Consider the following 57671-nt stretch of genomic DNA (forward strand, 5'->3'; position numbering starts at 1 on the left):
TTCCAGTCGATCGCCGGCACCGAGGCGGCCAATGCCAGTTTCGGCATCAACCTCAATGTGTTGCAGGAAGGCTACGACGCCGGGTTGAGCCTGAACCGCGGCACCCTCGGGCAAAACCTGATGTATTTTGAAACAGGGCAAGGCAGCGCCTTGTCGGCCAACGCCCACCACGGTGTCGATCAACAGACCTGCGAGACAAGAGCCTACGCCGTGGCGCGACATTTCAAGCCGTTTTTGGTGAACACCGTCGTAGGATTTATCGGCCCGGAATACCTCTACAACGGCAAACAGATCATCCGCGCCGGCCTCGAAGACCACTTCTGCGGCAAGTTGCTCGGTGTGCCGATGGGGTGCGACATCTGCTACACCAACCACGCCGAAGCCGATCAGGACGACATGGACACCCTGCTGACCCTGCTCGGTGTGGCGGGGATCAACTTCATCATGGGCATCCCCGGCTCCGACGACATCATGCTCAACTACCAGACCACCTCGTTCCACGACGCGCTCTACGCACGCCAGACCCTGGGCCTGAAACCGGCGCCGGAATTTGAACAGTGGCTGGCGAACATGGGCATCTTCACCCAGGCGGACGGCAAGGTCCGCTTCGGCAACAACCTGCCGCCGGCCTTCCGCCAGGCCTTGGCGCAACTGGGATGAGCCTGATGGATAAACCGCCTGTCGACCCACAAAACCCATGGCTGGAACTGCGTCGCCTGACCCCGGCGCGAATCGCCCTCGGCCGCACCGGCACCAGCCTGCCAACCAGTGCGCAACTGGATTTCCAGTACGCCCACGCTCAGGCGCGGGATGCGGTGCATCTGCCGTTCGATCATGCCGGGCTCAGTGCGCAACTGAGTGAGCGTGGGCGCGAAAGCCTGCTTTTGCACAGCGCAGCGGTGGACCGCAACAGCTACCTGCAACGCCCGGACCTGGGTCGCAAGCTCAGCGATGAGTCAGCGCAGGCCTTGCGCGATTACGCAGCGGCCCATCCGGGCGGCGTCGATCTGGCGATTGTCGTGGCTGACGGTCTATCGGCGCTGGCGGTGCATCGCCATACCCAGCCGTTTCTGCTCCGGCTGGAAGAGCAAATGGGCGGCGACGGCTGGTCGATTGCGCCCCTCGTTCTGGTGGAACAGGGTCGCGTTGCCGTCGGTGATGAGATCGGTCAACTGCTCGGCGCAAAAATGGTCGTCATGCTGATCGGCGAACGCCCGGGCCTCAGCTCCCCGGACAGCCTCGGTTTATATTTCACCTACAATCCAAAAATCGGATTGACCGATGCTTATCGCAATTGCATTTCCAACGTGCGGCTTGAAGGCCTGAGCTACGGCATGGCGGCCCATCGCTTGCTGTACCTGATGCGCGAAGCCTGCCGGCGACAGCTGTCGGGGGTCAATCTGAAGGACGAAGCACAGGTTCAGACGCTGGAGTCGGACGCAGGTGCGGACATGAAAGGAAACTTCCTACTCCATCCGCCCCAAACCTGAACCGTTTCCGCATTGCGTTTCTGCGCTGGTTTAAGGCAGGATCGACGCACGGCCGCCAGGGTTTCCCATCGCCGTCAGAGCAGTTGAAGACAGCCACTTGAAGACGAGACCTATCATGCGGATTATTCAAGCGACCCTCGAACATCTGGATTTGTTGACTCCGTTGTTCGTCAAATATCGCGAGTTCTACGGCTCCCTGCCTTACCCGGATTCCTCCCGCGCGTTTCTCGAAAAACGCCTGCGCCGCAAAGAGTCGGTGATCTATCTGGCCCTGGCCGATGATGACGACAAAAAGCTGATGGGCTTCTGTCAGCTGTATCCGAGCTTCTCCTCGCTGTCGCTCAAACGCGTGTGGATCCTCAACGACATCTACGTCGCCGAAGACGCCCGCCGACAACTGGTCGCCGATAACCTGATCCGTACCGCGAAGAAAATGGCCAAGGAAACACAGGCCGTGCGCATGCGCGTCTCCACCAGTGCCAACAACGAAGTGGCGCAGAAAACCTACGAATCGATTGGCTTCAAGGAAGACACCGAGTTCAAGAACTACGTGCTGCCGATCAGCGACGAGCTCTGAAGTCAAAAGATCGTCCGAAGGTTCGGGGCGCGCCCGGACGATCTTCTCCCAACTCCCGATATGCGCTGTTTCCCTGACAATTCCTCACACCCCGACATCCGCCGCTACAAAACCAACACGCGCGTCATCATTCAAACCGTATAATCCCGATCTTTCCGGCTTGTAAGAAAAACTACATCCCGCTGTAGGCTTACACGAAGTCATCCGCACAGGCCCACAGAGTAGGGCCGCCATACAGGTGCCCCCATGGATTTCAACCCGCTCGACCTTATCCTGCATCTCGACGTTTACCTCGACTTGCTGGTGAACAACTACGGGCCGTGGATCTACGCCATCCTGTTTCTGGTGATTTTCTGTGAAACCGGTCTGGTGGTGATGCCATTCCTGCCGGGCGATTCGCTGCTGTTCATTGCCGGCGCTGTTGCGGCCGGCGGCGGCATGGACCCAGTGCTGTTGGGCGGTCTGCTGATGCTCGCGGCGATCCTGGGTGACAGCACCAACTACGTCATCGGGCGAACGGCTGGCGAAAAACTGTTCAGCAACCCGAACTCGAAAATCTTCCGCCGCGACTATCTGCAAAAAACCCACGATTTCTACGACAAGCACGGCGGCAAAACCGTGACCCTGGCGCGATTCCTGCCGATCATCCGGACTTTCGCACCGTTCGTCGCCGGTGTAGCGCGGATGCCGTACCCGCGCTTCTTCGGTTTCAGCGTGCTGGGCACCATCCTCTGGGTGGGCGGGCTGGTGACCCTGGGTTACTTCTTCGGCAACGTACCGTTCATCAAGAAAAACCTGTCGTTGCTGGTGGTCGCTATCATTCTGCTGTCGCTGATTCCGATGATCATCGGCGTGGTGCGCAGCCGTTTTGGCGGCACTAAAGTCCAATCGCACTAAGCCGATGTGGTCGCTGAGCGCCTGGCGCCGCCGGCGGATTCTGGCCAGGCACCCGATTGCCGACGAGATGTGGCAACGGGTGCGCCATCACCTGAGCTTTCTTGATGGCATCACGCCCGCTGAAGATCAGTGGCTGCGCGAAGCCTGTGTGCTGTTTCTCGAAGACAAACACCTGAGCGCCCTGCCCGGCGTCGAATTGCATCAGGAACAACGCCTGCTGCTCGCCGCCCAGGCGCAATTACCGCTTTTGCATCTGGGCGATTTGAACTGGTATCAGGGTTTTCACGAAATCGTTCTCTATCCCGACGACTTCCTCAGCCCACAGCGTCACCGCGATGCCAGTGGCGTCGAGCACGAATGGGATGGCGAACACAGTGGTGAAGCCTGGCAGCAGGGGCCGATCATCCTCGCTTGGCCGGGCGTGATGGCCAGTGGTGGCTGGGAAGGCTACAACCTGGTGATCCACGAACTGGCGCACAAACTCGATATGCTTAACGGCGACGCCAACGGCCTGCCGCCGCTGCACACCGACATGCGCGTCAGCGACTGGGCCGACGTGATGCAGACGGCTTACGACGATCTCAACCGCCAGCTCGACGACAATCCTGACGCAGAAACCGCCATCGATCCCTACGCCGCCGAGAACCCGGCCGAGTTCTTCGCCGTCACCAGCGAATACTTCTTCAGCGCCCCGGATCTGCTGCACGAGACTTATCCACAGGTCTACGCGCAACTGCAGCTTTTCTACCGCCAGGACCCGTTGGGCAGGTTGCGGCAACTTCAGGCCAGCGACCCGGTCTATCAGGCGCACGACTAAGTTCTGCACGACTTTAGGTTCATGGCGTCGACGGCAGAATATGCCTATAATCGCCGCCACTTTTTGGTCAATCCGGCCAAGTGTTTTTGGTCAACTACGGGGGCAACGCCCAATGAGCTACAGCAAGATTCCGGCTGGCAAAGACCTGCCGAACGACATCTACGTCGCGATCGAGATCCCGGCCAACCACGCGCCGATCAAATACGAAATCGACAAAGACAGCGATTGCCTGTTCGTTGACCGTTTCATGGCCACCCCAATGTTCTACCCGGCCAACTACGGTTACATCCCGAACACCCTGGCTGACGACGGTGACCCCCTCGACGTGCTGGTTGTAACCCCTTACCCGGTTGCGCCAGGCTCGGTAATCCGCGCTCGCCCGGTCGGTATCCTGAACATGACTGACGACGGCGGCGGCGATGCCAAAGTTATCGCAGTGCCACACGACAAGCTGTCCCAGCTGTACGTCGACGTGAAGGAATACACCGACCTGCCACCGCTGCTGATCCAGCAGATCGAGCACTTCTTTGCGAACTACAAAGATCTCGAAAAAGGCAAATGGGTCAAGATCGAAGGCTGGGCCGGTGCAGACGCCGCCCGCGAAGCGATCACCAAGTCGGTTGCTGCCTACAAAGGCTAAGCTTCACGACTTGCGACACGCTTGAAAAAACCCGGTTGATCCGGGTTTTTTTTCGACCTGCCAGCTCGACTTAAACAGCCTGTTTATTGCGGACTACAGAAAAGTTTTAACCTGTGTAATTTCCCACAAGCACGTCTTACATCCAGTCGCAAAATTCAGCCCGTTTTTGAACGTCAGGTTTATTCAAACCCCTGTAGCACGGCCGTAGACTCCGTGTTTATGAGAAAGAACACTAGCGGTCCAAGATTCAAGGCACTCCTGGAAAAAGCGAACATCTCCACCACGGGTTTCGCGAAGTTCTGGGGCACGGAAGCCCAAAATGTCCACAACTGGTACACCCGGGGCGTCCCGGCGTATCGCATGGAAGAAGTCTCACGCCTGCTGTCCGTCAACAGCGAATGGCTGAAAACCGGTGAAGGCACAAAAGAAATACCAAGCCTGACCCCGCCCGCGAGCAATGGCGACACCTTTGACGCTCACGCCATCCGTGGCGTCTACACCGTCATCGACCCCAATGACATCGACCTGGCGTTCTTCAAAGAAACACCGCAGACCAATGGCTCTGGAAAAACCCACGTCATCCAGGACCCGGACCTGTCCATCCGCCTGCTGCGCGCGCACCTCGATCAACTGGAAATCCGCCCAGGCGACGCTATCTGCGCGCACATGATCGGCAACAGCATGGCCGACCGCATCGATGACGGTTCCATCGTCGCCATCGACCGAAGCCTCACCCAAGTCGTCGACGGCGAAATCTACGCCATCGAACACGACGGCATGCTGCGCATCAAATACCTGCACCGCATGCCCGGCAACGGCCTGCGCCTGCGCAGCCACAACAGCGCCGAATACCCGGACGAAGTCTTCCGCCCCGCACAAATCGAAGAGCAGCGGATCCATATATTGGGCTGGGTGTTCTGGTGGTCGACGCTGAGCAAACGAAGGCCGGTGGTACCGTTTCTCTAATCCGAAGGCTTGCTCAATCCCCTGTAGGAGTGAGCCTGCTCGCGATGAGGCCCGGATAGACAGTACAAATCCCGGATTTTGGCCACTGAGATCGCTCTAACCCGCACTTCCCACTGGGAATCCAGGACAAAACTCAGTATCCTGCGCCCCACATTCGCGCATCGCCCCGCTCCCGCGGCTCAGATGACGCCCGACGCGGCAGACCAACGTCTGACCAAGTCCCACAGCCGGACGCAGATCCGGGTGTACGTTTTGAAGGCTGGCAAGGCTTACCAAAAATAGGCCAAGCCAGTCCCCGAGAAGCCGGCCACAAGCCGGCTTTTTAATGCCTGCTGGAAATTGCTCTGTTCAGCTATTCGCCCTGTCAGGACGCCATGACACAGCGACTTACGTTTTCACGGCACCAGCTCTTACTCTCGAAGGCATCCCCAGCGAGCGTTAACTTATACTCGCCCCCGGTCAGTTCAAAAACACCCATCAGCACAGGGATGCGCCCATGTCCGTTCCAACCTACGATCAGTTCATCGAACCGATCCTGCGGTTTCTCGCCACAAAACCCGACGGTGCAATTGCTCGGGACGCCCACGAGGCGGCAGCCAAAATGCTGCAATTAACAGAAGCGCAGCGTGAGGATCTGATCGCGAGTGGTCAGGCCACTTACAAGAACCGATCAGGCTGGGCGCACGATCGTCTCAAGCGTGCCGGTCTTTCCAGTAGTGCCAAACGCGGTTATTGGAAGTTGACTGATGCAGGCGTGCAGTACGCCAAGGAGCATGCATTTCCACTGTCGGCCAAGGATGTGGAGCATTTAGCAATCGGCTACATGAATGTGAAGCTGAAAGTCGCGCCTGATGCCGAGCCACTTGATGACCAACCAAATGTGGAGCCAGATCTGGCCTCCGCCACCGAAAGCCCCGACGACCGACTAGAGCGAGCGCTAAAAGAATTGCGCGATGCCACGGCGGCCGACCTTTTGGATAACTTGCTGCAAGTCAGCCCCAACCGTTTCGAAGTGATTGTGCTGGATGTGCTTCATCGACTGGGTTACGGCGCCAGTCGCAATGATCTGCAACGTGTCGGCGGTTCCGGTGATGCCGGCATCGACGGCATTATCTCGCTCGATAAATTGGGGCTGGAGAAGGTTTACGTTCAGGCCAAGCGTTGGCAGAACACGGTTGGTCGCCCTGAACTACAGGCGTTCTACGGAGCGCTCGCGGGGCAAAAAGCCAAGCGCGGCGTTTTCATCACAACGTCCGGCTTCACAGCGCACGCCGTTGATTTCGCCAAATCAGTGGATGGCATTGTGTTGGTAGACGGTACGCGCTTGGTACATCTCATGATGGATCATGAGGTGGGCGTGACATCGCGTTTGTTGCGGTTGCCGACGCTGGATCGCGATTATTTTGATGAGGAATGAGTTCAGGAGTTTTGCTGCATGACCCTGCCAACCAATTTCCATATTGGGCTTGTGGTCAAAATTGATGGCACACTAGAATCACAATGACTGTTCTACCAACCCCCACGGATCGAGGGTTACATCAGCGCGGGGCAAGGCCGGGACTGAATTCAGTTTAGGTTGATGTGCAGGTCAAGGAGACCACTATGTCGGACGCAAACATCAGGGAAAAATACTTCGTTTACCACCTCACCTCCGTTGAGAATTTGGATGGGATCTTTAAGGAAGGCCTAAAGCCTCGCGCCAGTCTGGAAAACTTCACCGACGTCGCAGACAGCGAAATCCTCAGGAAGCGCAAAGCGCTAAATCTCGATCGCTATGTTCCGTTCCACTGGTTTGCTGCGAATCCTTTTGATGGACGTGTACAGCTCAGCCGGCCCAAAGAGAAGTTCGTCCTCATCTCCGTCTTTCGATCATTTGCCAAACAAAACGACTGGAAAATTATTCCCCGTCACCCACTCGCTGATGATGCGATCCAACTGCTCGATTACAACGCAGGTTTTGAAGCAATTAATTGGGAGCTGATGAGTACTCGGGACTATCAGAACCCAGAATGCAAAAGCGTTTGCATGGCCGAATGCCTATCTCCGAAAGTGGTAAACCCCAAAAACTTTTCCAGGTTTTATGCACCCAACGATGAAGTCAGCTCGCTTTGTGAGGCTAAAATGCGCGTGACAAAGCTTGCGACTCCCATCAGCGTGAATCCCGGAATGTTCTTATAAATGAACTACACCAGCCTGAATCCAGAGAAAGCTCTGATTTGGCGTATCGTCCATCGCGATAACCTGCCCTGGATTCTGGACAACGGTCTGCATTGCGCTAACTCGGAAGCACAGGCACCTCAGTACGTGAATATCGGTAACGTCGACTTGATCGACAAACGCCGTTCCCGTCAGGTGCCTATCGCACCCGATGGCGTTCTGGCCGACTACGTGCCCTTCTATTTCACGCCCTTCTCGGTGATGATGCAGAACATTCACTCTGGGTGGAGTGTTCAGCAACGCAGCAATGACGAGATCGTGATTCTGGTCTCAAGCCTGTATCGCGTTGAAGAGCTCGGCCTACCGTTTGTCTTCACAAACGCGCACGCCTATCCGAGTTGGACAAACTATTACAGCGATCTGGCGAATCTCGACCAGATCGATTGGTCTATCCTTCAACGGCGCGACTTCAAGCGCGATCCTGATGATCCTCGCAAAATGGAGCGTTATCAGGCTGAGGCGCTGATCCACCATCACTTACCGATTACGGGACTACTGGGCATCATGTGCCACACCGATGCAATGAAAGTACGCATAGAAGCAGACGTCGCCGCTAGAGGCCTGACGTTGCCTGTCCATGCGCGCCCCAAATGGTATTTCCAATGATCAGATTTACTCAAGGCAACCTGCTGGAAGCCAAAACAGAAGCCCTCGTCAACACGGTGAATACCGTGGGCGTGATGGGCAAGGGCATCGCATTGATGTTCAAAGAACGCTTTGCGCAAAATTACCGTCTCTATGCAGCAGCGTGTAAAGCGAAGGAAGTAGAAACCGGCAAGATGCACGTGACGGCCACCAATGAACTCGATGGCCCTCGCTGGATCGTGAACTTCCCAACCAAACGCCATTGGCGTTCTCCGTCGCAAATGGCGTGGATAACTGAAGGCTTGCATGATCTACGTCGGTTTCTGCTAGAGAACGAAGTGAAATCTGTCGCCGTCCCGCCTCTGGGTGCTGGTAACGGCGGTTTGAAGTGGCCTGAAGTCCGTGAGCAGATTGTCGAAGTGTTGGGGGACCTGGACGCCGATGTGTTGGTATTCGAGCCCTCGAACCAGTATCTGAACGTCGCCAAACGTTCGGGCGTAGAAAAACTCACGCCAGCTCGCGCGCTTATCGCCGAACTGGTTCGTCGCTATTGGGTTTTAGGTATGGAGTGCAGTCTGCTGGAGATACAGAAGTTGGCTTGGTTTCTTGAGCGTGCTATCGAGCAGTTGCCGGATACCGAGAATCCTCTGAATCTGAAGTTTGTCGCGCACAAATATGGGCCGTACGCCAACCGGCTGGAACATCTGCTCGATAACCTCGATGGCAGCTATCTGCATTGTGACAAGCGCATCAGCGACGCTGGCATTAGTGACGTGATCTGGTTTGATCAAGAGCGCAAAGCGTTTTTGCAGACGTATCTCAAGACCGAGGCCAAGGAATACTCGCAAGCCTTGGAGAGCACGGCACAATTGATTGACGGTTTTGAATCGCCATTCGGTATGGAGCTATTGGCCACGGTTGATTGGCTGTTGAGCCAGGAAGGGGTATCTGCGACTGTACCTGCCGTGCGCGAAGCATTAAAGCAGTGGGACGGTGGCGCTGGCGCTGCTGCTCGCAAGAGCAAACTGTTCGATGATCAGGCTCTTGATATTGCGCTCAAGCGTCTGACCTCCAGCAGTTTTCGGCCTGAATTGGCGGCCTGAGTGATTGAAAGGAATTGGGCAGCAACCTGCTGCCCATTCCCCCTCACGGATAACTAAACGCCTTAACCAACGTCAACTCCCCCGCCGTCCGCATCGGGATCAAAAACGTCTCCATCTTCTCGCTCGGCGTACCTTCTTCAGTAATCACCGTCACCTGCGCCGTCGTCAGCGCCTGCACTGCTTCATCCCCACCTTCGTCATCCCCGCGATAGCCACCGCCGTAGTAATTCACATACACCAGATACTGGCCCTTGATCGGCGCCGGCATGGCGAAGATTTCCGGGCCGTAGCCGGTGGTGACGTCGACGTCGAGGGCGCCGCCGTTGGCGGCGGTGCGGTTGCCGTACCAGATGTGGCTGCCGTCGGGGGTGACGAGGTGCAGGTCGAGGTCGGTGCCGTCGCTGTCCCACGCGAGCAGGACGCGCAGTTTGGCCGGGGTGGCGCCGCCGCTGGTGTTGAGGAATTGGGTGCGGTGGCGTTGTTTGCCGTCGGGGCTGCGGACTTCGACGCTGTTGCTGCCGTTGGGGAAGGAGAATGGGCGGTCGAAGCGGCCGGCGTCGTCGATTTTCAGCGGCATGCTGACGCCGTTGACGATGAGGCGGCCGGGCTCTGTGCTCTTCGGTGTGGTTTTGATTTCGCCGCTGATGCGTGCGGTGTTGGCTTGGCCGATCGGGGTGTTCACCGAGGAGGCTGGGTAGTTGACGGTCTGGCGGAAGCTTTCGCCCTCGCCTTGCGGCGCGCCGCTGCGCCAGCCGCCGACCGGGGTGTCGAGTTTGACGCTGTCGGCGGCGATGGCCGGCGATAGCGCGGTTAGCGTGCAGAGCAGCAGCAAGACCTGTGGATAACGGAGTGTCATGGTCTATTCCAGCAAGAGGTGACGGGCGAGCCCTTCGATGTAGGTTTCATCCTGGCCGTTGGGATGTGCTTCGAAAGCCAGGTGCAGATATTCGTGGGTGAGGTCGAGGCGATCCTGCAGGGTCAGCACGCCGCGCACATAGATTCGTTGGCGCTCGCGGTCGACGAAGGGTCTGCCAAAAGCCAGTTTGCACACCGCGAACGTGCTGACTTCGTTGTAGCCGGTTTCGCTTTCAAGCTTCGGGCGCCAGCCGCGTCGTTGCTTGTGCAGCCAGTCTTGGCCGGCGGGCAGTGCTTCGCAGGAGGCCACTGGATTGTCCCAACGGCTAAGGCTCGCGCGCGGATAGGCGTGGAGCAGAATCGCGTCGTAGCGCTGGCCAGCATTGGCCTGCTCGACGGCTTGTTGCCAAGCGAGTTTGTCCGGGCCGGGTTGGTCTGAGTGATAGGTGACGATACTGCCGGCCAACACCAGATCCGCGGTCCATGCGGCGATACTGCGAGACTCCGCCGAGGCCGGACGCGGGGCGACGCGTTGGCGGGTGCTGCTGTCATCGATACTCAGGCAATCGCCGTTACGCGCAGCGTTTTGCAGCAGGTAGGTGCGGATTGCCACGGCCAGCGCTTTGGCGGCTTCGGCGGGTTCGGGTTTGGCTTCGCGATCCAGCACGCGGGCGACGTATTCTTCGCGATCAAGCCTGGCGACGAGTTTGTTGTTGAGCAGAAACAGTTCGCCGTCGCTGTGGATATCCAGCGCGTTGCCGTTAACGAATTCGACGCGGTAATCGCCCTGCAACGGGCCGGAAGTTATCACCCGCTCGCCAGTCAAAACACGTACAACCGGATAGCGCGAGAACAGCCCGACCTCAACGCAACGGCCCGTCTCTGCTGGCCAAGCAGTAGGCAACACCGTCGCCAGTGCCTGACCGTAATTTCGTAGAACCATCTGACTGGTGCCACGCCCACCCGCCCACACAGGCGAACCGTCCACCGTCCAACCGGCAAATCCGCCCTGCCTCGATTGCGGGTCCTGATCGCCGAGCCAGCTCCAGGTTTTCACCCGCAAGCGCCCGCCCAATTCACCCACGACGTTGCCATCCGCCACATTCAGAACGACATCAAGCAACACGCGGCGCATCTGGTCTTGAGCTGGCAGCGAAGATAAAACCATTAACAAGTCAGCCACAGAAACTCGCGTGGCCGGTTGCACCATTGGCAGATCCAGCAACCACGACGGTGCCTGCCGCGTCTGCCAATACGCCCGCCAATCAGCAGAAGAAATCCCCAACCGCGCAGGCTCAAAATACAACCCACACGACTTCACCAACGCCTGATCACGTTCGATCTTGCCGCCGGCGCTGCAGCAATAAACTTCTTCTTTCGACTGCCCGCGGCATTCATAAGCGGGCTCGCGAGCGCCGGTATCCACCAGCCACGCATAAACAAACAGCTTCCACAGACTGCCCAGCGGCGCATCCAGCGAAGGTGGCAACGGCTCGCGAGCGATCAGTTGCGTCTGACTCAACGACAACAATTCGCCCTTGTAGGCCACGCGCAAAGGCTCATCCTGCGCTGTCGCCAGCGCGGGAATCACACACAACATCAGCCACAGCAGCGGCCGCTTCATGTCAGTTGACCGTGACCTGACCGAGGGCGGCTTTCGCTTCCTGAGCTTGATGCTGCGGCGCGTAGACCTGAGTGAAGCGCACTGGCGGCAAATTGAACTGGCCCTTCTGCGAGAAACGCACGAGATGGCGCAGACGCAATTCGCCGCTCAGCGCATCCACCGGCACGGCATAAGCCAACTGCCCCGGCTCGAAACGCGCTTTCTCCAGCGCGGTCGGTTCGGTGCCGTCCTTGCCCTGCAACTTGATGCCCCAAGTCGTGCGCTCGACATCGGCGCCCGGCGGCAGCGGCACTTCCAGCATGCCGTAGCGCAGCGGTTTCGGTGCCTTGCTGGTGAGGATCACTTCGTCCAGATACAGGCTGTCGCTGGACAGCGGCTTAGTGCCGACCGGTTCCAGTTTGAAGGTGAACGCTTCGTCGCCCGGCACCAGTCGCGACAGGCGACGGGTGATGGTCACGGCCATTGGATCGACGACTGGCTGTTGAGTCTGGAAACTCAGGGCCGCACGCAGCGGACGCTCCTGAGTGCCAGAAACCGTCAACACGCTCGGCACTGGCGTCGCCCCCTGCCACGTCCAGAACATCTCGCCACTGGCACCGTAGCTTTTCTTCCAGCCTTCACCCGGCGTCAGCGCAATGGTCGGCGAAGCCTGGGCGATGCTGCGTTGCAGCCAGGTCAACGCCAGTGCGCGTTCGAGCGTCGATTGCTGCGGCAACAGGCGTTGCAGCAAGGCCAGGGCGCGAGCCTGATCAAATGGTTGCAGCGACAGATTCAGCGCTTCGACAAACGGCTGCGAACTGACCGACAGACGCTGTTGCGCAGCGCCTACCTGACGATTGAAAGCATCAGGCAACGCGACTTTCGACTGCGTGGCCAGCGATGCGGTCAACACTCGCGCCGCCGCCAGACCGAGCGCCGAATCCGGATCGCTCATCACCAGGCTGTCTAAGCCATCGTCCATCAGGGTTTCGGCATTGCCTTCACCGGCCTTCGCCAGATCTTCCATCAACCCCGTCAGCAGCGTGTTCACCGGCAACTGCATCTGCTTGGCGAACGACAGAATCAGCGCCCGTTGCAGCAACGGCGTGTTCGGCGCCTGTTTGGCGTACACCTCCAACACCCGCTGCCAATGCTCCGGCGGCAGCGTCAGATCCAGTACCTGGCTGGCGTTCCAGTCGGCGAAGTAGGCGTACGCGGTGAGGAAAGCATCGGGCTCACCGTCGTAGCCCCACCAGGTGAAGCTCGCCGACGGCCCGGCCATTTGCACCAGACGCAGACGGCTGTTCTGCATGATCAGGCGCAGGCGATCGCGGATCTGCGGGCTCGATGCCAGCGACGGATAAGCGATGCTCAGCGGCAACAAGCGACTGGCGGTCTGCTCGACGCCGCCGTACGGATAGCTGAGCAGATCATCGAGCGCCGAGCGGAACAACGCTTGCGGACTGTCATCCAGACGCAGACGAATGTCGGTCGCATCCGCAGGCAAGCTGAGCGCTGTGTCGCCGCTGGCCACATCGAGGCTTTGTATTTGCGTCACTTGCCAGCCATCACCGGTCGCGCTCAGGCGTACGGCCAGGGAATCAGCGATTTTGCCGTCTTGCACCAACTCCGCCGTCCACTCGCCGGAAGCCAGTGCGAACGCCGGCAGCGGCAGGTAGTTGATGCCGTTGTTCAGGGTTACCGGCAGGCGTTGTTCGGTGCCGGCGTAGTGGGTGACCAGCTCAGCCTTGACCGGTTTCTCGGCTTGGCTGAACGCGAAAATACCGAGTTGCGGCTGATCGCCCCTACGGAATTTGCTCGGCCCGCTCCACTTCAGGTACAGCGGTTTTTCCGAGCGGACAAACTGCTTCTTCTGGCCGACCTGACCGTCATCGGCAATCGCGCGCGCGGTGATGCGCCAGCGGGTCAGCGAGTCGGGCATCTTGAAGGTGAAGCGGGTCTTGCCGTCGGCACCGGTGAGCAATTCCGGTTGCCATGCGGCGGTGTCGACGTCTTCACGACGCGGCCGCTCCAGCACTTTTACCCCGCGTTCACTGCGGTTGGCTTTGCCCGGTGCGCCCGGGCTGCCCGGCAGCGCCACGTCGTAACTGATGAACGACAGGCTGGCGCTGGTGCGCACGTTGTTGCGCCGTGGATGGTAGAAGAACTGGTCGATGGTCGGCGCGACTTCCGGCTGCAACGCGTAAACCATTTCGTCGACAACACTCACCGTCAGATGCGCCGGAATTGCTTTGCCGGCGAACTGCGTAGTCAGGTCGACGGTCACCGTGTCACCCGGCAGATACACCTGTTTGTCGGTGCTGATCGCCACGTCGATTTGCGGCGCGATCACTTTGATCCCGGCATTCTGGAAGCTGTACTGACCGCCCTTGGTGTACAGCACCGAGAAAGTCAGGTTAGGCGCGAAATTGTCCTTCACCGGGATGCGTGCGCGGTATTGGGTGTCGCTGAGTTTTTCCAGTTTCAACCAGTCGCCACCCTTGGCCAGCAGCGCGGTGGCTTCGACCTTGTCACGCTCCAGCGACAGCAGTGCATCATTGACCGGCTCAGGAAAAGTGATCAGTGCCAGCGCTTCGTCGCCGGCCTTGTACTCAGGTTTGTCGAGGACGATTTCCACCGTGCCTGGCACCGCTTTGACGCCTTCACCCGTGACCGAATGACCAGCGGCGCCGAGGACGCGACTGTGTTGATCCTTAAGCGTCAGGTTGTAAGTGCCCGGACGTTCGAAGGCCAGACTGAAACCTTTGTCAGTCGCCGCAAGTTTGCCTTCGCCAGTGCTCTGGTCTTCCAGACGTACCCAGCCGTAAGTGCTCGGAGTGACCGCTTTGCTCTGCTCGGCGCCGCCCTCGTTGGCGTAGCTGAACGCGACCTTGTCGCCGACCGCACTGAAACGCTGCGGCGCACTCATGCGGAAACTCGCGGCGCCACGGTCGATAAGGATTTCCTTGGTGGTCTTGACCCGATACGCCGCGCCATCGCTGGCGAACACGGTGAGCATGTAGCGGCTCGGTTTGTCGGCGGCCGGCAGGTCAAGGGTGGCGTTGCCTTTGCTGTCGGTGGTCAGTTCAGTGCTGGTCAGCTCCACCGGGAATTGCCCGAGATATTGCAGTTCGTTGTCGACCATCGACAGTTGTTGCGCGCGCAGGCTCAGGATCAGTTTGGCGTTGGCCACCGGTTTGCCGTCCGGGTACAGCAGCACCAGACTGCCTCTGACCGGCTCGCCGGTGCGGTAATCCTGCTTGGCCAGATTCAGCGAAATCTCGAAGTGTGGCTTGATGTACTCAGCCACGCGGAAGGCGCTGCTGTAGGCCTGATCCTTGTAGTTGAAGCGAATTTCATAACCGCCCGCCACCGCGTTATCCGGCAGTTGGAAGCGGCCCTGAGTGCCGGCCTTCGAATCAAGTTTCAGATCAAGGCGTTGCAGCTCGGTGCCAGTGGCGTCGAGCACGCTGACATTGACGTCTGCGGCGCCCGGCAGCACCGAGTCCCGCGCATTCTTGAACTCGCGACCGACGATTTTCAGCGAGACCCAATCCCCCGGTCGATACAGCGGTCGGTCGGTGAAGGCATAGAGCTTGGTGTCGTAAATTTCGCTGTCGTAATAGAAGTTTTCCGAGACGAATACACCGCCCTCCTCGTCCTCGCCGATGACGAAAGAACGCTCGGGGCTGACGTGTTTCAGGCGCAGCAAACCATCGGCATCGGTGGCGCCACTGCTCATCACGCCGAGGCCGTCGGTCCACAGCACATTGACCTTCGGCACCGAACTGCCTTCGTGCTTGCGCGCGGCCCAGACCAGCAACTCGTCACCGGCAATCTTGCTCACCGCAACGGTGTTGGAGACGAAGACCATGGTGGTCGCGCGATATTTACCGATCAGCGCTTCGACCAGATAAAGGCCCGGTTTCAACTGACCCAGCGGAATGTAAACGTTGCCCGGTGCGACGCTGACAAAGTCGCTGGAAGACCCGGCCAGGTTGACCCCGGCCGGCGGCTGAATCGGCTTGGCCTGCCACAGCGGATAACGGAACTGGCTGACCACCGGCAAGCCCGGAATCAGCGCGAATTGCGGCTGCGCGTCATACGGTGTCGGCGCCGCGATGGCGTTGCCCATCTTCAGTTCCGGCACTTCCTCGGTGACCTGTTTGCGCGACTCATAGGAGAACGCTCGCTGCATCACCCGACGGGATTTTCGGTACCAGTTGTCCCACAGATACGCGAGGGTGTTGGACAAGCCTTCGCCCTTGAACTGACCGTCGCTGACCACCCGGTGCAGGTTCTTCTGGCGTTTGAGGAAGTCCAGCGGCTTGTCGATGCGGTACACGCGAATGTCGGCGCCGCCGTAAGGCTCCATGCGGAAACGCCGATAATCGCGACCCGGCGCTTCGAGGCGAACCATGGCCTGCTCGTCGGCAGCGAAACTGCTGTCAGCCAGCAGGAAAAAACTTTCGCCGGACACCGGCGTATAGCCGCTCGGTGCAACAGTGTCTTCGGCGTTCACTACCGAAAATGGCAGGGCTAATAGCAACAGCAGAGGCAGTAAACGCAGCATGCGGGCACCGGTCATTGGGAGAGAAAGTTCAGTCGATAGACGCCGATGAAGTTGGGGTTGGCTGCGTCGGGTATCCATCGGGTGTCCTTCCATGTCATGAGTTGCTGCAGGCTTGCCGAACGCATGCCGTTGTCAGTCGGGGTGGTGGTGCCGGTGTGATAGGCGATGTAGCGGCCCATCCAGATCATCAGGTGCTGGTCGTCGCCCTGATCGAAAAACATCAGGTCACCTGGCCGCGCCTGCGACACGTCGCGGCTGACCAGATGACTGTTGAACTGAATCAGTTTGATTGCGTTGACGTACGGCCCGATCTTGCCGCCGCCCTGCTGCCATTGCTGGGCGAGCTTGCGCTGATCTTCGCTCAGCGACAGTTCCGGCGGCAGGTAACGATTGGACAGGCCATTGCTGCGCAGCCATTTGTCGTCGTGGACTTTCAGCGCTTCGTTGGCAGCGAAGCGCACCAGCCCGGCGCAATCCTGTTGATACCAGCGCGGGCTCGGGCCCTGGCTCAGTTGCTCCTGGGCGATGCGCACGAACCAGGCGCGAAACACCTGGGATTGTGCAGGATCGAGCGCAGGCGTTTCGACGGCTCGGGCGCCGGCGCTGAGTAACAGCGCGAGTAAGCCGAGGCTGCGGATCAGTGCCGTCACAGCGCTTTCCACTCCAGCGGCAGCCACTGCCAGTGACCATCCGGCTCGCTGCCTTCTGGCAAGGTCAGGGCATATTTGCCGTAGCCGCCGAGAGTGCGAAGTTTCGGGATCAGATAGGTTTGCGCGGCGTTGTAGAACACCGGTTCCATGTCTTGCGGCAGGCTGTCGAGGGTTTCCTGCTGCATCAGTTGCGCCATCGAATCCGGGCCGAAATAGATCGGCATCAGCACATCTTTGGGCAGCACATCGGCCATCGGCGGGAAGCGTTTGTCGAGGGTGCCGAGGGCCTTGTCGACGAGTTTGTCGTCGAGGGAAAACAGCAGCGTCGAGCCGTGACGGGCGAGGCTGACCTTCATGAACGCCTTGCCGCTGACTGCATCCGGATTCTCTGCGTCCTTGGCCGCGTATGGACCGAAGTTGGAGCTGACCTGACGCTGCCAGACGTGGCTCTGGCTTTCCTGTTTCTCCACCACCGGGAATACTTTTTCTTCGACGTTGGACTCGAAGGCTCCGACCATCGAACCGAACAGCTTGCCGAGATCACCGTCGAGCTTGCTGCTGTCCTCGTCTTTAAGACTGGCGACCAGCAATGGCGTGTACAAACGCGAATCGGCGTACCAGCACAGGCCCGCGGCGCCAGCCACATGTTCGGTGAGCGTCTGCGCCACGGCGTCTTCGGCGCCGAGTTTTACCAGCAACGGCTTTTGCGGTTCGGCAGCTACCGGCAACGTTACGCAGGCACTGGCGCCCAGCGGCATGGCTTGCCAGACCGGTTTGAAATCGAATTCCGGCTGGTTTTCCAGCTCATCCATTGCGAGATAGCTGTGCCAGCCCTTGTCGTCCATGTCGAAACGCAGGCCGGCGAAGTTCGGAATGAAGCGCTGGTAGCCCATGGCGAGGACGCTAGAATTCACCGAGAGTCGCTGTTTGGTTTCCGGGGTTTTAGCAGGCAGGCCGAAGGCTTCGGGGAACAGCTTTTCGCCGCTGAGCAATGCCGCCAGTGCTTGCGGTGAAACGTGGCCGGACTCTTCGGACACGCCGCTTTCAGGGTCGTAGTACTTGGCCGGATTGGACAGCACCACCAGTTTGTCGCCGCGCGAAGCGAACAGCAGCGATTTGCTGGCGTTGTAGCTCAATTGGTACAGCGGCACCTCGTCACTGCCAACCTTGAGGTTGCCGAAAACGCTGAGTTGCGTGTCATCCAGCGCCACTTTCGCCAGCGGCTCCAGCAGCTTGGCCAAACCACCGCGATCCATTACCAGCAGAAAGTCCTTCAAGCGACCATCGGCACCGCGCCACAGCGCGACATCGGCTGGCTGATCGAAAAGTTGTTCGATCAAGCTGTCCTGCAACTTCAGGTCATGCTCGTAAATGATTCGGCGCAGACTGCCGATCAAGCCGAGGCGATCGGCGTGGGTTTCGTAATAGAAGACGAAATCTTCGGTGAGCGTGGCCTTGAGGAACGGCACCGTCAGCAGGTCTTTGGGCAACTGGCTCAGCGAGCGGGTTTCCAGCAATGCATCCGGGCGGCTCAGGCCAAGTTTGTCACCGGCAAGCTCCACCGGCGGCGCCTTGGGTTTGAGCAGCAGCCAGCCAAAACCGCCTGCTACGCCAGCCACCAGGCACAGCCCGGCCAACAGCAACGGCCAGCGCCGGGAAGGTTTGCCAGCAGGTGTTTCGGCAGCCGGGGTAACAGTGTTATCGCTCATCTTCACGCTCATTCCCAAAGCTCACGATTTCATCCATGGCGGGATACTTAATAGTTGAAAGTCTTGACCAGCAGCAGATCACCAATCGCCCGCAGGGGCACGATGAACGTCTCGCGTTTTTCGTCGACGGTGTTTTCGTTGAGCACCAGCGTGATTTGCGAAGTAATCACCTCGTTCTGGTTGCTGGTCTCCTCGAAGTTATAGCCGCCATTGCCGAAGTTGCCCCAATAGTTGACGTAAACCAGATAGGTGCCGTGCAGCGGCGCGGTCATGGTGAACATCTCAGGGCCGGGGCCATCGACGCCATCGGGGTCGAGGCCGCCGCCATTGCTCAGCGCCGGCCGCGCCCAAAAGGCATGCTGGCCATCGGGCGTGACAATGTGCAGATCCAGCCCAGCCTTTGGATCGTCCCATCCCAAGACAAGACGAATTCGCGCCGGCGTGCGCAAATTATTTGCTTCATAAAATTGCACGCGCTTGAGCGACTGGCCCTCGGCGCTGATCACCTCGACGCTGTTGGAACCGGCGCCAAAGGCATATGGCCGGGCGAAACGGCCCTGATCGTCGGTGTACAGATTCAGCGGATTGCCATTGACGGCGAGGCTGTGCGGCGGGCGCATATGGCCGATGGCCTTGAGCTGGCCCTGGATCATCGTGCGATTGCGCTGGATGCCGCGGTCGATCGGCGGCGTCGGATAGGCGACTTGCGGGTTTTCCGTGCGATCGAGAAAGCCGTGATAACGCCAGCCACCCACCGGTTCCGACAGCTCGGCACTCGGTGCGGCCAGCAGCGCGGATGCGCAGGCCATCCCGATCACCAGCAAAATGAATGAACGCATGTAATGCCTCCTGCCATGCCTGAACGAAACCTTGCACCCGATCCTCGGTACTTCACAGCCTCTAAAACTGCGTTTCGTCTGAAAGACCCGTGGCTGCCGGGTCGTAGAAGGCGCGAAGATTAGCCATTCGGCAGTTTTTTAACAATCGGATACAGGTGCTATCGCTGTAGGAATTACGCGTATTTATTGTGCGTGAGCCGAATAGCCGTCATATTCGGCTCACTAAATGAGCCGAATAGCTTTTCTATTCGGCTCACGCACTCAGGATCAGTACCCCATGGCAACTCACTGGATCTGGCAGCAGCCCGATTGGCCAGACTTTAACTGGCAGACAGAACGCCTGACGCCACTGCTGCGTGAGTGCGTACAGGCGCAGGGTCAATTGATGGGCATGGCCGGATCGGTGGGCGACTCTTTGAGCGCTCAGACCGAACTTGATGCGCTGCTGCAAAACATCGTGACCTCGTCGGCTATCGAGGGTGAGCAGTTAAATATCGGCTCGGTTCGATCGTCATTGGCGCGGCGCCTGGGCCTGGAAGTGTTCGATGGCGATCACGTCAGCCAACGCAGTGAAGGTCTGGCCAGACTGATGCTCGATGCCACTCGACGCGCCGCGCAACCCTTGACGCTGGAGCGCTTGCTGGAATGGCATGAATGGCTATTTCCGGATCCGGAAACCGGCTTTTCTTCGCGCGCAATAAATGTCGGCGCATTACGCGGCGATGAGCCGATGCAGGTGGTTTCCGGGCGGATCGACCGTCCGATCGTTCATTTTGAGGCCCCGCCCCGCCAAGGCCTTGAACGCCAACTCGACGCGTTTCTCAAGTGGTTCGACGCCAGTCAGCGGCAAGCGGGCCTCGATCCGTTATTACGTGCCGGCATCGCGCATTTCTGGTTTGTCACTCTCCACCCGTTCGACGACGGCAACGGGCGCCTGACTCGCACCATCACCGATCTGGCACTGGCTCAGGGCGAAGCGCTGGCGATTCGCTTTTACGCCATGTCGGCCAGCATTCTCGACGACCGCGCCGGTTATTACCGAATACTCGAATCCAGCCAGAAAGCCACGCCGGACATCACCGACTGGCTGACGTGGTTCCTGCAAACCCTGTTGCGCAGCCTGCAACAAGCCATCGAGCGAATAGAAAGCGTGCTGGGCAAGACGCGATTCTGGCAAGCGCACCGCGAATCCGAGCTTTCCGTTGAGCAAACCAAAGTGCTCAATCGTTTGCTCGACGGCGGTGAGCGCGGTTTCGGGCACGGCATCAGCGCGGCGCAGTATCAGGCTGTGGCGAAGGTATCGAAGGCCACGGCGACCCGGCATTTGGCAGAATTACTGGAAAAGGGCTGTCTGCAAAGGCTCCCTGGCGGTGGGCGAAGTACGCGTTACCAGATCAATTACCCAGGAAAACCCACTGACTGATACACCCCGCTCATTTGCCCATACCCCCCCTATCTGCTAGTGTCGCGCCGGTTTAACGTCAACCGGAAACTGCCGCCATGGCCCGCAAAAAAGCTGCACTGGATTTCGAACAGTCCCTCGCCGACCTGCAAACACTGGTCGAGCGTCTGGAGAACGGTGAATTGTCGCTGGAAGACTCGCTGACCGCTTTCGAGCAGGGCATCGGGCTGACCCGTGACTGCCAGGCAGCGCTGGCTCAGGCCGAGCAGAAGGTGCAAGTGCTGCTGGAGCGCGATGGCGAACTCGCCGAGGAACCCTTCGACGCGGAACAGCCAGAATGATTGCAGCGTATTCGGCGACCAGCCAGGCCCGGGTCAACGCGGCACTGGAAAGCCTGTTCAACGCCCCGTTGCCGGAGCTGGCGCGCCTTTACGAGGCCATGCGCTACAGCGTGATGAACGGCGGCAAACGCGTGCGTCCGCTGTTGGCCTACGCCGCGTGCGAAGCCCTCGGTGGCAAGCCTGAGCAGGCTAACGGCGCGGCCTGCGCGGTGGAGCTGATCCACGCCTATTCGCTGGTGCACGACGATTTGCCAGCGATGGACGACGACGACCTGCGTCGCGGCCAGCCCACCACTCACAAAAAATTCGATGAAGCTTGCGCGATTCTCGCCGGTGACGGCTTGCAGAGTCTGGCGTTCAGCGCCTTGCTCGATCCGCGCCTGAGCGACCTCAGTGCCGACATCCGCCTGCAGATGGTCAGTGCCCTCGCACTGGCCGCAGGCCCGGCCGGTATGGTCGGCGGTCAAGCCATCGACCTCGGCTCGGTCGGTCTCAAGCTCGATCAAAAAGCCCTTGAACAGATGCACCGGCACAAGACCGGTGCGCTGATCGAAGTCAGCGTCAAACTTGGCGCCCTGGCCAGTGGCCGTGCCGAGCCAGACGAACTGCAATCCTTGCAGACTTACGCACAAGCCATCGGCCTCGCCTTCCAGGTGCAGGACGATATCCTCGACGTCGAAAGCGATACCGCCACCCTCGGCAAACGCCAGGGCGCCGATATCGCGCGGGACAAGCCGACCTACCCGGCGCTGCTCGGCCTGGACGCGGCCAAGGCCTACGCCCTGGAGCTGCGCGATCAGGCCCTGCACGCCCTGCGACCGTTTGACGCGGCAGCCGAGCCGTTGCGCGAGCTGGCCCGGTATATCGTCGAGCGCCGCAGCTGACGGCGAATCGGCCAAAAAAGATCAACGCGTGGGCAGTGGGCGATGCATCAGGTAAACTGCCGCATCTTTTATACCTATAACGATTCGCCTGATGCCCACGACGTTTCATGAGATTCCCCGCAAGCGCCCGACCACGCCCCTGCTCGACCGTGCGAATACGCCGGACGGCCTGCGCCGGTTAGCCGAAGCCGAGCTGGAAACCCTGGCTGATGAGTTGCGCCTGGAATTGCTCTACACGGTCGGCCAGACCGGTGGGCATTTCGGTGCCGGTCTGGGCGTCATCGAGCTGACCATCGCGTTGCATTACGTCTTCGACACCCCGGATGACCGGCTGGTGTGGGACGTTGGTCATCAGGCTTATCCGCACAAGATCCTCACCGGTCGCCGTGAGCGCATGGAATCGCTGCGCCAGAAGGACGGCATCGCCGCTTTCCCGCGTCGCGCCGAGAGCGAGTACGACACCTTTGGCGTCGGCCACTCCAGCACGTCGATCAGCGCAGCGCTGGGCATGGCGATTGCCGCCCGCCTGCAGAACAGTGATCGCAAGGCGATTGCCGTGATCGGCGACGGCGCATTAACCGCCGGTATGGCCTTCGAGGCGTTGAACCATGCGCCGGAAGTCAACGCCAACATGCTGGTGATCCTCAACGACAACGACATGTCGATCTCGCGCAACGTCGGTGGCCTGTCGAATTATCTGGCGAAGATTCTTTCCAGCCGCACTTACGCAAGCATGCGCGAAGGCAGTAAAAAAGTGCTGTCGCGCCTGCCCGGCGCCTGGGAAATCGCCCGTCGCACCGAAGAATACGCAAAAGGCATGCTGGTTCCAGGCACCCTGTTCGAAGAGCTGGGCTGGAACTACATCGGCCCGATCGACGGCCACGACCTGCCGACCCTGATCGCCACGCTGCGCAACATGCGTGACCTGAAGGGCCCGCAATTCCTGCACATCGTCACCAAGAAAGGCAAAGGCTTCGCCCCGGCAGAAGTCGATCCGATCGGTTACCACGCCATCACCAAACTCGAACCTGTCGACGCACCGGCCGCTGCGCCGAAGAAAACCGGCGGGCCGAAGTATTCGGCGGTGTTTGGCGATTGGCTGTGCGACATGGCCGCAGTTGATCCGCGCCTGGTCGGGATTACCCCGGCGATGAAGGAAGGCTCGGATCTGGTGGCGTTCAGCGAGCGCTTCCCGCTGCGTTATTTCGACGTGGCGATTGCCGAGCAACACGCGGTGACGTTCGCCGCCGGCATGGCCTGCGAAGGCGCAAAACCGGTAGTAGCGATCTACTCGACGTTCCTTCAGCGCGGTTACGACCAACTCGTTCACGATGTGGCGGTGCAGAACCTCGACGTGCTGTTCGCCATCGATCGCGCCGGCCTGGTTGGCGAAGACGGCCCGACCCACGCTGGCAGCTTCGACCTGTCGTACCTGCGTTGCATCCCGGGCATGGTCATCATGACCCCGAGCGATGAAAACGAATTGCGCAAAATGCTCACCACCGGTCATCTCTACAACGGCCCGGCGGCGGTGCGTTATCCGCGCGGCAACGGCCCGAATGCGGCAATCGAGAAAGACCTCGAACCGATCGAGATCGGCAAAGGCATCGTTCGTCGTCAAGGCAGCAAAGTCGCCCTGCTGGTGTTCGGCGTGCAACTGACCGAGGCGCTGAAAGTCGCCGAGAAGCTGGATGCGACAGTGGTCGACATGCGCTTCGTCAAACCACTGGACGAAGCTCTGGTCCGCGAGATTGCCGGCAGTCACGAGTTGCTGGTGACCATCGAAGAGAACGCGATCATGGGCGGTGCCGGTGGTGCAGTCAGCGAATTTCTCGCCCGCGAGAATATCCTCAAGTCGATGCTGCATCTGGGCTTGCCCGATGTTTACGTCGAACATGCAAAGCCTGTGCAGATGCTGGCCGAGTGTGGCCTGGATGAAGCGGGGATCGAAGCGTCGATTCGCGAGCGTCTGGAACTGTTGAACCGCTAACGCGCCCCCCTGTAGGAGCTGCCGAAGGCTGCGATCTTTTGATCCTGATCTTCGGCGGCTCCAGACTTTTTAAAAGCAAAATCAAAAGATCGCAGCCTTCGGCAGCTCCTACACGGTTTTGCATAAACCATGGATTGCCATGAAACTCTCGCGCCTCGCCCTGCCCTTCCTTCTGCTGCCGACCGCCAACGCTGTCGCCGACACTTTCGAGCGCGATCAAGCGCTGAAGCTATCGGACGTGTTGATCAGCGCCAACCGTCAGGTCGAAGCGCGCAATGACAGCAGCGCCGCCAACACCGTGTTCACCCGCGAAGACATCGATCGTCTGCAACCGAGCGATGTTCCGGACCTGCTGCGGCGTGTGCCGGGCGTGCAAGTAGCACAAGCAGGTGGGCGCGGCAGCTTGCCCGGGGTCTATATCCGCGGCACGCAGTCGGCGCAAAGCCTGGTGCTGGTCGACGGCCAGCGCATCGGCAACTCCACTTCCGGTGACAGCAATCTGCAGCACCTGAACATCGAGCAGATCGAACGCGTGGAAGTGCTGCGCGGTTCGCGCTCGGTGATCTACGGCAGCGATGCGATTGGCGGGGTGATTCAGATTTTTACCCGCCGTGGGACTGAGCAAGGCTTGCAACCGCGCATGCATGTCGGCTTCGGCAGCCATCAAACCTGGGAGCGCAGCCTCGGCCTGTCCGGTGGCGACGACAAAACTCGCTTCAACCTCGGCGCCAGCCTGGATGAAACCGCCGGGATCGACCGTACTCATGAGTCATATCCGAGCGACGGCGATCACGATGCCTACCGCAACAAGTCCGTCAGCCTGAGCCTCAGCCATGCGCTGACTGATGACATAGAAGTCGGCGCCAACCTGCTGGATAACCGTGGCAAAAGCGAGTTCGACAATCCGTTCGGCCGCTTCGACATGACCACGTTCGAAGCGGTCCAGCAACAGCCTTACAGCGATTTCAACGTTAGTAGCGTCAGCAGTTACGTCGATGCCCGGGTCAACGATATCTGGAAAACCCGCGTCGAATTCGGCCACACAGAGAACCGCGAAAAGACCCTCGACAAGCTCAGCGACGAGCGCACGGTATTCAACACCTACCGCGACTCGGTGAACTGGCAGAACGACCTGACCCTGGATGCGCGCAACAGCCTGATCCTGGGCGGCGACTGGTACGAAGACCGGGTCAACAGCAGCACCGCGTTCGACGAGGACAGCCGCTGGAACCGCGCCGCGTTCATCCAGCACCGTTATCAGGCCGACAGTTTCTCCACGGAGCTGGGTTTGCGTCACGACGACAACCAACAGTTCGGCAGCCAGAACACCTGGAGCGGCACCTTCACCCTGCCGCTTAATCCGGACAACGATCTGCTGCTCAGCTACAGCGAAGGCTTCCGTGCACCGACCTTCAACGACCTGTACTACCCTGATTTCAGCAACCCGAACCTGAAACCGGAAACCTCGAAAAGCTATGAGCTGCAATGGCGCAGCCAACTGAGCGACAGCAGTCGTCTGGAAGCGTCGCTGTACCGTACGGATCTTGAGGACGCGATCATCTTCGGCAGCAACTCACGGCCGGAGAACGTGGCTTCAGCACGGATCAATGGTTTCGAAGCGGCGCTGAAGCAGGAATTGTTTGGTTGGCAGAGCAACCTTGGCGTATCGATCATCGACCCGCGCGACCGTGATACCGGCCATACGTTGGCGCGGCGAGCACGGCGAACGTTGAGTTGGGATCTGGATCGGCAGTTTGATCGACTGAGCCTCGGCGCCAGTTGGCAGGCGGTGAGCAGCAGTTATGACGACCTGAACAACAATCAAGCACTAGGCGGCTATGCGCTGTTCGGCCTGCGCAGCAGTTGGACGCTGAACCGGGAGATCAAACTGGATCTGAAGGTGGATAACCTGCTGGACAAGGGTTACAGCCGCGCAAACTACAGCTATGACGGCAGCCAATATGGTTATCGCGAAGAAGGTCGAGCGTGGATGTTTGGGGTGACCTGGACCCCCGAACTGCGCTGAAACTTCTGAAATTGCTGATATTGCTGATATTGCTGATGTTCCCTGTAGGAGCTGCCGAAGGCTGCGATCTTTTGATCTTATAAAACAACATCAAAAGATCGCAGCCTGCGGCAGCTCCTACAGGGGTTATTTGTCAGGCTGGATGAGGTGGCAGAGTTTGGCGGTGGCATCGATCATCTGAGCGCTCGGGCGTTCCAGGCCTTTGTCGGTGACCAGCAGCAATTGCCTCTGCTTTACAGCCGTCACCTGCGGCCACGCCTTCCATGCATCCAGCTGCGCCTGATCACTGGCCAGAATCACCTCGGGATCTCGCTGCAACACCGCCTCAATGCTGACTTGCGGCGCCGGCAGACTCAAGTCGCCGAACACATTGCGCGCCCCGCACACCTCAAGCGCATCGCTGATGATCTGCCCCCCGCCGACGGTATACAGCGGCTTGTCCCACACCTGATAGAACACCTTAAGTGGCCTATCCCGGTGATAACGCTGGCGCAAGCCGTCGAGTTTCTTGCGAACATCCGCCGCCAACACAGCCCCGCGCTCGGGCCGACCGAGCTGAGACGAAATGGCTTCGATCTGCGCAGAAAGCTGTTCAAGACTGTGCGGTTCGGCGACGTAAGTAGGGATGTTCAGCCGCTGGAGCTGATCGCGCTGCGCCGGCCCGACACTGCCGGGCCAGAGCAACAACAGATCAGGTTTGAGGCTGAGCAAACGCTCCATGTCGAGCTGACCATAGCGACCCACCGAGGGAAGATTCGCAATTGCTGCAGGCCGCTCGCCCGCATCCAGCACGCCGACCAGCAGATCGGCGGAATCCAGTTCAACGACGATTTCAGAAAGCGACGGCGCGAGGCTGACCACGCGCAGAGCGGCGAATACAGGGCCATTGATGGCCAGCAGCAGAACCGCCAGCCAGAGATGGCGCATCAGCCGAGTTGACGCGGGATACGGTAGAGGTAAAACAGCACGACAGTGGACAGCGCCAGCAACATCAGCGGTATGGCTTCAAGGCCGACAAATACCGCCAGTGCACCGACCCACGCGGGCAAAGCGGCCGCTAGAAATGCCGCTCGGCGACTTGCTGCGAGGGCGATCCAGGCCGCCGGTTCATCTGCAGTGTCGAGGGATTTCTGCGTGGCGATCAGCGCATGTTTGTAGCGGCCAAAAAACTTCAGGCTGACGAACATCGACGCGACACCGGCGATAAACAGCGGCATCGCCAGCACCGGCAGAATCGGCTCGTTCTGAGCAAACACAGCATTCAGCACGAACAACGGCACCAGCGCTAACGCCAGGTATTTCCACCAGTCGACGCTGAGGCGACGCTTTACCTGACCGCGAGTCACGCCCGGTCTACCTCGCCCTGATGCTCGTTGCCCATCATGTGGTCGAGCTTGCTGGCCTTGGTCGCCAGGTACAGTTTGTTGTGCGGGTTGTGGCCGGTGTGCAGCGGCACGCGCTCGGCGACGACGATGCCCATGTCGGTCAAGGCTTTGACCTTGCGCGGGTTGTTGGTCATCAGACGCAGGGCTTTGACCCCGAGGTGTTCGAGCATCGGCAGGCACATGGCGTAGTCGCGCTGGTCGGCGGCAAAGCCCAGACGCTCGTTGGCTTCAACGGTGTCAGCGCCGCCATCCTGCAATTCGTAGGCGCGGATCTTGTTCAACAGACCGATGCCGCGACCTTCCTGACGCAGATAGAGCAATACGCCACGACCTTCGCGGGCGATGGCCTTTAGCGCGCCCTCAAGCTGCGAACCGCAGTCGCAGCGCTGGCTGAACAAGGCATCGCCAGTCAGGCATTCGGAGTGCAAACGGCCGAGTACCGGGGCACCGTCGGCAAAATCACCCAGGCTCAGCACGACATGCTCGCGGCCGGTGGCTTCATCTAGAAAGCCGTGCATGGTGAATTGCGCAAAAGGCGTTGGCAGCTTGGAAGCGGCGACAAAAACGACAGGCACCGGTGTGCTCCTGATCTAAAAAAAGTCTGAAGATTCGCTGGGCGGCATTGTAACAGCAGGTTCCTACAGACGCTTAGGCTGAATTATCGGGCATAACGATCAAAAAGTTTGATGACTTACCCGACAACACAGACCTGTGTAGGAGCTGTCGAGTGAAACGAGGCTGCGATCTTTTGATCCGGCTTTCAAAATCAAGATCAAAAGATCGCAGCGTGCCGCAGCTCCTACAGGGGATTCGCGGCGCCCGCGCTAAACGGATACGGCTGCTTCCACTTCTCGAAAATCGGTTTCAGCTCGCCGCTCTTCACCAGTTGATCCATGCGCCGGTCAAACAGCGCCATCAATGTGCGGGCCTTGGGGGTATTGGCGAAGCACAGGTACAGCGGCAACTCGGCAACATGGGTCGTGCGAAATTGCGACGGATCCCTCGCCCGACTGAGCACGTAATTGATTTCAGTCAGCGCGTCGATGTAATAGTCGGCACGGTTGTGGGTCAGCATCGACAGGATCCCGGTGCGCCGGATCACTTCGTTGAAGCTGCGTACATTGGGCAAGTAGCTCTGATAGTCGTAGCCGCGCACCCAGGCCAGCCGATAGTTGCCCAAGGTCTCCAGCGTTGGTGCCGGGTTGCTGGCAAGGCCCAGCGCATAGACGTGATCGGTGTCGAAATTCCAGCGCGGATAGAGCAGATCACTGAACTCTTCGTGATACGAGCCCACGCAAGCATCGACTTCAGCACGCTGCGCCAGCCCTACAGAACGCGTATAGGGTTCGCTGCGAATATCGAGTTTTACCCCGACCGGTTCGAACACTTTGCGCAACACATCCCAGGCCAGCCCATGGCCATCGGCAGCGGTGTAGTCTTCCCAGACTTCGCTGGCCAGACGAATAACCGGGGGCGCCGGCGCGGTTTCCTGCGCACTGGCGACAGTGCCCAGCACAGCCAAAACCACCCCTGCCAACCAGCGCCGCGACATCCTTAATACCCTCTCTAGCCTGACAACCCTCGAATCAGGCAAATACCCACACCAGTCCCTGCATCGCCAGCCAGGCGAACACGCCGGCCAGCACGTCGTCGAGCATGATGCCGACTCCGCCATGAACATGCCGGTCGATCCAGCGGATCGGCCACGGCTTGAGAATGTCGAAGAAGCGGAACACCAGGAAACCCGCGAGCAACCAGTACCAGCCTTCCGGCACCAGCCACAGGGTGATCCACATCCCGACCATTTCGTCCCAGACGATGCCTTCGTGGTCGTGCACGCGCAGATCGTCGGCGACCTTGCCGCACAGCCAGAAGCCGAACAGCATGGTGATGCCGAGCATCAGCCAGTACCCCCAGTCGGGCAACATCTGCCACAACGGGATAAAGGGTAGCGCAACGAGCGAACCCCACGTGCCCGGCGCTTTGGGCAAAGTACCCGAACCGAAGCCGAAGGCAAGGAAATGCCAGGGATTGCGCCAGACAGAAGGCGGGACGAATTCGGCCGGAACCTGTTTCGGGTGATCTGTCACGGTGACTCCTGAAAATGTTGATAGCCCCGGATTTGCGGGGTGATGTCGTGCCCTTCGCGGTCCAGTAGCGCCACGCCCTGCCCCTGCGCCACACGACCGATCACATGGATCGGCCAACCAGCGGCCAGCAGTGCCGGCAACTCGACGGACGGCAGCGTGAAGGCCAGCACGTAATCATCGCCACCGCTCAGCGCCGCACGCTCGGCACCGCGCTGACCGAGAAACGCCACTAGTGCATCCGACAACGGCACACGCTCACGTTCAATTTCAAGTCGCACCTTCGACGCCAACGCGATGTGCCCACAATCGGCGAGCAAACCGTCGGAGATATCCAGCGCTGACGTGGCTTTGCCGCGTAGCGCCTGACCGAGCGCGAGTTGCGGTTGCGGTGACCAGTAGTGATCGAGCAGCGGCTGAGCGATATCCGCCGCGGCGTCGCGCTGGCCCAACACCAGCGGCAACGCGCCAGCGGCATTGCCCAGCTCACCGCCGACACACAGCAAATCACCTGGCTGCGCACCGTTGCGGGTCAAGGCCAATCCGGTCGGGACGCGACCGAACACAGTGACGGTCAGGCTCAACGGCCCGCGCGTGGTGTCACCACCCACCAGAGCCACGCCGCAGTTCTGCGCCATGCGGTTCAAACCGTGGGCATAGGCTTGCAGCCAATCGGCGGTCACCGTCGGCACAGTCAGGGCAAGGGTAAAGGCGATGGGCGTGGCGCCCATGGCGGCCAGATCGCTGACCGCGACGGCCAGCGAGCGCTGACCGAGCAAAAACGGATCGCAGGGATCGGCGAAATGCACGCCGGCCACCAGCGTATCGGTGGAAATGGCCAGCTGTTCCCCGGGGGGAACCGCCAGCAAGGCGCAGTCGTCGCCGATCCCGAGAGCAACGCCCTCGCCGCCCTGCGCACAAGGCGCGGCGGCGAAGAAATTGCGGATCAGCTCAAACTCGCCCATTGGGTATCAAGCGCATATCAGCGCTTGAACGCCTTCACTTCAGCTTCACGCAGACGCGGGGCCAGCTTGTCGAGCACACCGTTGACGAACTTGTGGCCGTCGGTCGAACCATAGACTTTCGCCAGTTCGATGCCTTCGTTGATCACCACGCGGTACGGCACGTCGACGCGCTTGAGCAGCTCCCAGGTGGACAGGCGCAGCACGCACAGCTCAACCGGGTCCAGCTCTTCGATGGTCAGGTCCAGGCACGGCGCCAACGCAGTGTCGATCTCGGTCTGGTTGGCCGGAACACCGTGCAGGATGTCGTGGAAGTAGCTGGCATCGGCAAAGGTGAAATCGTTGTCGACGCGAAACTGCGCTTCGATTTCGTTCAGCGAAGTGCCAGCCAGAAGACGCTGGTACAGCGCCTGAGTCGCCAACTGACGGGCAGCCCGGCGCTTTTCGCTTTTCGAAGGCTTGCCGGCGTCCGCTGGACGTGGGTCGCGCGGGTTGAAACGATCGCTTTCGTCGCTAATCACTTGGCCTCCAACTGTGCCAGCAGGCTGACCATTTCCAGCGCGGACAGGGCAGCTTCGGCACCTTTGTTACCGGCCTTGGTGCCGGAACGTTCGATGGCTTGCTCGATGGAATCAACGGTCAGGACGCCGAACGCGACCGGAACGCCGAACTCCATGGACACCTGGGCCAGGCCCTTGGTGCACTCGCCTGCCACGTATTCGAAGTGCGGAGTACCGCCACGAATGACCGCGCCGAGGGCGATGATTGCTGCGAACTCGCCTTTCTGAGCGACTTTCTGCGCAACCAGCGGGATTTCGAAGGCGCCAGGAGCGCGGATGATGGTGATGTCGCTTTCGCTCACGCCGTGGCGAACCAGGGCATCAACTGCACCGCTGACCAGGCTTTCAACAACGAAGCTGTTGAAACGGCCCACTACCAGAGCGTAGCGGCCTTTAGGGGCGATGAAGGTACCTTCGATGGTCTTCAGGGTCATTCGTCAGATCTCTTAAAGAGCCGGGACGCGTCTCGTACGCATCCCTCAGTGATATTAGCTGTGGCGAGGGGATTTATCCCCGATGGACTGCGTAGCAGTCCCAAAACAGGGGCCGCTGCGCAGCCTTCGGGATAAATCCCCTCACCACAAGAATCCATGTCAACAATGTCGGAAACAACCGGTCATTATTCGGAGGGCACGTATTCTACAACTTCCAGATCGAAACCGGATATCGCATTAAATTTCATCGGTGCCGACATCAGGCGCATTTTGCGTACACCGAGGTCACGCAGGATCTGCGAACCGGCACCAACGATGCTGTAAGTGGTCGGTTTTTTCGCCGGTACCTGATCGCCGGTTTCACGAATATGCGCCAGCAACACGTCGCCATCGAGCGGATGACCCAGCAACAGCACCACGCCGCTGCCGGCCTCGGCAACTGCAGCCATGGCGGCGCGCAGGCTCCAGCGGCCCGGTTGTTTGACCATCAGCAGATCGCGTAGCGGGTCCATGTTGTGCACGCGAACCAGGGTTGGTTCTTCAGCGCAAACGGTGCCCAGCGTCAGGGCCATGTGCACGTCGCCTTCCACCGAATCACGATAGGTCACCAGGTTGAATTGGCCCAGTTCGCTGTCCAGTGGCTGCTCGGCAATCCGCTGAACGGTACGTTCGTGGATCATCCGGTAGTGAATCAGGTCGGCAATGGTGCCGATCTTGATGTTGTGTTCAGCGGCGAACGCTTCCAGCTCAGTGCGACGGGACATGGTGCCGTCGTCGTTCATCACTTCGCAGATCACGCCGCTCGGCTCGAAACCGGCCATGCGCGCCAGGTCGCAAGCAGCTTCAGTGTGGCCAGCGCGCGCCAGGGTGCCGCCAGCCTGAGCCATCAGCGGGAAGATGTGGCCGGGGCTGACGATGTCTTCAGCCTTGGCGTCTTTCGCGGCGGCAGCCTGCACGGTGCGTGCACGGTCAGCGGCGGAGATGCCGGTGGTCACGCCTTCAGCTGCTTCGATCGACACGGTGAACTTGGTACCGAACCCGGAACCGTTGCGTGGCGCCATCAGCGGCAGCTTCAACAGTTCGCAGCGCTCGCGGCTCATCGGCATGCAGATCAAGCCACGGGCATGCTTGGCCATGAAGTTGATGTGTTCGGCCTTGCAGCACTCGGCGGCCATGATCAGGTCGCCTTCGTTCTCGCGGTCTTCGTCATCCATGAGGATGACCATCTTGCCTTGGCGGATGTCTTCAACCAGTTCTTCGATGCTATTGAGCGCCACAAGGCACCCCCTTCAGTCAGGAATTGAGGTAGCCGTTGGCGGCCAGAAAGCTTTCGGTAATCGTGCCACCAGCGCTCGGCTCTGCGGCCTTGTCGCCCAACAGCAGGCGCTCCAGATAACGCGCCAGCAAGTCGACCTCCAGATTCACCCGACGACCCGGCTTGTAGGAAGCCATGATGGTTTCGCTCAGGGTGTGCGGAATGATCGTGAGCATGAACTCGGCGCCATCGACTGCGTTCACGGTCAGGCTGGTGCCGTCGACGGTGATCGAGCCTTTATGGGCGATGTACTTGGCCAGGTCTTTCGGTGCGCGGATGCGAAATTCCACGGCGCGGGCATTATCGGCGCGCGAGACGATTTCGCCGACACCGTCGACGTGACCGCTGACCAGGTGACCACCCAGACGAGTGGTTGGGGTCAGGGCTTTTTCCAGATTGACCGGGCTGCCGCTTTTCAGGTCATTCATGGCCGTGCAGTCCAGCGTTTCGCGGCTGACGTCGGCGGCAAAGCCGTTGCCCGGCAGCTCGACAGCCGTCAGGCAGACGCCGTTGACCGCGATGCTGTCGCCGAGTTTGACGTCGCTCAGGTCGAGCTTGCCGGTTTCAACATGCACCCGTACATCGCCGCCCTTTGGGGTCATTGCACGGATGCTGCCGATGGATTCGATGATGCCGGTAAACATGGGGTTCTCCTTGAGAACGAAGCCAGCGCTAACGCGATGGCCGGGAATTATACGCTCGCCGTAAGGACAGGGACGGCAGTGACTCGCCAGTCATCGCCCACCGCACGAATTTCAGTGATTTTCAGCTCCGGCGCGTCCTTCATATAGGCCAGCGGCCAGTCCAGCAATGGACGCGCCGTGGAGCCAAGGAACTTGCCGGCGATAAAGATCACGAACTCATCGACCAGACCGAGTTGGGCAAACGCCCCCGCCAGACGAGGACCGGCCTCGACCAGCACCTCGTTGACGTCACGGTTGGCCAACTCGACCAGCAGTTGATGCAGGTCGACCTGACCGTCATCACCCGGCACGATCAAACATTCCGGGCCGTTGGCGTATTGCTCTTCGACGGCCATGCAGGTCGCGACCAACGCCGGGCCAGCCTTGAAGAAAGGTGCATCAAGCGGCACCCGCAGACGCCCGTCGATCAAAACCCGCAGCGGCGGACGGCTCATGGCCAATGCGGTTTGCTCGGCATCCAGACCCAGTTCGTCGGCGCGCACCGTCAAGCGTGCGCCATCGGCCAGCACGGTATCGGCGCCGGTCAGCACCACGGCCGCCTGAGCGCGCAAACGCTGCACCGCTGAACGCGCGGCAGGGCCAGTGATCCACTGACTCTCGCCGCTTTCCATCGCCGTGCGACCATCAAGACTCATGGCCAACTTGACCCGCACAAACGGCAAGCCGTGTTCCATGCGCTTCAGAAATCCGTGATTGAGCTTGCGCGCTTCAGATTCCAGCACGCCGCTTTCAGTCGCAATGCCGGCATCGGCCAGACGCTGCAAACCACGCCCGGCCACTTGCGGATTCGGATCACGCATTGCCGCAACCACTCGGGCGACACCGGCAATGACCAGCGCATCGGCGCACGGCGGCGTACGCCCATGGTGGCTGCAAGGCTCGAGGGTGACGTATGCCGTAGCGCCGCGGGCCAGCTCACCGGCGGCGCGCAAGGCGTGGACTTCGGCGTGAGGTTCGCCGGCGCGCTCGTGCCAGCCTTCGCCGACAATCTGACCGTCCTTCACGATCACACAGCCAACCCGAGGATTGGGGTGCGTGGTGTAGTGACCTTTGCGCGCCAGTTCCAGCGCGCGCGCCATGAAGTGGGCGTCGAGGATGGCCTGCTCGGCGACGGTGGTCATTCTTTCACCGGTTCGCGGGCGAGGCGGTCGATTTCTTCGCGGAACTCGTTGAGATCCTGGAAGCGCTTGTACACCGAAGCGAAACGGATGTAGGCGACTTCATCAAGCTTTTGCAGCTCGGCCATGACCAGTTCGCCGACCACGAGGGATTTGACCTCGCGCTCGCCGGTGGCGCGCAGCTTGTGCTTGATGTGAACCAGAGAGGATTCGAGGCGCTCGACGCTCACCGGACGTTTCTCCAGGGCGCGCTGCATGCCCGCGCGCAGTTTTTCTTCGTCGAACGGTTGGCGGCTGCCGTCGGTTTTGATCAGGCGCGGTAACACCAGTTCGGCCGTCTCGAATGTCGTGAAACGTTCGCCGCAGGCCAGGCATTCACGCCGGCGGCGCACCTGTTCGCCCTCGGCGACCAGACGCGAGTCGATGACCTTGGTGTCGTTGGCACCGCAGAAGGGACAGTGCATGGTGGCTGGCAACAAAAAAAGGGAGGGCCATGGTAGCGCATCCCGGTGGCAAGACAAGACATAGGGTTTGCGGTATACAGACGGGCATGATCGTTTGATCCATGGATTTCATTTTGCCGGAGCTGCCAATGCCTTTACGTCCGCTCGTTTTGCTCAGTCTTTTCAGCCTGCTGGTGGCCTGTGGCAGCGATGCGCCCAAGCCTCAGCCGCCGACACCAGGCCCGGCGCCGCAGCAGGCGCAGAAAAAAGCCAATCAGGCCGCCGCCCTCGGCCCGCTGCCCGCCCATCAACGCGAACTGAGCGGCACCCTGCAAGGTGTGCCGGCCGGTGCCGAAGTCGAACTGGCGCTGCTGGTGATCGACGAGAAGGATCGCCCGCAACAATTGCTCGCCAGTTCAAGCCTGATCGGCAACAACCAGATTCTGCCGTTTCACGTGCGCTTCAACCCCGAGGCCTTTCCGGCGGGCGCGCGGGTTGAGTTGCGCGGCCGTGCGAGTCAGTCCGGCCAACTGATCCTGCATCTGCCATCGCAGAGCATCACCCAGCCGACCACACAGGCGTTGGGCCAGCTGCAATTCGTCAAAGCACCATGAATGCACCGCTCGACCTGCAACAGGCATTGGGTGACTTGCTCGGCGACGCCAGACTCAAGGCCTGCGCGTTGCCGGGCACCGATTTACAGCTCTGGCTGATCGACGGCGACAACATGGCGCGCGAATTCAGCCAGGAAGAAACCCAGCGCATCCTGCATGAGCCGCCGTACTGGAGCTTTTGCTGGGCCAGCGGTCTGGCGGTAGCGCGCTATCTGGCTGAGTTTCCCGAATGGGTGCGCGGCAAACGCGTGCTGGATTTCGGCGCCGGTTCCGGCATCGCCGGGATTGCGGCGGTGAAGGCCGGCGCGCTGGAAGTGGTGGCCTGTGATCTCGATCCGCTGGCGATTGCTGCCTGTCGGGCGAATGCCGAACTCAATGATGTGCAGATGAGTTATTCGACGGACTTCTTTGCCGAGGCGGATCGCTTTGATCTGATTCTGGTCGCGGATGTGTTGTACGACCGGGCGAATCTGCCGTTGCTGGATGCGTTTCTCAGCCGTGGCCGCGAAGCATTGGTGGCGGATTCGCGGGTCCGGAATTTTCGCCATCCTTTGTATGAACGCATAGAGATGCTTGAGGCGATGACTTTGCCGGATCTGGCTGAGCCGGAAGAATTTCGGCACGTCAGCCTTTACCATGCGCGACGTGATTGATAACGCCAAAAGATCGCAGCCTGCGGCAGCTCCTACAGTGGTCGGGTCCACCGCCAATATTGCGGATGAACGATAAACCTGTAGGAGCTGCCGAAGGCTGCGATCTTTTGCTTCACCCCTTATAGTGCGTTCATTGACGCTTAAAAGAGATCCCCCATGAGTCAGCAAACGCCGTACATCTTCGACGCCACGACTGCCGATTTCGACCAGTCGGTGATCGAGGCTTCTTTCAACAAACCGGTGCTGGTGGATTTCTGGGCCGAGTGGTGTGCGCCATGCAAGGCGTTGATGCCGATGCTGCAGGGCATTGCCGAGAGCTATCAGGGCGAGCTGCTGCTGGCCAAGGTCAATTGCGATATCGAGCAAGACATCGTCGCCCGTTTCGGCATTCGCAGCCTGCCGACCGTGGTGCTGTTCAAGGACGGTCAACCGGTGGACGGTTTTGCCGGCGCGCAACCGGAATCCGCCGTGCGCGCATTGCTCGAACCGCATGTCCAGATGCCGCCGCCAGCCGCAGCCGATCCGTTCGAACAGGCTCAGGCGCTGTTCGATGACGGTCGCTACGCAGATGCCGAATCGGCGTTGGTGGTGATGCTTAATGAGGACAACACCAACGCCAAGGCGCTGATTCTCTACGCACGGTGCCTGACCGAACGAGGTGAACTGGACGAAGCGCAAACGGTGCTCGACGCGGTCAAGAGCGATGAACACAAAGCCGCGCTGGCCGGGGCCAAGGCGCAGATCAAATTCCTCGGCCTCGCCCGCGACCTGCCGGACGCCGCCGACCTGAAAGCACGTTTGGCGAAAGATCCGCAGGACGACGAAGCGGTGTATCAACTGGCGATCCAGCAACTGGCGCGTCAGCAATATGAAGCGGCGCTGGATGCCTTGCTCAAGTTGTTTATCCGCAATCGCGGTTATGCCGAGGGCTTGCCGCACAAGACGTTGTTGCAGGTGTTCGAGTTGTTGGGCAACGAGCACCCGTTGGTGACTGTTTACCGTCGCAAGATGTTTGCTGCGCTTTATTGAAGATCAAAAGATCGCAGCGTGCCGCAGCTCCTACAGGGGATCGTGGACCACCCGTTTTGCGGATGTACGCAGATCGTGGGCGCCACCCGTTTTGCGGCTGAATACGGGGGGCGATTGCCATCCGTTTTGCGGCTGAATACGGGGCGCGGTGGCCACACCGTTTTGCGTATGAACACGGGGCGCGGGCGCCACACCTTTTTGCGGGTGAATGCTGAACCTGTAGGAGCTGCCGCAGGCTGCGATCTTTTGCTTTTGCGCTCTACTCGATCCAGCTGTAAAGCGGCGTATCCCCGCCGCTCATCACCTTCACATCCGCACTGTGCCGCAGTCGCACCAGCAGGCGCTTGCCTGACACCGCGCTGCCGGTCAGCCCTTCGAGCTGTTCCAGCAGATCCGGCCCGCTGAGTTGCCCGGCCTTGCGCAACAGATCCTTGGCGACCTGCCACAACGCATCGTCCTGGTTCAGCGGTTTCGCCGCTGGCGTTATCGCAACCCCTTCAGGTTGAGCAATTGGCGCCTGCGCATTCAAGGCCGAACCGAGCTTGGCCCAATCACTGTCATCCAGTTCCACCGTCAAATCCACCGGCAAGTCACCGACGGTTCCGCGTATCCGCAACATTGAGTTCGCTCCCGCACATTTCTGACCTGCATGCTCCCATGGGACTTGTGTAACGCCAAGCGCACGGGCAAACTCTGCGCACTTTCGTTATAAGATTACATAACAAACTTTTCATTTTATTGTTCGGAGACCGCCATGCGTCGTCTGTTGCTCGCTTTGCCGTTTGCCCTGTTGCCGCTGGCCGTTGCCCATGCTGCCGATGAGCATGACCACGATCACGACCATGAACACGGTAGCCTCGGCGCGCATGAACATGGCGTTGGCCGTCTCAACGCTGCACTGGATGGCCAGACGCTGGAACTTGAGCTGGAAAGCCCGGCGATGAATCTGGTGGGGTTCGAACACGCCGCCACCACGGATGCCGACAAGGCCAAGGTTGCCGCTGCCCGTGCGCAACTTGAAAAGCCATTGGCCCTGTTCAACCTGCCCGCCGCTGCCGGTTGCAAAGTGGTCAGCCAGGAACTGGAAAGCCCGCTGTTCGGTGACAAGCCCGACGCAGACGATCACGACGAAGATGAAGCCGGCAAGGACGGTCACGAGCATCACCACGACCACAGCGAAATCCACGCGCACTATCAGTTCAGCTGCGCGACTCCGGGCGCATTGAAGACGCTGGATCTGGCGACTATCTTCAGCACCTTCCCGGCGACTCAGAAAATTCAGGTACAACTGATCAGCGCAAGCGGCCAGCAAGGTACGGAAGTGACGGCGAAGGCTGCCTCGCTGAAATTCTGAATCCAGTGTAGATCCCTGTAGGAGCTGCCGAAGGCTGCGATCTTTTGATTTTTTGTAAAACCAGGATCAAAAGATCGCAGCCTTCGGCAGCTCCTACAGGGTTTGTGTTCAACTCTTGAAATTGGTGTCATGACCCAAGCACTCATCGAACTGTCCGACCTGGGCTTCAGTTGGCCCGGTCACCCACTGCTGCTGGACATCCCGGCGTTTCGGCTGGAAGCGGGTGAAACCCTGTTCCTCAAAGGCCCCAGCGGCAGCGGCAAGACGACCCTGCTCGGCTTGCTGGGCGGTGTGCAGAAACCCGATCGCGGCAGCATTCGTCTACTGGGCCAGGAGCTGACCGAACTCTCTGCCGGTGCCCGCGACACTTTCCGCGTGGACCACACCGGTTACATCTTCCAGCAGTTCAACCTGCTGCCGTTTCTCTCGGTGCGCGAGAACGTTGAGCTGCCCTGCCACTTTTCGAAATTGCGCGCTGGACGGGCGAAACAGCGTCACGGCAGTGTCGATCAAGCCGCGGCAACCCTGCTCGCGCATTTGGGGCTGAAGGACGAAAGCATCCTCAGTCGCCGCGCCGACTCGCTGTCCATCGGTCAGCAACAACGTGTGGCCGCTGCCCGTGCGTTGATCGGTCAGCCAGAACTGGTGATCGCCGACGAACCGACCTCGGCGCTGGACTACGACGCCCGGGAAAACTTCATTCGCCTGTTGTTCGCCGAATGCCGCGAGGCCGGTTCCAGCCTGCTGTTCGTCAGCCACGACCAGAGTCTGGCGCCGCTGTTCGACCGTCATCTGTCCCTGGCCGAACTCAATCGCGCCGCCACGTCTGCCGAGGTCTGAGATGTATCTGTTTCGTCTGGCCATGGCCAGCCTGGCCAACCGCCGTTTCACCGCGCTGCTCACTGCATTCGCCATCGCCCTGTCGGTCTGCCTGCTGCTGGCCGTCGAGCGTGTGCGCACCGAAGCCAAAGCCAGTTTCGCCAGCACCATCAGCGGCACCGACCTGATTGTTGGCGCCCGTTCCGGTTCGGTGAACCTGCTGCTGTACTCGGTGTTTCGCATTGGCAACGCTACCAATAACATCCGCTGGGACAGCTTCGAACACTTTGCCAACAACCCGAAAGTGAAGTGGGCGATCCCGATGTCCCTAGGCGACTCCCATCGCGGCTATCGGGTGATGGGCACCACCGAAGCCTATTTCGAGCATTACCAATATGGCCGCCAGCAGCATCTGGCGCTGGCCGACGGTCGCGCCTTTGCTACCGACCCATTCGAAGTGGTGCTCGGCGCCGAAGTGGCCGAGGCGCTGCATTACAAACTCGGCGACAAACTGGTGCTGGCTCATGGCGTGGCCGCGATCAGCCTGGTCAAACACGACGACAAACCGTTCACCGTGGTCGGCGTTCTCAAGCGCACCGGTACGCCGGTGGATCGCACGCTGCACATCAGCCTTGGCGGCATGGAGGCGATTCACATCGACTGGCACAACGGCGTGCCGGCCCGTGGCAATGGGCGGATCAGTGCGGATCAGGCGCGAAACATGGACCTGACGCCGCAAGCGATCACCGCGTTCATGCTGGGCCTCAACAGCAAGATTTCCACCTTCGCCCTGCAACGCGAGATCAATGAATTCCGTGGTGAGCCGATGCTGGCGATCCTGCCGGGCGTGGCCTTGCAGGAGCTGTGGAGCCTGATGAGCACCGCCGAAAAAGCGCTGTTTGTGGTCTCGCTGTTCGTGGTGCTGACCGGGTTGATTGGCATGCTTACGGCGATTCTGACCAGCCTCAACGAGCGGCGCCGCGAGATGGCGATTCTGCGCTCGGTGGGTGCGCGGCCGTGGCACATAGCGAGTCTGCTGGTGCTGGAAGCGTTCGCTCTGGCGTTGATCGGAGTGATCGCCGGGCTGGCGTTGTTGTACATCGGCATTGCGGCTGCGCAGGGTTACGTGCAGGCCAATTACGGTTTGTTCCTGCCGCTGGCGTGGCCGAGCGAGTATGAATGGACGCTGCTCGGTGGCATTCTGGCGGCCGCGCTGCTGATGGGCAGCGTGCCGGCCTGGCGCGCCTATCGCCAATCTTTGGCCGATGGCCTGTCGATCCGTTTATGAGGATGTTCACCATGCCCCGCGCACTGCTCGCGCTGTTATTAATGGTCGCCCTGCCCGTGTGGGCAGCCGCGCCAAAAGACCTGACCTGGTCGGAAATGATCCCGCCGGACGCCGCGCCGGAAGTGCCGAACATGACGCCTCTGCACGACCTGTCGAAAATGAGCGATGCGTTGTCGGCTGAATCGGCGCCGGCCGCCAAACAGGACTTGCCGAATGCGCCGGTGGTGCAGAGCCTCGACGGCCAGAACATTCGCCTGCCGGGCTATATCGTGCCGCTGGAAGTCAATGAAGAGGGGCGCACCACGGACTTCTTGCTGGTGCCGTATTTCGGCGCCTGCATCCACGTGCCGCCGCCACCGTCGAACCAGATCGTGCATGTGAAAAGCGAACTCGGGGTGAAGCTCGATGAGCTTTATCAGCCTTACTGGATCGAGGGGCCGATGCAGGTCAAGGCGTCCAGCAGTGAGCTGGCGGATGCCGGGTATCAGATGGAGGCGGACAAGATTTACGTGTATGAGCTGCCGGAGTAAACCCCGGCACTTTCAAGATCAAAAGATCGCAGCCTTCGGCAGCTCCTACAAGGGATAGCATTTCAACTGTAGGAGCTGCCGAAGGCTGCGATCTTTTGGCGCCATCACTGTTTCATTGAGCTGAATCAAAAGACCGTATCAGTTGGCTTCATACAATAGGACATCAGAAAATTTCAACGTCCTTTTGGAGCCCCCATGAACAAGTCCTTGCTCAGCGCTTCGCTGGTTGCCCTCGCGCTCGCAGCCCCGCTCGCCCACGCCCACGAAGCCGGCGACATCCTGATCCGTGCCGGTGCAATCACCGTCAACCCGAAGGCCGACAGCTCCAGCGTCAAGGTCGATCAGGGTCCGTTGAGCGGCGCCAATCTGGGCGGCAAGGCGACCATGAGCAGCGACACTCAACTGGGTTTGAACTTCGCTTACATGCTCACCAGCCACGTCGGTATCGAATTGCTTGCTGCCACGCCGTTTGAACATGACGTGAAGCTCAAGGGCACTGCCCTGCCAGCGGCCAACGGCAAACTCGGCACGCTGAAACACCTGCCACCGACCCTCAGCGTCGTTTACTACCCGCTGGATTCGAAGTCGGCTTTCCAACCTTATGTTGGTGGCGGCATCAACTACACCTGGATCTACGACGAACACGTCGGCAGCGAAGCCAGCGCCAACGGGTTCAGCAACTTCAAGGCGAAAAACTCCTGGGGTCTGGCGTGGCAGGTCGGTGCGGACTACATGATCACCGACAACATCATGCTCAACGCCCAAGTGCGTTACATCGATATCGATACTCGCGCGACCGTTGAAAACAACGCTGTTGCACCGGGCACTCGGGCACGGGTGAATGTGGATGTGGATCCGTTCATCTACATGGTCGGTTTGGGCTATAAGTTCTAAGCCGGATTTACAGAATGTTCACGTGGTGGTGAATGAGGCTTGGTGGTGAGCAGGTTGAAACTGAAGGCGACTGATGTGCAGTCGATCGGGGAATAAAATTCCCTTGCCACAGGGATTGAGACAAATCCCGGCCGTGAAAAAGGCGCCTGTTGAAGGGCGCCTTTTTCATGTCTGGGAGATTTGTGGAATTAGCTAAATCCAACCCCCTCCCTCTGGGAGAGGGTTAGGGTGAGGGGCTTTTCAGGCGAGTCCCAACAACCGCGCCAGACCAACGTTCATCGGCGTTTGCGGTGGCAGCTCGAATCGCTCGAGCAACCGTCGATTGTTCGCCCGCGAATGGCGGATATCGCCGGAGCGGGCTGGGCCGTAGCTGATCGGCGGCAACTCTCCGACAACCTTTTGCAGCTCGGCGAGCATCTGTTTGAGGCTCATCGCCTGATTCCAGCCGACGTTCACTGCGCCGGTTTCGACAACAGGCTTTTCGATTGCCTGCACCAGAATGTCGACCAGATCCTCGACATAGAGGAAGTCGCGCGTCTGCTCGCCATCGCCGAACACGGTGATCGGCAAGCCGCTCTGCGCGCGTTCGCTGAAGATGCTGATGACCCCCGAGTACGGCGAGGACGGATCCTGGCGGGGGCCGAAGATATTGAAGAAGCGGAAAATCGCCGGCTCAAGACCATGCTGGCGGCGGTAGAAATCGAAGTAGTGCTCGCCGGCCAGTTTGTCCGACGCGTAGGGCGTCAGCGGGGCTTTTGGCGTGTCTTCATCAATCGATTCGCCCTCGCCGTTGTTGCCATACACCGCTGCGCTGGAGGCGTATAAAACACGCTTGACCCCGGCCAGACGCATGGCTTCGCAGACATTCAAGGTGCCGATGAAATTGCTCTGGTGAGTCTTCACCGGGTCATCCACCGACGCTTGCACCGAGGCCACAGCCGCCAGGTGGGCGACCGCGCTGCAGCCCTGCATCGCCTGGGCAACCAGCGCCGCATCGGCGACATCGCCAACAATCAGTTCCACCCGAGGGTTGTCCAGCGGCAGGTTGCTGCGTTTGCCGGTCGACAGGTCGTCCAGTATCCGCACCGAATGCCCCTTGGCGAGCAAGGCGTCAGTCAGGTGCGAGCCAATGAACCCGGCGCCGCCGGTGATTAAAACAGTGCCTTCAGCCATGGCGATAAAACCTATCCAATAAGCCCGGGAGCGCGGCACGCCAGGCGCGCGGCTTGATCCCGAAAGTGTGCAGAATTTTCTTGCAGGCGAGCACCGCGTGTTGCGGTTCCTCGGCAGCGTCCGGCCGTGCGGCGTGAGCCTGGGCGGTCGGTGCTTCGATGGCCAGCGCGTGGAGACTGCGGGCCTCGGTCAGAATCGCCTGCCCCAGCGCCAGCGGTGTGGTCGCCTCATGCCCGGCGTAGTGATAAGTGCCCCACAGCGGCGCCGCGCAATCGAGTTGCTTGAGCACCGAGATGATCACCCGTGCGGCGTCGTCGACCGGAGTCGGATTGCCTCGGCGATCATCGGCCAGGAGCAATTCTTCCGGCAGTTCGGCGCGGGCGAGGAAACGCCCAAGGGTGCCTTGCGCGCTGTCATCGAGCAGCCAGCCGAAACGCAGCAACACATGCTGCGGACAGGTGGCGCGAACGCTTTGCTCGATCCGCCACAACGCCTGACCACGCAGGCCCAGCGGCACCGGTTCGTCTTTTTCGCTGTACGCGGTGGCACGCGAGCCGTCGAACACCCGATAACTGGACGGTTGCACGAGGACGATATTGTGGTGCTGGCACAGTTCGGCCAGACGCTCGATGGCGCGCTCCTGCCCGGCCATGCGGCTTTCGCTGACCGTTTCGGCCTGGAACCAGTCGAAATAATAGGCGAGGTTGATCAACGCATCCGGACGAGTGTCGTCGAGCAGTTGCGTCAGGCTCGCGGCATCCCAGCCGTCTTCTGGCGGGCGGGGGGCGAGGAAACCGATGTCTTCTTCCGCACCGAGGCGAATCAGCGCCTGCCCAAGGGCATTTCCGCCGCCCAGTAACATAAGGCGCATTCGCATAGAGTCAGCAGGCCCAGTCTGATTGGAACGATGGCTTTGGCGACGATGCTTGCAGCAGCGTCGTCGATAATTGCCGGAATCGTTGCATTTTGCGGGTTTAGTGCGCAACCGTCACCCGTAAAGTGTAGATCCCCGGGATTTGTACCAACGCAACTGGCCCTATCGCTGGCAAGCCAGCTCCCACAGGTTGCGCGGTGTCTGCAAATTCTGTGGGATAGCTCAGAGTTTGTGTTGAAGCAACAACGGGTTGGAGGTGTTCACAAATCATGTGGGAGCTGGCTTGCCAGCGATGAGGCCCCGATTGCCAGCCGAGATACCCGGCGGTACTTGCATCTTCCCGCCCTCGCCCGCATAACTTGTCCCATGAATCTGCCCATCCCCACGGACGCGGCCCTGGCAGGCTTTCACCCCGCCGTCAGCGCCTGGTTCAGGAACACTTTTGCGACGGTCACCGCCGCTCAGGCCCGCGCATGGCCGTTGATCCGGCAGCGCCGCTCAACGCTGATCGCCGCGCCGACCGGCTCCGGTAAAACCCTCACCGCGTTTCTTGCCGTACTCGACGACCTCGTCCATCGTGGCCTGGAAAATCCCGCCGGCCTGCCCGACGAAACCCTGGTGGTCTACGTCTCGCCGCTGAAGGCGCTGTCCAACGACATTCGCATCAACCTGCAAAATCCGCTCGCCGGGATTACCGACCAGTTACGGCAGATGGGCTTGCCGCAGCTGGAAATCACCACCGCCGTGCGCACCGGCGACACCCCGCAGAAAGAACGCGCGGCCATGCGCAAGACCGCGCCGCACATTCTGGTGACCACACCGGAATCGCTTTACGTGCTGCTGGGCTCAGAGTCGGGACGCAAAATGCTCGGCACCACGCGCACCGTGATCATCGACGAAATCCACGCCATGGCCGCCGGTAAACGCGGCAGTCACCTGGCCCTGAGCCTGGAACGCCTGCAAGCGCTGTGCGCTGAACCGCTGACCCGCATCGGCCTGTCCGCCACGCAGAAACCGGTGGAAGCCGTGGCGCAGTTTCTCGTCGGCCATGATCGAACCTGCGACATCATCGATATCGGCCATGCGCGCCCACGGGATCTGGGCATCGAGGTGCCGTCGGTGCCGTTGTCCGCCGTCATGGCCAACGACGTTTGGGAATTGGTTTACGACCGCCTCGCCGAACTGGCCCGCGAGCACCGCACCACGCTGATTTTCGTCAACACCCGCCGCCTCGCCGAGCGCCTTAGCCGCCACCTCAGCGAACGCTTGGGCAAACACGCAGTGGCCGCGCATCACGGCAGCCTCGCCAAGGAATTTCGCCTCGATGCCGAACAGCGGCTCAAGCGCGGTGAGCTACAAGTGCTGATTGCCACCGCATCGCTGGAGTTGGGGATTGATATCGGTGAAGTCGATCTGGTCTGCCAGATTGCCTCGCCCCGCTCCATCGCCGGGTTTCTGCAACGAGTGGGACGTTCCGGCCACCAGGTCGGCGGCACGCCTAAAGGGCGATTGTTCGCCACCACCCGTGACGATCTGATCGAGTGCGCCGCGCTGCTCGACTGCGTACGCCGTGGCGAACTCGACACGCTGCACATCCCCGAAGCACCGCTGGACGTGCTGGCCCAGCAGATCATCGCCGAAGTCAGTTGCCGGGAATGGTCAGAAGACGCGTTGCTGGCGATGTTTCGCCAGGCCTCGCCCTATCGAAATCTCGACCAAAACCACTATCAGGCCCTGCTGACAATGCTCGCCGAAGGCTATAACGGCCGTCAGGGCATTCGCAGCGCCTACCTGCACCGCGACGCAGTCAGCCGCACCTTGCGTGGCCGGCGTGGCGCACGACTGGCGGCGGTGACCAGCGGCGGGACCATTCCGGACAACGCCGATTACAGCGTGATGCTCGAACCGCAAGGCCTGAACATCGGCAGCGTCAACGAAGACTTCGCCGTGGAAAGCATTGCCGGTGATGTCTTTCAGCTCGGCAACACCTCCTATCGCATCCTGCGGGTGGAAACCGGCAAAGTCCGCGTCGAGGATGCGCAAGGACAGCCACCGAGCATTCCGTTCTGGCTTGGCGAAGCACCGGGGCGCAGCGACGAATTGTCGGCCGCCGTGGCGCGTCTGCAAGCGACGCTCGACGAGTTGCTCGGCGCCAGCCTCGGCAATCTGCAACCTGCGCTCGACTGGCTCACGCAGACCCTTGGCCTGAACGTCGCCAGCGCCGAACAACTGGTCGAATATCTGGCCCGTGCACGACAGACGCTCGGCGCCCTGCCTTCGCAAGACACGTTGCTGATGGAGCGGTTTTTCGACGAGTCAGGTGGCACGCAACTGATCATCCATTCGCCGTTCGGCAGCCGCATCAATCGCGCCTGGGGCCTGGCCCTGCGCAAGCGTTTCTGCCGCACCTTCAACTTCGAATTGCAAGCTGCGGCCAGTGAGGACGCAATCGTGCTGTCGCTGTCGACCAGCCACAGTTTCGAACTCGATGATGTCTGGCGTTACCTGCACAGCAACAGCGCCGAACACCTGCTGATTCAAGCGGTACTCGACGCACCGCTGTTCGGCGTGCGCTGGCGCTGGAATGCCGGGGTGGCGCTGGCGTTGCCGCGTTTTACTGGCGGTCGCAAAGTCGCGCCGCAGTTGCAGCGCATGAAGAGTGAAGACCTGATCGCCAGCGTGTTTCCCGATCAGATCGCCTGCCTGGAAAACCTCGCAGGCGAACGGGAAATCCCCGCGCATCCGCTGGTGGAACAGACCCTCGACGATTGTCTGCACGAGGCGATGGACTGTGAAGGCTGGCTCACCCTGCTGCGGCGCATGGAGGCTGGCGAGGTGCGCTTGATCAGCCGCGATCTGCCGGCGCCGTCACCGCTGGCGGCGGAAATCCTGAGTGCCCGGCCGTATGCCTTTCTCGACGATGCACCGCTGGAGGAACGCCGCACTCAAGCGGTGATCAACCGTCGCTGGAGCGATCCGCAATCGACCGACGACCTCGGTGCGCTGGACGCCGACGCAATCAATGCTGTGCGCGACGAAGCCTGGCCGACGCCGGGCAATCTCGATGAAATGCATGAGGCGCTGATGAGTCTGGCGTGTATCAGCGATCTGGAAGTTGAGGCCAACCCACAGTGGCGCGAATGGCTGGATGCACTGACCAGCACTGGTCGCGCCTGTTTCCTGAAGATCAACCCACAACGTTCGTTGTGGCTGGCGCGGGAACGACTGACGTGCCTGCTGGCGCTTTATCCACAGGCCACGCTGCAACCGCAGCAGCAAGCCCTGCCCGGTTTCGATGAAGCCTGGACTTTCGATGAAGCGCTGGTCGAGGTCATTCGTGCGCGGCTCGGTGCATTCGGCCCGCTGCCGTTAAGCGCCATCGCCGAACCTTTGGCGCTTGCCAGCGCGCAAGTCGCACCGGCTCTCGCTCATCTTGAGCGCGAAGGTTATGTGCTGCGCGGCCAGTTCACGCCGGGCGTGGCAGTTGAAGAATGGTGCGAGCGGCATCTGCTGGCGCGCATCCACCGTTACACGGTCAAGCGCCTGCGCCGGGAAATCGAACCGGTGGCGCTACAGGATTTCATGCGTTTCCTGTTCGACTGGCAGCATTTGTCGCCCAGCACTCAGGGCCAGGGCAACGCCGTACTGCCGGCGATTGTCGGCCAGTTCGAAGGTTATGCGGCCGCCGCATCGGCGTGGGACAGCGACATCCTGCCGACGCGCCTGAAGGACTATTCACCGAGCTGGCTGGATGACCTGTGTCGCAACGGCAAACTGGTGTGGACACGTCTCAGCGCCCGGCAGAAAGTCAGCGGCACGGCGTTGCGCAGTACACCGATCGTGCTGCTGCCGCGCAGTCAGGTCGTTTTGTGGAGCGGGCTCGCCGAGCAGACGCCGGTTAGTGAACTGTCGGCAAAAACGCAGAAAGTGTTCGAAGCCTTGAGTCAGCACGGCGCGTTGTTTTTCGACGAGTTGATTCACGAAGCGCACCTGCTGCGCACCGAGCTGGAAATCGCCTTGCAGGAACTGGTCGGCGCCGGTCTGGTGAACGCCGACAGCTTCGCCGGCCTGCGTGCGTTGATCACCCCGGCGAGCAAGCGCCAGCAACGCAGCAGTCGGCGCGGGCGCGGAGCGTTAATCGGCGGCATGGACGACGCCGGGCGTTGGGCATTGTTGCGGCGCGGGCCGGTTGTGGATAACCCGAGCGTCCCCGCCGAAACACTCGAACACGTCGCCATGACCTTGCTACGGCGCTACGGCGTGGTGTTCTGGCGTTTGCTTGAACGTGAGGCCGACTGGTTGCCGAGCTGGCGCGAAATGCTGCGCACGTTCCATCGACTGGAGGCGCGCGGCGAGATTCGTGGGGGCCGCTTTGTCAGTGGCCTGGCGGGGGAGCAATTTGCTTTGCCAGAGGCGATTCCGCTGTTACGCGAAGTGCGACGGCGGCCGCATGACGGCAGCTTGATTACGGTGTGCGGAGTTGACCCGCTGAATCTGGCCGGGACTTTGTTGCCAGGGGCGAAAGTGCCGGCGCTGGCGAGTAATCGGCTGGTGTATCGGGATGGTTTGCCAGCGGGGGCCGTGATCGCCGGCAAGCAGCAGGTCTGGATTGAGCTTGATCAGGAACACATGATTGAGCTCCAGCGCGAGCTGATCCGGCATTGATGTCGCCGAGTCTGGCCTCATCGCGGGCAAGCCCGCTCCCACAGGTTTGCGGGTGATGCCTTGATAGCCGTCACACCATAAACCACTGTGGGAGCGGGCTTGCCCGCGATTAGGCGAGCAATCCCGGCGCAAAACTGCTGTCAGGTCCGAGAAGGCTGCGGCAACACCACCGGCGAATTCTCAGGCGCCGCCTCCTGCACGACCTCCCCTTGCCGTTGCGGCAACAAAACCTGCTGTGGATAAGTCTGCGCAAAATGCACCGACGGGGTGTTATCCACAAGCTTCTTCAAACGCTGATTGAACGCTCTGCTCACCGCATATTGCCCACCCGACACCGTGCGGAATTGCGCCGTGAGCACCACGCCGTTGAGATCCATCTTGTCCACGCCAAACACATCCAGCGGCCCTTGCAGGTTGTATTTGAGGAACGGGTCTTCGCGGATCGAATCGCCGGTCTCGCGAATCAGCTCGATGGCCTTTTCGACATCCGTGTCGTAGGTGAACTGCACCGAGAAGAACGCGAAGGCGAACTGCCGTGATTGATTGGTCACAGCCTTGATTTGCCCGAACGGCACCGAGTGCACAAAACCCTTGCCGTCGCGCAGGCGCAACGTGCGGATGGTCAGCCCTTCAACCGTGCCGGCATGCCCGGAGTCGAGCACCACCCAGTCGCCGATCGACAGCGTGTCTTCGATGATGATGAACAACCCGGTAATCACGTCCTGCACCAACTGCTGCGAGCCGAAACCGATAGCCAGACCGACTACCCCGGCACCGGCCAGCAACGGTGCAACGTTAATCCCCAGATTGGCCATGGTAGTGATCGCGCAAATCACCACGAGGATGATTTTGATCGCATTACGCAGCAGCGGCAGGATGGTTTTTACCCGGGTGCTGGGCTGGCGCGCCCCGCGTTTGCTGATCGGCGGTTTCAGCGCTTCTTGAATCGCCGTGTCGAGCACTACCCACAGCAGCCACGTCACCAGGAAGATCAGGCCAATGCTGCTCAAGGCATTGCTGATCGCCCGGCCGACCGTGCTGCTCTGCGCGAAATCGAGTAGCGACACGCCCCAGATCCGCCCGAGGATATCGATGAAGGCAATGGCGATGACGATCCGCAGCAAGGCATGCAAAAGGCTCAGGAAACGCTCTTTGTAAGCACTGCTGCGCTTGATCGTCTCGGCCTTCCGCGACTTGAACAGGTGCTGCAGGATGGTGCTCAAAAACACCGTGCCGATCAGCAGCACCGTGGTGAACAACGCGCAGCGCAGGGCCTTTTGATTGTCCTCGCCGATGCCGATCAGATTGACCGCCGACACCAGCACCATCAGCACAATCGGCCAATACCACAACCCGGAAAAAATCCTCAGCGACTCCTGCAATGACGGCTGTTTCAGACGCTGGCTCAGTGACCGGTTGCGGATCAGATGCGCCACCGGGCGGCGCAGGCGAATCACCAATAAACCGAAGATGATCGAAGCCATCAACCCGGTGAACACCGCAACACTGCTGGTGATGTTGCCGCCCAGCTGCCGGGCGATTTGCGGGCTGGTCAACGCATCGCTGAGCGCAGCGAGAAAGCCGATCAGGAACAGCGGTCGCGGGCAGTAATCGCGGATGATTTTTGCCGCCGGGCGTTTGTGCCCGACATTGAACATCACCACCACGCACAACAGCATTGACGTGGAAAAGATGCCGCTGCTGGTCGCATAAGCAAAACACAGCGCCAATGCGCGGCCGACAGATGCTTGCAGGAAATGGCTGACGTACAGCGTCAGCGGCAGGCAGATCAGCGCAGGCAACGTGTACGGCAGCAGGTAACCGAGCAAATCCTGGCAGCGCTGGCGGGTGCGAAACCAGCGCCCTTCGCGCAGACGTTTTGCCAACAGGCTGCCGAGTACGGTCAACAGGGCGAATGTGCCGAGCCACACCCCGGACAACATCAGGAAGTCCCCGGCGACACTCCAGCCAGAGCGGTTCGAGGGGTGATTGACCAGTTTGTCGACCTCATTCGCGGCACGGTCGGCGCGCAGGCGCCAGGCATCCACCAGATTTTCGTTGAGGTCGAGTTTGTCTTGTACGTCGTCGATGCTCGTACTGATGGCACCGAGCAACCCGCCCTGCACAATCGGTTCGGGCTTGGCCGGCTCTTCAGTGGCGGCCGGCAACCCCGGCAGTGTCGCGGCTTCGAGCTCGCTGGCACCGAGAAACAACAATGCTCCCAGCAGAATGGCGATCCTGAACTTGATCAAAACTCCGATCTCCCGTTGGCTGAACCTGTAAGGAACTGATCGGTGAAAGGAGGACAAGTTCGGTTTTGGCCTGAATAACTCACTGAACCCAGTGCAATCCCCATCAATGCTTCTTTTGAAATCCACCTTTCCCCCGTGGCGAGGAGATTTATCCCCGATGGGCTGCGAAGCGGCCCCAAACATGTATCGCCAATCCCCCTGTCAGACCGAGTTGCACGGTTTACGACTGCTGGCCGGCCGATCGGGGATAAATCCCCTCGCCACAAAAGCGCTCTACCATCCGTAACACCGCCGAAACTTTCCCGAACTGCCCGCAGTCATCAACAGACAGAGGCAACACGAGGACTTTCGACGGGAGGGCGGCATGGCAACGATTCACATTGGTATTTCAGGCTGGCGCTACGCCCCGTGGCGCGGGGATTTCTACCCCGATGGACTGGCGCAGAAACGCGAATTGCAGTTCGCCTCGCGAGCGGTCAACAGCATCGAGATCAATGGATCGTTCTACGCCCTGCAACGGCCCGAACGCTATGCCCAGTGGTACGCCGAAACGCCCGACGACTTCGTCTTCAGTGTCAAGGCGCCGCGGTTCATCACCCACATCCGTCGCTTGCGCGAAATAGAAAAGCCTTTGGCGAATTTCTTCGCGTCAGGTGTGCTGGAGCTCAAGGAAAAACTGGGGCCGATTCTTTGGCAGTTCCCACCGAACTTCAAATTCGACGCCGAACGTTTCGAGCATTTTCTCGCACTATTACCCCACGACACCGAAGCCGCTGCCGCCCTCGCCCGTCAGCACGACTCGCACCTGCATGGCCACGCCAGCATGAAAGCCTGGCGCAAAAAGCCGTTGCGCCATGCCGTGGAAATTCGTCATGAAAGCTTCGTCGATGTCGACTTCGTGCGCCTGTTGAGGCGCCACAACATCGCACTGGTGATTGCCGACACCGGCGGTAAATGGCCATATCGCGAAGACGTGACCAGTGACTTCGTCTACCTGCGTCTGCACGGTGCCGAAGAACTCTACGCCAGCGGTTACACCGCGCCGGCACGCAAGCGTTGGGCGGATCGGATCGACGCCTGGCATCACGGAAAACAACCGGCAGACGCCCATCTGATCGCCCCGCGCCTGAAACCCCGAGTACGCAAATCACGCGAAGTGTTCTGCTATTTCGACAACGACATCAAAGTCCGCGCGCCCTACGATGCGCGCGACTTGCTGCAGCGTTTCGACCTCGACCACGATTTGGCCACCACGCCCGGCGAACCGGCTGGCGAAGGAGTGCTGGCATGAGCATTTCAGAACCGGTCGGGTTCACCGACGAAGGTGCCGAGGTCGAGTCATCCGTGCGCAGCTTCACCGTGCTGACGGTCAACACCCACAAGGGCTTCACCGCACTCAACCGGCGTTTCATCCTGCCGGAGTTGCGTGAAGCAGTGCGCAGCGTCGCTGCCGACGTGGTGTTCCTGCAAGAAGTGCACGGCACTCACGAGCACCACCCCAAACGCTATTCCAATTGGCCGACGATGCCGCAATACGAATTCCTCGCCGACAGCCTCTGGCCGCAGTTCGCCTACGGACGCAACGCGGTGTACCCGGATGGCGATCACGGTAATGCCGTGCTGTCGAAATTCCAGATCATCCGCCACGACAATCTCGACGTTTCAATAAGCGGTCACGAAAATCGTGGCTTGCTGCATTGCGTGCTGCGCATGCCCGGCGACGGCAAAGAGGTGCATGCAATCTGCGTGCATCTGGGCCTGCGCGAGAGCCATCGCAATGAGCAACTGGGTTTGCTGATGCAACGCCTCGCCGAACTGCCGGACGACGCTCCGGTGATCGTTGCCGGCGACTTCAATGACTGGCGCCAGCGTGCTGATGCATTGCTCAAACCCTGCGGCCTGCGTGAAGTGTTCGCCGAGCATCACGGCAAACCGGCGCGCAGTTTTCCGGCGCGTTTGCCGACACTGCGTCTAGACCGCATCTATGTGCGCAACCTCAAGGCCAGCCAGCCAAAAGTGCTGGCGAACCGGCCTTGGTCACACCTTTCCGACCACGCACCGTTATCGGTGGAGATCGAACTATGAGCAGCGCACCGATGGAGAAATCCGCTGTGGAACCGATAAGCATCAACCCGCCTGTGCGCCAACCGGGGCAAGTCGATGTCGAGTACCACTGGCAGGGCGGCAACCGCGTGGAACTGCTGGAAAACGGCGAGGAGTATTTTCCTCGAGTGTTCGCCGCGATGCGGGCGGCGAAGAGTGAAATCCTGCTGGAGACCTTCATCGTCTTTGAAGACAAGGTCGGCGTCGAACTTCAGGAGATCCTGATCGATGCCGCCCGCCGTGGCGTACGCACCACGGTCAGTCTCGACGGCTTCGGTTGTGGCGAATTAACCACCGCCTATCTCACGGCGCTCAGCGATGCCGGCGTGCATCTGCAAATATTTGACCCGGCGCCCAAACACTTGGGCGTTCGCACCAATTGGTTCCGCCGTATGCACCGCAAGATCGTGGTGGTCGACGGCTTGGTCGCGTTCATCGGCGGGATCAATTTTTCCGGCGATCACCTGGCCGATTTCGGCCCTGAAGCCAAGCAGGATTACTCGGTGGAAGTTCAGGGCCCGGCGGTGGCCGACATCCATCATTTCGCCCTGCTGCAAAGCGGTCGCCCCGGCCGGGCGAGGTTCTGGTGGCAACGCCGCCGCCAGCGCCGTGCTGAAATGGCCTTCACCGAACACGACGGCCAGGTGCGCCTGGTGTTTCGCGATAACGACCAGCACAGCACCGATATCGAAGATGTGTATATGCAGGTGCTGCGCCGCGCCAAACATCGCGTGGTCATCGCCAACGCTTACTTTTTCCCCGGCTATCGCTTGCTGCGCGAGATGCGTAATGCGGCGCGACGCGGGGTTGATGTCCGGCTGATTCTTCAAGGCCAGCCAGACATGCTGGTGGCCAAACTTGCGGCGCGAATGACCTATGACTATCTGCTCAAGGCCGGCGTGCAAATTCACGAATATTGCGAGCGCCCGCTGCACGGCAAAGTCGCGCTGGTAGACGAAGAATGGAGCACCGTCGGTTCGAGCAATCTCGACCCGCTGAGCCTGTCGCTGAACCTGGAAGCCAACGTGTTGATCCGCGACCGCGCGTTCAATCAGATGCTGTTCGAGCGTCTCGAAGACCTCAGCCAAAACCACTGCAAAGCCATGGATGCTGCCAAGTCGCCGCGCGGACGCATCTGGCACATGACCGTGGGCTTTCTGGTATTCCACTTCCTGCGGCACTTTCCGGCCATGGCCGGCTGGTTGCCCGCGCACAAACCCCGGCTCAAGCCATTTCGAGGTGATCGCTCATGAGCCATTCCGACGCGCCATCCGCCAGCCATTCGGCGCCGGCAACCCACTCGCGCTGGAGCAAATGGAAACGTCCGCTGACTATATTGTTCTTTCTCGCGCTGATCGTGCTTTTGACGATGTTCGCCACACGCATCGAATGGGCCGAGGTGCTGCAAACCCTCGCCGACTTCAAGGTGCGCACGCTGATCATCGCCGCCAGCATCACGCTGGTGAGCTTCCTTACGTACGCCAGTTTCGATTTGATCGGCCGCACTTACATACGCCAGGACCTGACCTGGAAACAGATTCTGCCGGTGGGCATCATCAGCTACGCGTTCAACCTCAACCTGAGCGCCTGGGTTGGCGGGATCGCCATGCGTTATCGCCTGTATTCACGGCTCGGCGTGAGCAAAAGCAATATCGCCAAGATTCTCGGCCTGAGCCTGGCGACCAATTGGTTCGGCTACATGACCATCGCCGGCGTGGTGTTCAGCAGCGGGTTGGTGAGCATGCCGCCAGGCTGGAAAATCAGCAGCACGGCGTTGCAGGGCATTGGAGTACTGTTGCTGTTGATCAGCGCCGGATACCTCGCGGCGTGCCAGTTTTCCAAACGCCGCGAGTGGTCGATTCGCGGGGTGGAAATCAACTTGCCGTCGCTGCGCATGGCCGTGCTGCAACTGCTGCTCGGCGCGTTGAACTGGTCGCTGATGGCCGCCGTGATCTTCACGCTGCTGCCGAGCAAACTGGATTATCCGCTAGTGCTTGGCGTGCTGTTGATCAGTGCGATTGCCGGGGTCATCACGCACATTCCGGCGGGGCTTGGAGTACTGGAAGCCGTGTTCGTGGCGCTGCTGCAACACGAGGCCTCGCGAGGCAGTCTGGTGGCGGGGTTGCTGGCGTATCGAGCGATTTACTTCCTGTTGCCGCTGCTGATCACCCTGGTGATGTACCTGGTTGTGGAGGCGAAGGCCAAGTCATTGCGAATCGAGAAAGCACCCAGGCATTGAAAGCCAAATCAAAAGATCGCAGCCTTCGGCAGCTCCTACATCAGGAATACGTTTCCACTGTAGGAGCTGCCGGAGGCTGCGATCTTTTGATCTTCAAGACTGGATAATGCTCAACCGCTCGCCCACAACCATCTCGGTAATCCAGTCCACCAGAATCGACGTGTACGCCTGCTGGGACACCGGCTCACTCAGTGCATGATCCGCCCCGTCAATGATGCGGTGCGTCAGCGAATGCGTCTGCTGACAAGCGGCGCGATAACTCATGATCGTTGCGTGCGGCACGAAGTCGTCGGTCTCCGATTCAACAAGCAACACATCACCGGTGAATTGCGAACACGCATGCAGCGCACGGTTGTTGTCAGCGCGTACCAGTGCGCCGCGATAATCGCGCAGGTCAGCCTTGTCCAGATCACGTTTGGGCGTGTGCCATTGCTCATCGCGATACAGCGCCGGCACCCGCAGCGCCAGCCAGCGCACCGGGCGCAACGAGGTAAGGATCGACGCGAGGTAGCCGCCGTAACTGGTGCCAACCACGGCAATAGCCGATGTGTCGAGCGCCGGGTGCGAGAGCAAGCGGTCGTAGGCCGCCAGCAGATCGCGCAGGTTGTCTTCGCGGGTAACCCGACTCAGCGAAATTCCGCTGCCGCCAGTGTGGCCGCGCAAGTCAAACGTCAGACACACGCAGCCGAGGCCGGCGATCCCTTTCGCCCTTTCAAGATCACGCTCCTGGCTGCCGCCCCAACCGTGGACAAACAACACCCCCGGCACCTTCGATTTGGGACTGAGAAACGTCCCGCTCATCTGTTCATCATCAATGTCGATTTGAATGCTTTCGCTTCTAGCCGTCATAAGATTTGACCGTTACGTATTTGAGGAGAAATTCGCTGTTCTCAGCCGGGCCGCGATACACCTCGATGGCGTCCGCCGGCAGCGGCTGATCGATATAGGTTTCCACTGAAGATACGCGGATTGCGCGCATTGCGGGGTCGTTGACGAAACTTTGCAGTGCCGCCACTTCAGCGCTGCTGGCGCCGCCCATACGCCAGGACTGTTCGAGTACACCGCTGCGGGTTTTGCCGTTGCTGTCCAGCCCTTGAGCGATGTCGTAGTTGCGGCGCGAGGCGTAAAAGCGCGGATAGGCCTCATCGGCGGCGCTGTCGAATACTTGCGCCTGCTCGATGGCCAAACGCACGTCATCGGGCAATTCCAGCGCCAGCAAATCCTCATAACCGCCCTGCACCACCAGCAGATTCGAGCCGCCGTAGACGTCTTCGCCATGGGCATCTTTGGTCAAGTATTGATCACCGCAGTAACTCAGCACTCTGTCACCGATGAATGACTGGCCGACGCTGTGGGTGATGACCTCGCTCAGATCCTGCTCCAGCACTACGCCTTCGCTGAACAGCTCGTGCGCTTCAGGTCGGGCGAGAATTTCGTCGAAGGCGTCGAGGCTTTTGATGACTTCCTGGCCGCGACCGGCGCAAGCGTGAATCGGCTTCAGACGGATCGGCCCGCTGTACAACAGATGCTCGGCAGCAGGCCGCGCATCTTCGAAGGCGAACACGCTGAGACCGTCGAGCACCACGCTGCGCACGCGTTCAGAAAACAGTGGCGACCAGCCTTGCGGCGCGTGGGCCAGATGACTGCGCAGGCCATGGCTGATGGCTTTGGTGCAGATGAAGTCGTATTCGACGTAGCCGCCCCACAAATCATCGGGGCCTTTCACCCCAACTGCCTGAGCGTTGGCGGCGCCGACAAGGGTTTGCGTCGGCAACAGATACAGATCACCGCCGCGATGTTTCGCGGGGTCATAAGTGCCGCCGAATTTGAACCCGAGAATCTGCGCCAGCCAGCGCGCCAGGGCCTTGTTGGTTTCCACCTCGTGCTGCGGCGCATCGGCGCGGACTGAGTGGGCAACCACGGTTTTTTTGCGGGGTTTCGGTGTCATGCATCCCCCTTCAGGCGGTCCGATGAATGTAGACAGGACAGGTGCAGAGATCAGGCCAACGGTA

The 57671-nt window shown here is 60.2% G+C and carries 53 protein-coding genes (1 of these 53 cut by a window edge); 29 read left to right on the forward strand and 24 right to left on the reverse strand.

Features of this window, described 5'->3' with window-relative positions; genetic code table 11:
* From ACA061_RS23580 to darG, 11 genes are all read left to right on the forward strand, one after another.
* Window positions 1-660 carry the 3' end of an ethanolamine ammonia-lyase subunit EutB gene (locus tag ACA061_RS23580; protein WP_150595224.1) on the forward strand. 735 nt of this gene lie to the left of the window's left edge, so 660 of the gene's 1395 nt are visible here — the last part of the coding sequence; the start codon falls outside the window, past its left edge; it ends in the stop codon at window positions 658-660.
* A gap of 2 nt (window positions 661-662) precedes the next feature.
* On the forward strand, window positions 663-1490 hold the full coding sequence (gene eutC, locus ACA061_RS23585) for an ethanolamine ammonia-lyase subunit EutC (protein ID WP_414704754.1): 828 nt from the start codon (window positions 663-665) through the stop codon (window positions 1488-1490).
* A 115-nt stretch (window positions 1491-1605) separates the two neighbouring features.
* Entirely contained in the window at window positions 1606-2067 is a 462-nt protein-coding gene (locus ACA061_RS23590; protein ID WP_016773002.1) for a GNAT family N-acetyltransferase, read from the forward strand.
* A 246-nt stretch (window positions 2068-2313) separates the two neighbouring features.
* Entirely contained in the window at window positions 2314-2964 is a 651-nt protein-coding gene (locus tag ACA061_RS23595) for a DedA family protein (RefSeq protein ID WP_042561272.1), read from the forward strand.
* 4 nt (window positions 2965-2968) lie between these two features.
* Window positions 2969-3781, forward strand: coding sequence for a M90 family metallopeptidase (locus ACA061_RS23600; RefSeq protein WP_150602097.1), 813 nt, complete (start codon window positions 2969-2971; stop codon window positions 3779-3781).
* A gap of 112 nt (window positions 3782-3893) precedes the next feature.
* The gene (ppa, locus tag ACA061_RS23605) at window positions 3894-4421 is read left to right on the forward strand and encodes an inorganic diphosphatase (RefSeq protein ID WP_003205933.1); all 528 of its coding nucleotides are present in this window, start codon (window positions 3894-3896) and stop codon (window positions 4419-4421) included.
* Window positions 4422-4640: 219 nt separating this feature from the next.
* A complete protein-coding gene (locus ACA061_RS23610) occupies window positions 4641-5387 on the forward strand; it encodes a S24 family peptidase (RefSeq protein WP_150617290.1) in 747 nt (248 codons plus the stop codon).
* Window positions 5388-5883: 496 nt separating this feature from the next.
* Window positions 5884-6804, forward strand: a complete 921-nt coding sequence (locus ACA061_RS23615) for a restriction endonuclease (RefSeq protein WP_150730418.1) — start codon at window positions 5884-5886, stop codon at window positions 6802-6804.
* A gap of 185 nt (window positions 6805-6989) precedes the next feature.
* On the forward strand, window positions 6990-7565 hold the full coding sequence (locus ACA061_RS23620; protein ID WP_497300130.1) for a DarT ssDNA thymidine ADP-ribosyltransferase family protein: 576 nt from the start codon (window positions 6990-6992) through the stop codon (window positions 7563-7565).
* Entirely contained in the window at window positions 7566-8210 is a 645-nt protein-coding gene (darT, locus tag ACA061_RS23625; RefSeq protein WP_497300131.1) for a type II toxin-antitoxin system toxin DNA ADP-ribosyl transferase DarT, read from the forward strand. It begins immediately after the preceding gene.
* A complete protein-coding gene (gene darG, locus ACA061_RS23630; RefSeq protein ID WP_497300132.1) occupies window positions 8207-9292 on the forward strand; it encodes a type II toxin-antitoxin system antitoxin DNA ADP-ribosyl glycohydrolase DarG in 1086 nt (361 codons plus the stop codon). Before darT ends, darG begins: the two co-directional genes overlap by 4 nt.
* A 43-nt stretch (window positions 9293-9335) precedes the next feature.
* On the opposite strand, the gene ACA061_RS23635 is transcribed toward darG, so the two are convergent.
* Genes ACA061_RS23635 through ACA061_RS23660 form a run of 6 tightly spaced genes read right to left on the reverse strand, consistent with a single transcriptional unit; the run spans window position 9336 to window position 19521 of the window.
* On the reverse strand, window positions 9336-10148 hold the full coding sequence (locus ACA061_RS23635) for a YfaP family protein (RefSeq protein WP_497300133.1): 813 nt from the start codon (window positions 10146-10148) through the stop codon (window positions 9336-9338).
* Between the two features lie 3 nt (window positions 10149-10151).
* Window positions 10152-11771, reverse strand: coding sequence for a DUF2300 domain-containing protein (locus tag ACA061_RS23640; RefSeq protein WP_497300134.1), 1620 nt, complete (start codon window positions 11769-11771; stop codon window positions 10152-10154).
* A 1-nt stretch (window position 11772) separates the two neighbouring features.
* A complete protein-coding gene (locus ACA061_RS23645) occupies window positions 11773-16338 on the reverse strand; it encodes an alpha-2-macroglobulin family protein (RefSeq protein ID WP_497300135.1) in 4566 nt (1521 codons plus the stop codon).
* Entirely contained in the window at window positions 16335-16973 is a 639-nt protein-coding gene (locus ACA061_RS23650; RefSeq protein ID WP_150617285.1) for a DUF1175 domain-containing protein, read from the reverse strand. Before ACA061_RS23650 ends, ACA061_RS23645 begins: the two co-directional genes overlap by 4 nt.
* Complete coding sequence (locus ACA061_RS23655; protein WP_497300136.1) at window positions 16970-18682, reverse strand: DUF2138 domain-containing protein; 1713 nt, start codon at window positions 18680-18682, stop codon at window positions 16970-16972. The genes ACA061_RS23650 and ACA061_RS23655 overlap by 4 nt, the downstream gene beginning before the upstream one ends.
* Before the next feature lie 47 nt (window positions 18683-18729).
* Window positions 18730-19521: a YfaP family protein gene (locus tag ACA061_RS23660; RefSeq protein WP_497300137.1), complete on the reverse strand. Its 792-nt coding sequence runs from the start codon at window positions 19519-19521 to the stop codon at window positions 18730-18732.
* Between the two features lie 277 nt (window positions 19522-19798).
* Between ACA061_RS23660 and ACA061_RS23665 the strand changes: the two genes are divergently transcribed.
* The 5 genes from ACA061_RS23665 to ACA061_RS23685 all read left to right on the forward strand — a co-directional run bounded on the left by ACA061_RS23665 (window position 19799) and on the right by ACA061_RS23685 (window position 26164).
* Window positions 19799-20944 (forward strand): Fic family protein, encoded by a 1146-nt coding sequence (locus ACA061_RS23665; RefSeq protein ID WP_497300138.1) that lies wholly within the window; start codon window positions 19799-19801, stop codon window positions 20942-20944.
* A gap of 77 nt (window positions 20945-21021) precedes the next feature.
* Window positions 21022-21264, forward strand: a complete 243-nt coding sequence (locus ACA061_RS23670) for an exodeoxyribonuclease VII small subunit (RefSeq protein ID WP_003228627.1) — start codon at window positions 21022-21024, stop codon at window positions 21262-21264.
* Window positions 21261-22148, forward strand: coding sequence for a (2E,6E)-farnesyl diphosphate synthase (gene ispA, locus ACA061_RS23675; protein WP_497300139.1), 888 nt, complete (start codon window positions 21261-21263; stop codon window positions 22146-22148). The genes ACA061_RS23670 and ispA overlap by 4 nt, the downstream gene beginning before the upstream one ends.
* Window positions 22149-22239: 91 nt before the next feature.
* Complete coding sequence (gene dxs, locus ACA061_RS23680; RefSeq protein ID WP_150602087.1) at window positions 22240-24138, forward strand: 1-deoxy-D-xylulose-5-phosphate synthase; 1899 nt, start codon at window positions 22240-22242, stop codon at window positions 24136-24138.
* 139 nt (window positions 24139-24277) lie between these two features.
* Window positions 24278-26164 (forward strand): TonB-dependent receptor domain-containing protein, encoded by a 1887-nt coding sequence (locus ACA061_RS23685; protein ID WP_497300140.1) that lies wholly within the window; start codon window positions 24278-24280, stop codon window positions 26162-26164.
* 126 nt (window positions 26165-26290) lie between these two features.
* On the opposite strand, the gene ACA061_RS23690 is transcribed toward ACA061_RS23685, so the two are convergent.
* The 12 genes from ACA061_RS23690 to nrdR form a co-directional block, all read right to left on the reverse strand.
* Entirely contained in the window at window positions 26291-27091 is an 801-nt protein-coding gene (locus ACA061_RS23690; protein ID WP_497300141.1) for a cobalamin-binding protein, read from the reverse strand.
* Window positions 27091-27510 (reverse strand): MFS transporter, encoded by a 420-nt coding sequence (locus ACA061_RS23695; RefSeq protein ID WP_210701796.1) that lies wholly within the window; start codon window positions 27508-27510, stop codon window positions 27091-27093. Before ACA061_RS23695 ends, ACA061_RS23690 begins: the two co-directional genes overlap by 1 nt.
* Window positions 27507-28124, reverse strand: coding sequence for a GTP cyclohydrolase II (gene ribA / locus ACA061_RS23700; RefSeq protein ID WP_150617279.1), 618 nt, complete (start codon window positions 28122-28124; stop codon window positions 27507-27509). Before ribA ends, ACA061_RS23695 begins: the two co-directional genes overlap by 4 nt.
* 224 nt (window positions 28125-28348) lie before the next feature.
* Window positions 28349-29101 carry a substrate-binding periplasmic protein gene (locus ACA061_RS23705; RefSeq protein ID WP_497300142.1) on the reverse strand — a complete coding sequence of 251 codons (753 nt, stop codon included), beginning with the start codon at window positions 29099-29101 and terminating at the stop codon, window positions 28349-28351.
* Between the two features lie 34 nt (window positions 29102-29135).
* Window positions 29136-29639 carry a phosphatidylglycerophosphatase A family protein gene (locus ACA061_RS23710; RefSeq protein WP_011336134.1) on the reverse strand — a complete coding sequence of 168 codons (504 nt, stop codon included), beginning with the start codon at window positions 29637-29639 and terminating at the stop codon, window positions 29136-29138.
* Window positions 29636-30601 (reverse strand): thiamine-phosphate kinase, encoded by a 966-nt coding sequence (thiL, locus tag ACA061_RS23715; RefSeq protein WP_497300143.1) that lies wholly within the window; start codon window positions 30599-30601, stop codon window positions 29636-29638. The genes ACA061_RS23710 and thiL overlap by 4 nt, the downstream gene beginning before the upstream one ends.
* 17 nt (window positions 30602-30618) lie before the next feature.
* Window positions 30619-31119 (reverse strand): transcription antitermination factor NusB, encoded by a 501-nt coding sequence (nusB, locus tag ACA061_RS23720; protein WP_047303669.1) that lies wholly within the window; start codon window positions 31117-31119, stop codon window positions 30619-30621.
* Window positions 31116-31592: a 6,7-dimethyl-8-ribityllumazine synthase gene (gene ribH, locus ACA061_RS23725; protein ID WP_003228649.1), complete on the reverse strand. Its 477-nt coding sequence runs from the start codon at window positions 31590-31592 to the stop codon at window positions 31116-31118. The genes nusB and ribH overlap by 4 nt, the downstream gene beginning before the upstream one ends.
* 185 nt (window positions 31593-31777) lie before the next feature.
* Window positions 31778-32869, reverse strand: coding sequence for a bifunctional 3,4-dihydroxy-2-butanone-4-phosphate synthase/GTP cyclohydrolase II (ribBA, locus tag ACA061_RS23730; protein ID WP_150595200.1), 1092 nt, complete (start codon window positions 32867-32869; stop codon window positions 31778-31780).
* Window positions 32870-32885: 16 nt separating this feature from the next.
* Window positions 32886-33551: a riboflavin synthase gene (locus ACA061_RS23735; protein WP_150595199.1), complete on the reverse strand. Its 666-nt coding sequence runs from the start codon at window positions 33549-33551 to the stop codon at window positions 32886-32888.
* A 47-nt stretch (window positions 33552-33598) separates the two neighbouring features.
* Window positions 33599-34732 (reverse strand): bifunctional diaminohydroxyphosphoribosylaminopyrimidine deaminase/5-amino-6-(5-phosphoribosylamino)uracil reductase RibD, encoded by a 1134-nt coding sequence (gene ribD / locus ACA061_RS23740; protein WP_497300144.1) that lies wholly within the window; start codon window positions 34730-34732, stop codon window positions 33599-33601.
* Window positions 34729-35193 carry a transcriptional regulator NrdR gene (nrdR, locus tag ACA061_RS23745; protein ID WP_007910946.1) on the reverse strand — a complete coding sequence of 155 codons (465 nt, stop codon included), beginning with the start codon at window positions 35191-35193 and terminating at the stop codon, window positions 34729-34731. Before nrdR ends, ribD begins: the two co-directional genes overlap by 4 nt.
* A 128-nt stretch (window positions 35194-35321) precedes the next feature.
* On the opposite strand from nrdR, the gene ACA061_RS23750 reads away from it, so the two are divergent.
* The 3 genes from ACA061_RS23750 to trxA all read left to right on the forward strand — a co-directional run bounded on the left by ACA061_RS23750 (window position 35322) and on the right by trxA (window position 37468).
* Window positions 35322-35786 (forward strand): hypothetical protein, encoded by a 465-nt coding sequence (locus tag ACA061_RS23750; protein ID WP_497300145.1) that lies wholly within the window; start codon window positions 35322-35324, stop codon window positions 35784-35786.
* Window positions 35783-36439, forward strand: a complete 657-nt coding sequence (locus ACA061_RS23755; protein WP_497300146.1) for a class I SAM-dependent methyltransferase — start codon at window positions 35783-35785, stop codon at window positions 36437-36439. The genes ACA061_RS23750 and ACA061_RS23755 overlap by 4 nt, the downstream gene beginning before the upstream one ends.
* A gap of 156 nt (window positions 36440-36595) precedes the next feature.
* Window positions 36596-37468 carry a thioredoxin gene (trxA, locus tag ACA061_RS23760; RefSeq protein WP_497300147.1) on the forward strand — a complete coding sequence of 291 codons (873 nt, stop codon included), beginning with the start codon at window positions 36596-36598 and terminating at the stop codon, window positions 37466-37468.
* Window positions 37469-37727: 259 nt separating this feature from the next.
* On the opposite strand, the gene ACA061_RS23765 is transcribed toward trxA, so the two are convergent.
* Window positions 37728-38087, reverse strand: coding sequence for a hypothetical protein (locus ACA061_RS23765; RefSeq protein WP_210701793.1), 360 nt, complete (start codon window positions 38085-38087; stop codon window positions 37728-37730).
* A gap of 135 nt (window positions 38088-38222) precedes the next feature.
* On the opposite strand from ACA061_RS23765, the gene ACA061_RS23770 reads away from it, so the two are divergent.
* The 5 genes from ACA061_RS23770 to ACA061_RS23790 all read left to right on the forward strand — a co-directional run bounded on the left by ACA061_RS23770 (window position 38223) and on the right by ACA061_RS23790 (window position 42353).
* A complete protein-coding gene (locus tag ACA061_RS23770; RefSeq protein ID WP_497300148.1) occupies window positions 38223-38822 on the forward strand; it encodes a DUF2796 domain-containing protein in 600 nt (199 codons plus the stop codon).
* Window positions 38823-38951: 129 nt separating this feature from the next.
* Window positions 38952-39662 carry an ABC transporter ATP-binding protein gene (locus ACA061_RS23775; protein ID WP_150617271.1) on the forward strand — a complete coding sequence of 237 codons (711 nt, stop codon included), beginning with the start codon at window positions 38952-38954 and terminating at the stop codon, window positions 39660-39662.
* A gap of 1 nt (window position 39663) precedes the next feature.
* Entirely contained in the window at window positions 39664-40929 is a 1266-nt protein-coding gene (locus tag ACA061_RS23780; RefSeq protein ID WP_210554824.1) for an ABC transporter permease, read from the forward strand.
* 11 nt (window positions 40930-40940) lie between these two features.
* Window positions 40941-41459 carry a DUF3299 domain-containing protein gene (locus tag ACA061_RS23785; protein WP_210701791.1) on the forward strand — a complete coding sequence of 173 codons (519 nt, stop codon included), beginning with the start codon at window positions 40941-40943 and terminating at the stop codon, window positions 41457-41459.
* Between the two features lie 195 nt (window positions 41460-41654).
* Window positions 41655-42353 carry an OmpW/AlkL family protein gene (locus ACA061_RS23790; RefSeq protein ID WP_150595190.1) on the forward strand — a complete coding sequence of 233 codons (699 nt, stop codon included), beginning with the start codon at window positions 41655-41657 and terminating at the stop codon, window positions 42351-42353.
* Between the two features lie 240 nt (window positions 42354-42593).
* On the opposite strand, the gene pgnE is transcribed toward ACA061_RS23790, so the two are convergent.
* Both pgnE and ACA061_RS23800 read right to left on the reverse strand, forming a co-directional pair.
* Entirely contained in the window at window positions 42594-43526 is a 933-nt protein-coding gene (pgnE, locus tag ACA061_RS23795; protein WP_150617270.1) for a UDP-N-acetylglucosamine epimerase PgnE, read from the reverse strand.
* On the reverse strand, window positions 43519-44403 hold the full coding sequence (locus ACA061_RS23800; protein ID WP_402805570.1) for a sugar nucleotide-binding protein: 885 nt from the start codon (window positions 44401-44403) through the stop codon (window positions 43519-43521). Before ACA061_RS23800 ends, pgnE begins: the two co-directional genes overlap by 8 nt.
* 363 nt (window positions 44404-44766) lie before the next feature.
* Between ACA061_RS23800 and ACA061_RS23805 the strand changes: the two genes are divergently transcribed.
* Window positions 44767-49065 (forward strand): DEAD/DEAH box helicase, encoded by a 4299-nt coding sequence (locus ACA061_RS23805; protein WP_497300149.1) that lies wholly within the window; start codon window positions 44767-44769, stop codon window positions 49063-49065.
* A 140-nt stretch (window positions 49066-49205) separates the two neighbouring features.
* Here the strand turns inward: ACA061_RS23805 and ACA061_RS23810 are convergent, their stop codons facing one another.
* On the reverse strand, window positions 49206-51317 hold the full coding sequence (locus ACA061_RS23810; RefSeq protein WP_497300150.1) for a mechanosensitive ion channel family protein: 2112 nt from the start codon (window positions 51315-51317) through the stop codon (window positions 49206-49208).
* A 364-nt stretch (window positions 51318-51681) separates the two neighbouring features.
* Here ACA061_RS23810 and ACA061_RS23815 point away from each other — a divergent pair, with 364 nt between their 5' ends.
* The 4 genes from ACA061_RS23815 to ACA061_RS23830 are packed head-to-tail and all read left to right on the forward strand — an operon-like array spanning window position 51682 to window position 55659.
* Window positions 51682-52608, forward strand: a complete 927-nt coding sequence (locus tag ACA061_RS23815; RefSeq protein ID WP_497300151.1) for a DUF72 domain-containing protein — start codon at window positions 51682-51684, stop codon at window positions 52606-52608.
* Complete coding sequence (locus ACA061_RS23820; RefSeq protein ID WP_150595185.1) at window positions 52605-53402, forward strand: endonuclease/exonuclease/phosphatase family protein; 798 nt, start codon at window positions 52605-52607, stop codon at window positions 53400-53402. Before ACA061_RS23815 ends, ACA061_RS23820 begins: the two co-directional genes overlap by 4 nt.
* Window positions 53399-54673: a cardiolipin synthase ClsB gene (clsB, locus tag ACA061_RS23825; protein WP_497300152.1), complete on the forward strand. Its 1275-nt coding sequence runs from the start codon at window positions 53399-53401 to the stop codon at window positions 54671-54673. Before ACA061_RS23820 ends, clsB begins: the two co-directional genes overlap by 4 nt.
* On the forward strand, window positions 54670-55659 hold the full coding sequence (locus ACA061_RS23830) for a lysylphosphatidylglycerol synthase domain-containing protein (RefSeq protein ID WP_150602067.1): 990 nt from the start codon (window positions 54670-54672) through the stop codon (window positions 55657-55659). Before clsB ends, ACA061_RS23830 begins: the two co-directional genes overlap by 4 nt.
* Before the next feature lie 93 nt (window positions 55660-55752).
* Here ACA061_RS23830 and ACA061_RS23835 read toward each other — a convergent pair whose 3' ends face one another.
* Both ACA061_RS23835 and ACA061_RS23840 read right to left on the reverse strand, forming a co-directional pair.
* Window positions 55753-56508, reverse strand: a complete 756-nt coding sequence (locus ACA061_RS23835) for an alpha/beta hydrolase family protein (RefSeq protein ID WP_150602066.1) — start codon at window positions 56506-56508, stop codon at window positions 55753-55755.
* Window positions 56498-57607 (reverse strand): DUF3182 family protein, encoded by a 1110-nt coding sequence (locus ACA061_RS23840; RefSeq protein ID WP_497300153.1) that lies wholly within the window; start codon window positions 57605-57607, stop codon window positions 56498-56500. Before ACA061_RS23840 ends, ACA061_RS23835 begins: the two co-directional genes overlap by 11 nt.
* Between the last annotated feature and the right edge of the window lie 64 nt (window positions 57608-57671).

Source organism: Pseudomonas sp. LBUM1668, assembly GCF_059695715.1.

Bases quoted from the DNA above. Each gene is read 5' to 3' on its own strand.
- ACA061_RS23655 (WP_497300136.1), bottom strand. From the start codon at position 18,682: ATGAGCGATAACACTGTTACCCCGGCTGCCGAAACACCTGCTGGCAAA.
- clsB (WP_497300152.1), top strand. From the start codon at position 53,399: ATGAGCAGCGCACCGATGGAGAAATCCGCTGTGGAACCGATAAGCATC.
- ACA061_RS23780 (WP_210554824.1), top strand. From the start codon at position 39,664: ATGTATCTGTTTCGTCTGGCCATGGCCAGCCTGGCCAACCGCCGTTTC.
- ACA061_RS23615 (WP_150730418.1), top strand. From the start codon at position 5,884: ATGTCCGTTCCAACCTACGATCAGTTCATCGAACCGATCCTGCGGTTT.
- ACA061_RS23600 (WP_150602097.1), top strand. From the start codon at position 2,969: ATGTGGTCGCTGAGCGCCTGGCGCCGCCGGCGGATTCTGGCCAGGCAC.
- ACA061_RS23670 (WP_003228627.1), top strand. From the start codon at position 21,022: ATGGCCCGCAAAAAAGCTGCACTGGATTTCGAACAGTCCCTCGCCGAC.
- ACA061_RS23775 (WP_150617271.1), top strand. From the start codon at position 38,952: ATGACCCAAGCACTCATCGAACTGTCCGACCTGGGCTTCAGTTGGCCC.
- ppa (WP_003205933.1), top strand. From the start codon at position 3,894: ATGAGCTACAGCAAGATTCCGGCTGGCAAAGACCTGCCGAACGACATC.
- thiL (WP_497300143.1), bottom strand. From the start codon at position 30,601: ATGGGCGAGTTTGAGCTGATCCGCAATTTCTTCGCCGCCGCGCCTTGT.
- ACA061_RS23815 (WP_497300151.1), top strand. From the start codon at position 51,682: ATGGCAACGATTCACATTGGTATTTCAGGCTGGCGCTACGCCCCGTGG.
- ACA061_RS23785 (WP_210701791.1), top strand. From the start codon at position 40,941: ATGCCCCGCGCACTGCTCGCGCTGTTATTAATGGTCGCCCTGCCCGTG.
- ACA061_RS23835 (WP_150602066.1), bottom strand. From the start codon at position 56,508: ATGACGGCTAGAAGCGAAAGCATTCAAATCGACATTGATGATGAACAG.
- ACA061_RS23790 (WP_150595190.1), top strand. From the start codon at position 41,655: ATGAACAAGTCCTTGCTCAGCGCTTCGCTGGTTGCCCTCGCGCTCGCA.
- ACA061_RS23840 (WP_497300153.1), bottom strand. From the start codon at position 57,607: ATGACACCGAAACCCCGCAAAAAAACCGTGGTTGCCCACTCAGTCCGC.
- ACA061_RS23705 (WP_497300142.1), bottom strand. From the start codon at position 29,101: ATGTCGCGGCGCTGGTTGGCAGGGGTGGTTTTGGCTGTGCTGGGCACT.
- ACA061_RS23735 (WP_150595199.1), bottom strand. From the start codon at position 33,551: ATGTTTACCGGCATCATCGAATCCATCGGCAGCATCCGTGCAATGACC.
- ACA061_RS23800 (WP_402805570.1), bottom strand. From the start codon at position 44,403: ATGCGAATGCGCCTTATGTTACTGGGCGGCGGAAATGCCCTTGGGCAG.
- ACA061_RS23665 (WP_497300138.1), top strand. From the start codon at position 19,799: ATGGCAACTCACTGGATCTGGCAGCAGCCCGATTGGCCAGACTTTAAC.
- nrdR (WP_007910946.1), bottom strand. From the start codon at position 35,193: ATGCACTGTCCCTTCTGCGGTGCCAACGACACCAAGGTCATCGACTCG.
- darT (WP_497300131.1), top strand. From the start codon at position 7,566: ATGAACTACACCAGCCTGAATCCAGAGAAAGCTCTGATTTGGCGTATC.
- ACA061_RS23755 (WP_497300146.1), top strand. From the start codon at position 35,783: ATGAATGCACCGCTCGACCTGCAACAGGCATTGGGTGACTTGCTCGGC.
- ribH (WP_003228649.1), bottom strand. From the start codon at position 31,592: ATGACCCTGAAGACCATCGAAGGTACCTTCATCGCCCCTAAAGGCCGC.
- ACA061_RS23765 (WP_210701793.1), bottom strand. From the start codon at position 38,087: ATGTTGCGGATACGCGGAACCGTCGGTGACTTGCCGGTGGATTTGACG.
- ACA061_RS23660 (WP_497300137.1), bottom strand. From the start codon at position 19,521: ATGCGTTCATTCATTTTGCTGGTGATCGGGATGGCCTGCGCATCCGCG.
- ribD (WP_497300144.1), bottom strand. From the start codon at position 34,732: ATGACCACCGTCGCCGAGCAGGCCATCCTCGACGCCCACTTCATGGCG.
- ACA061_RS23620 (WP_497300130.1), top strand. From the start codon at position 6,990: ATGTCGGACGCAAACATCAGGGAAAAATACTTCGTTTACCACCTCACC.
- ACA061_RS23770 (WP_497300148.1), top strand. From the start codon at position 38,223: ATGCGTCGTCTGTTGCTCGCTTTGCCGTTTGCCCTGTTGCCGCTGGCC.
- ACA061_RS23750 (WP_497300145.1), top strand. From the start codon at position 35,322: ATGCCTTTACGTCCGCTCGTTTTGCTCAGTCTTTTCAGCCTGCTGGTG.
- ACA061_RS23595 (WP_042561272.1), top strand. From the start codon at position 2,314: ATGGATTTCAACCCGCTCGACCTTATCCTGCATCTCGACGTTTACCTC.
- darG (WP_497300132.1), top strand. From the start codon at position 8,207: ATGATCAGATTTACTCAAGGCAACCTGCTGGAAGCCAAAACAGAAGCC.
- ACA061_RS23640 (WP_497300134.1), bottom strand. From the start codon at position 11,771: ATGAAGCGGCCGCTGCTGTGGCTGATGTTGTGTGTGATTCCCGCGCTG.
- ACA061_RS23610 (WP_150617290.1), top strand. From the start codon at position 4,641: ATGAGAAAGAACACTAGCGGTCCAAGATTCAAGGCACTCCTGGAAAAA.
- dxs (WP_150602087.1), top strand. From the start codon at position 22,240: ATGCCCACGACGTTTCATGAGATTCCCCGCAAGCGCCCGACCACGCCC.
- ACA061_RS23820 (WP_150595185.1), top strand. From the start codon at position 52,605: ATGAGCATTTCAGAACCGGTCGGGTTCACCGACGAAGGTGCCGAGGTC.
- ispA (WP_497300139.1), top strand. From the start codon at position 21,261: ATGATTGCAGCGTATTCGGCGACCAGCCAGGCCCGGGTCAACGCGGCA.
- ACA061_RS23690 (WP_497300141.1), bottom strand. From the start codon at position 27,091: ATGCGCCATCTCTGGCTGGCGGTTCTGCTGCTGGCCATCAATGGCCCT.
- pgnE (WP_150617270.1), bottom strand. From the start codon at position 43,526: ATGGCTGAAGGCACTGTTTTAATCACCGGCGGCGCCGGGTTCATTGGC.
- ACA061_RS23685 (WP_497300140.1), top strand. From the start codon at position 24,278: ATGAAACTCTCGCGCCTCGCCCTGCCCTTCCTTCTGCTGCCGACCGCC.
- ACA061_RS23590 (WP_016773002.1), top strand. From the start codon at position 1,606: ATGCGGATTATTCAAGCGACCCTCGAACATCTGGATTTGTTGACTCCG.
- trxA (WP_497300147.1), top strand. From the start codon at position 36,596: ATGAGTCAGCAAACGCCGTACATCTTCGACGCCACGACTGCCGATTTC.
- ACA061_RS23645 (WP_497300135.1), bottom strand. From the start codon at position 16,338: ATGACCGGTGCCCGCATGCTGCGTTTACTGCCTCTGCTGTTGCTATTA.
- ACA061_RS23635 (WP_497300133.1), bottom strand. From the start codon at position 10,148: ATGACACTCCGTTATCCACAGGTCTTGCTGCTGCTCTGCACGCTAACC.
- ACA061_RS23805 (WP_497300149.1), top strand. From the start codon at position 44,767: ATGAATCTGCCCATCCCCACGGACGCGGCCCTGGCAGGCTTTCACCCC.
- ACA061_RS23830 (WP_150602067.1), top strand. From the start codon at position 54,670: ATGAGCCATTCCGACGCGCCATCCGCCAGCCATTCGGCGCCGGCAACC.